This window comes from Streptomyces sp. NPDC024632, from assembly GCF_055559175.1.
Window position 1 is genome coordinate 579,144 of sequence record NZ_JBVHLD010000001.1, and the last position, 56,419, is coordinate 635,562.

The 56,419-nt window shown below is 69.5% G+C and carries 52 protein-coding genes and 4 pseudogenes (2 of these 56 only partly in view); 18 read left to right on the forward strand and 38 right to left on the reverse strand.

Going from position 1 to position 56,419, the window contains the following annotated elements; translation table 11 throughout:
• From ACZ37P_RS02515 to ACZ37P_RS02560, 10 genes are all read right to left on the reverse strand, one after another.
• On the reverse strand, positions 1-170 hold the start of the coding sequence (locus ACZ37P_RS02515; RefSeq protein WP_467344418.1) for a bifunctional DNA primase/polymerase. The gene continues 718 nt to the left of window position 1, outside the view; 170 of the gene's 888 nt are visible here — the first part of the coding sequence; its start codon is at positions 168-170; the stop codon falls past the left edge of the window.
• A gap of 89 nt (positions 171-259) precedes the next feature.
• Positions 260-1,063, reverse strand: coding sequence for a deazapurine DNA modification protein DpdA family protein (locus ACZ37P_RS02520; protein ID WP_467344420.1), 804 nt, complete (start codon positions 1,061-1,063; stop codon positions 260-262).
• Entirely contained in the window at positions 1,057-1,674 is a 618-nt protein-coding gene (locus ACZ37P_RS02525) for a hypothetical protein (RefSeq protein ID WP_467344421.1), read from the reverse strand. Before ACZ37P_RS02525 ends, ACZ37P_RS02520 begins: the two co-directional genes overlap by 7 nt.
• A 19-nt stretch (positions 1,675-1,693) precedes the next feature.
• Positions 1,694-1,885 carry a hypothetical protein gene (locus ACZ37P_RS02530; protein ID WP_355336080.1) on the reverse strand — a complete coding sequence of 64 codons (192 nt, stop codon included), beginning with the start codon at positions 1,883-1,885 and terminating at the stop codon, positions 1,694-1,696.
• Positions 1,882-2,184: a hypothetical protein gene (locus ACZ37P_RS02535; protein WP_467344423.1), complete on the reverse strand. Its 303-nt coding sequence runs from the start codon at positions 2,182-2,184 to the stop codon at positions 1,882-1,884. Before ACZ37P_RS02535 ends, ACZ37P_RS02530 begins: the two co-directional genes overlap by 4 nt.
• 140 nt (positions 2,185-2,324) lie before the next feature.
• The gene (locus ACZ37P_RS02540; RefSeq protein WP_467344425.1) at positions 2,325-4,472 is read right to left on the reverse strand and encodes a cell division protein FtsK; all 2,148 of its coding nucleotides are present in this window, start codon (positions 4,470-4,472) and stop codon (positions 2,325-2,327) included.
• Positions 4,473-4,554: 82 nt separating this feature from the next.
• Entirely contained in the window at positions 4,555-4,941 is a 387-nt protein-coding gene (locus tag ACZ37P_RS02545; RefSeq protein ID WP_467344426.1) for an RRQRL motif-containing zinc-binding protein, read from the reverse strand.
• Positions 4,941-5,789, reverse strand: coding sequence for a DUF2637 domain-containing protein (locus ACZ37P_RS02550; protein ID WP_467344428.1), 849 nt, complete (start codon positions 5,787-5,789; stop codon positions 4,941-4,943). Before ACZ37P_RS02550 ends, ACZ37P_RS02545 begins: the two co-directional genes overlap by 1 nt.
• Positions 5,786-6,271, reverse strand: a complete 486-nt coding sequence (locus ACZ37P_RS02555) for a Pycsar system effector family protein (protein WP_467344429.1) — start codon at positions 6,269-6,271, stop codon at positions 5,786-5,788. The genes ACZ37P_RS02550 and ACZ37P_RS02555 overlap by 4 nt, the downstream gene beginning before the upstream one ends.
• Positions 6,268-6,561 (reverse strand): hypothetical protein, encoded by a 294-nt coding sequence (locus ACZ37P_RS02560; protein WP_467344431.1) that lies wholly within the window; start codon positions 6,559-6,561, stop codon positions 6,268-6,270. Before ACZ37P_RS02560 ends, ACZ37P_RS02555 begins: the two co-directional genes overlap by 4 nt.
• Positions 6,562-6,984: 423 nt before the next feature.
• Between ACZ37P_RS02560 and ACZ37P_RS02565 the strand changes: the two genes are divergently transcribed.
• Positions 6,985-7,776 carry a GntR family transcriptional regulator gene (locus tag ACZ37P_RS02565; RefSeq protein WP_467344433.1) on the forward strand — a complete coding sequence of 264 codons (792 nt, stop codon included), beginning with the start codon at positions 6,985-6,987 and terminating at the stop codon, positions 7,774-7,776.
• A gap of 53 nt (positions 7,777-7,829) precedes the next feature.
• Positions 7,830-8,441 carry a YdcF family protein gene (locus ACZ37P_RS02570; protein ID WP_467344628.1) on the forward strand — a complete coding sequence of 204 codons (612 nt, stop codon included), beginning with the start codon at positions 7,830-7,832 and terminating at the stop codon, positions 8,439-8,441.
• Between the two features lie 754 nt (positions 8,442-9,195).
• On the opposite strand, the gene ACZ37P_RS02575 is transcribed toward ACZ37P_RS02570, so the two are convergent.
• Positions 9,196-12,504 (reverse strand): type ISP restriction/modification enzyme, encoded by a 3,309-nt coding sequence (locus tag ACZ37P_RS02575; RefSeq protein WP_467344435.1) that lies wholly within the window; start codon positions 12,502-12,504, stop codon positions 9,196-9,198.
• A 171-nt stretch (positions 12,505-12,675) separates the two neighbouring features.
• Positions 12,676-13,113, reverse strand: a complete 438-nt coding sequence (locus ACZ37P_RS02580; protein WP_467344436.1) for a restriction system modified-DNA reader domain-containing protein — start codon at positions 13,111-13,113, stop codon at positions 12,676-12,678.
• 931 nt (positions 13,114-14,044) lie between these two features.
• Here ACZ37P_RS02580 and ACZ37P_RS02585 point away from each other — a divergent pair.
• Positions 14,045-14,719 carry a DUF488 family protein, N3 subclade gene (locus tag ACZ37P_RS02585; protein ID WP_467344437.1) on the forward strand — a complete coding sequence of 225 codons (675 nt, stop codon included), beginning with the start codon at positions 14,045-14,047 and terminating at the stop codon, positions 14,717-14,719.
• A 115-nt stretch (positions 14,720-14,834) separates the two neighbouring features.
• Positions 14,835-15,511 (forward strand): annotated as a pseudogene (locus ACZ37P_RS02590) (hypothetical protein).
• A gap of 219 nt (positions 15,512-15,730) precedes the next feature.
• On the opposite strand, the gene ACZ37P_RS02595 reads toward ACZ37P_RS02590, so the two are convergent.
• Together ACZ37P_RS02595 and ACZ37P_RS02600 are read right to left on the reverse strand one after the other, a co-directional pair.
• Entirely contained in the window at positions 15,731-16,348 is a 618-nt protein-coding gene (locus ACZ37P_RS02595; protein WP_467344630.1) for a DUF6000 family protein, read from the reverse strand.
• A 546-nt stretch (positions 16,349-16,894) separates the two neighbouring features.
• A pseudogene (locus tag ACZ37P_RS02600) lies at positions 16,895-17,248 on the reverse strand (LacI family transcriptional regulator); the annotation flags it as partial.
• Positions 17,249-17,616: 368 nt separating this feature from the next.
• On the opposite strand from ACZ37P_RS02600, the gene ACZ37P_RS02605 reads away from it, so the two are divergent.
• On the forward strand, positions 17,617-17,991 hold the full coding sequence (locus ACZ37P_RS02605; RefSeq protein WP_467344439.1) for a hypothetical protein: 375 nt from the start codon (positions 17,617-17,619) through the stop codon (positions 17,989-17,991).
• A 54-nt stretch (positions 17,992-18,045) separates the two neighbouring features.
• Here ACZ37P_RS02605 and ACZ37P_RS02610 read toward each other — a convergent pair whose 3' ends face one another.
• Positions 18,046-18,285 (reverse strand): hypothetical protein, encoded by a 240-nt coding sequence (locus tag ACZ37P_RS02610; RefSeq protein WP_467344440.1) that lies wholly within the window; start codon positions 18,283-18,285, stop codon positions 18,046-18,048.
• Between the two features lie 142 nt (positions 18,286-18,427).
• Here ACZ37P_RS02610 and ACZ37P_RS02615 point away from each other — a divergent pair, with 142 nt between their 5' ends.
• From ACZ37P_RS02615 to ACZ37P_RS02640, 6 genes and pseudogenes are all read left to right on the forward strand, one after another.
• Positions 18,428-19,009 carry a S1 RNA-binding domain-containing protein gene (locus ACZ37P_RS02615; RefSeq protein ID WP_467344442.1) on the forward strand — a complete coding sequence of 194 codons (582 nt, stop codon included), beginning with the start codon at positions 18,428-18,430 and terminating at the stop codon, positions 19,007-19,009.
• Positions 19,010-19,031: 22 nt separating this feature from the next.
• A complete protein-coding gene (locus ACZ37P_RS02620) occupies positions 19,032-19,505 on the forward strand; it encodes a YxiG-like protein (RefSeq protein ID WP_391042624.1) in 474 nt (157 codons plus the stop codon).
• Between the two features lie 321 nt (positions 19,506-19,826).
• On the forward strand, positions 19,827-20,744 hold the full coding sequence (locus tag ACZ37P_RS02625; protein ID WP_467344444.1) for a hypothetical protein: 918 nt from the start codon (positions 19,827-19,829) through the stop codon (positions 20,742-20,744).
• A gap of 137 nt (positions 20,745-20,881) precedes the next feature.
• Complete coding sequence (locus ACZ37P_RS02630) at positions 20,882-21,385, forward strand: DUF2637 domain-containing protein (RefSeq protein WP_467344446.1); 504 nt, start codon at positions 20,882-20,884, stop codon at positions 21,383-21,385.
• 339 nt (positions 21,386-21,724) lie between these two features.
• Positions 21,725-22,252 (forward strand): hypothetical protein, encoded by a 528-nt coding sequence (locus tag ACZ37P_RS02635; RefSeq protein ID WP_401314242.1) that lies wholly within the window; start codon positions 21,725-21,727, stop codon positions 22,250-22,252.
• A 104-nt stretch (positions 22,253-22,356) separates the two neighbouring features.
• Positions 22,357-22,521 (forward strand): annotated as a pseudogene (locus tag ACZ37P_RS02640) (nucleotidyltransferase domain-containing protein); the annotation flags it as partial.
• A gap of 429 nt (positions 22,522-22,950) precedes the next feature.
• Here the strand turns inward: ACZ37P_RS02640 and ACZ37P_RS02645 are convergent.
• From ACZ37P_RS02645 to ACZ37P_RS02725, 17 genes and pseudogenes are all read right to left on the reverse strand, one after another.
• Positions 22,951-24,312: an AAA family ATPase gene (locus ACZ37P_RS02645; protein WP_467344448.1), complete on the reverse strand. Its 1,362-nt coding sequence runs from the start codon at positions 24,310-24,312 to the stop codon at positions 22,951-22,953.
• Complete coding sequence (locus ACZ37P_RS02650; protein WP_467344449.1) at positions 24,309-24,653, reverse strand: hypothetical protein; 345 nt, start codon at positions 24,651-24,653, stop codon at positions 24,309-24,311. Before ACZ37P_RS02650 ends, ACZ37P_RS02645 begins: the two co-directional genes overlap by 4 nt.
• Before the next feature lie 357 nt (positions 24,654-25,010).
• Positions 25,011-25,757, reverse strand: a complete 747-nt coding sequence (locus ACZ37P_RS02655; protein ID WP_467344450.1) for a hypothetical protein — start codon at positions 25,755-25,757, stop codon at positions 25,011-25,013.
• A 569-nt stretch (positions 25,758-26,326) separates the two neighbouring features.
• A complete protein-coding gene (locus ACZ37P_RS02660; RefSeq protein WP_467344452.1) occupies positions 26,327-26,488 on the reverse strand; it encodes a DUF6368 family protein in 162 nt (53 codons plus the stop codon).
• A 241-nt stretch (positions 26,489-26,729) separates the two neighbouring features.
• Entirely contained in the window at positions 26,730-28,532 is a 1,803-nt protein-coding gene (locus ACZ37P_RS02665; RefSeq protein ID WP_467344453.1) for an FG-GAP repeat domain-containing protein, read from the reverse strand.
• Between the two features lie 229 nt (positions 28,533-28,761).
• The gene (locus ACZ37P_RS02670) at positions 28,762-29,103 is read right to left on the reverse strand and encodes an FG-GAP repeat domain-containing protein (protein WP_467344454.1); all 342 of its coding nucleotides are present in this window, start codon (positions 29,101-29,103) and stop codon (positions 28,762-28,764) included.
• A gap of 152 nt (positions 29,104-29,255) precedes the next feature.
• A complete protein-coding gene (locus ACZ37P_RS02675) occupies positions 29,256-29,705 on the reverse strand; it encodes a DUF2199 domain-containing protein (RefSeq protein WP_355335996.1) in 450 nt (149 codons plus the stop codon).
• A gap of 283 nt (positions 29,706-29,988) precedes the next feature.
• On the reverse strand, positions 29,989-30,660 hold the full coding sequence (locus ACZ37P_RS02680; protein WP_355335994.1) for a response regulator transcription factor: 672 nt from the start codon (positions 30,658-30,660) through the stop codon (positions 29,989-29,991).
• Positions 30,657-31,919: a sensor histidine kinase gene (locus tag ACZ37P_RS02685; protein WP_467344456.1), complete on the reverse strand. Its 1,263-nt coding sequence runs from the start codon at positions 31,917-31,919 to the stop codon at positions 30,657-30,659. Before ACZ37P_RS02685 ends, ACZ37P_RS02680 begins: the two co-directional genes overlap by 4 nt.
• Before the next feature lie 410 nt (positions 31,920-32,329).
• Positions 32,330-33,148: an ABC transporter permease gene (locus tag ACZ37P_RS02690; protein ID WP_467344458.1), complete on the reverse strand. Its 819-nt coding sequence runs from the start codon at positions 33,146-33,148 to the stop codon at positions 32,330-32,332.
• Entirely contained in the window at positions 33,148-34,077 is a 930-nt protein-coding gene (locus tag ACZ37P_RS02695; protein ID WP_355335988.1) for an ABC transporter ATP-binding protein, read from the reverse strand. The genes ACZ37P_RS02690 and ACZ37P_RS02695 overlap by 1 nt, the downstream gene beginning before the upstream one ends.
• Before the next feature lie 259 nt (positions 34,078-34,336).
• Positions 34,337-36,160, reverse strand: coding sequence for an alkyl/aryl-sulfatase (locus ACZ37P_RS02700; protein ID WP_401850909.1), 1,824 nt, complete (start codon positions 36,158-36,160; stop codon positions 34,337-34,339).
• A 109-nt stretch (positions 36,161-36,269) separates the two neighbouring features.
• Positions 36,270-37,595 (reverse strand): PP2C family protein-serine/threonine phosphatase, encoded by a 1,326-nt coding sequence (locus ACZ37P_RS02705; RefSeq protein ID WP_467344460.1) that lies wholly within the window; start codon positions 37,593-37,595, stop codon positions 36,270-36,272.
• 515 nt (positions 37,596-38,110) lie between these two features.
• The gene (locus ACZ37P_RS02710; protein WP_467344462.1) at positions 38,111-38,527 is read right to left on the reverse strand and encodes a ricin-type beta-trefoil lectin domain protein; all 417 of its coding nucleotides are present in this window, start codon (positions 38,525-38,527) and stop codon (positions 38,111-38,113) included.
• A gap of 22 nt (positions 38,528-38,549) precedes the next feature.
• Complete coding sequence (locus tag ACZ37P_RS02715) at positions 38,550-39,098, reverse strand: EF-hand domain-containing protein (RefSeq protein WP_355335982.1); 549 nt, start codon at positions 39,096-39,098, stop codon at positions 38,550-38,552.
• Between the two features lie 302 nt (positions 39,099-39,400).
• Positions 39,401-39,882, reverse strand: a pseudogene (locus ACZ37P_RS02720) (DUF6879 family protein).
• Complete coding sequence (locus ACZ37P_RS02725) at positions 39,875-40,144, reverse strand: hypothetical protein (protein WP_355335978.1); 270 nt, start codon at positions 40,142-40,144, stop codon at positions 39,875-39,877. The pseudogene ACZ37P_RS02720 and the gene ACZ37P_RS02725 overlap by 8 nt, the downstream one beginning before the upstream one ends.
• A 540-nt stretch (positions 40,145-40,684) precedes the next feature.
• Between ACZ37P_RS02725 and ACZ37P_RS02730 the strand changes: the two genes are divergently transcribed.
• Entirely contained in the window at positions 40,685-40,984 is a 300-nt protein-coding gene (locus ACZ37P_RS02730; RefSeq protein ID WP_402710475.1) for a tetratricopeptide repeat protein, read from the forward strand.
• 5 nt (positions 40,985-40,989) lie between these two features.
• Here ACZ37P_RS02730 and ACZ37P_RS02735 read toward each other — a convergent pair whose 3' ends face one another.
• Positions 40,990-43,107 (reverse strand): nuclease-related domain-containing DEAD/DEAH box helicase, encoded by a 2,118-nt coding sequence (locus ACZ37P_RS02735; RefSeq protein WP_467344464.1) that lies wholly within the window; start codon positions 43,105-43,107, stop codon positions 40,990-40,992.
• Between the two features lie 137 nt (positions 43,108-43,244).
• Complete coding sequence (locus tag ACZ37P_RS02740) at positions 43,245-45,248, reverse strand: ATP-binding cassette domain-containing protein (RefSeq protein ID WP_467344466.1); 2,004 nt, start codon at positions 45,246-45,248, stop codon at positions 43,245-43,247.
• A gap of 319 nt (positions 45,249-45,567) precedes the next feature.
• On the opposite strand from ACZ37P_RS02740, the gene ACZ37P_RS02745 reads away from it, so the two are divergent.
• Together ACZ37P_RS02745 and ACZ37P_RS02750 are read left to right on the forward strand one after the other, a co-directional pair.
• Positions 45,568-46,494: a patatin-like phospholipase family protein gene (locus tag ACZ37P_RS02745; RefSeq protein WP_355335972.1), complete on the forward strand. Its 927-nt coding sequence runs from the start codon at positions 45,568-45,570 to the stop codon at positions 46,492-46,494.
• A complete protein-coding gene (locus ACZ37P_RS02750) occupies positions 46,491-47,693 on the forward strand; it encodes a lysophospholipid acyltransferase family protein (protein WP_467344468.1) in 1,203 nt (400 codons plus the stop codon). Before ACZ37P_RS02745 ends, ACZ37P_RS02750 begins: the two co-directional genes overlap by 4 nt.
• A 149-nt stretch (positions 47,694-47,842) precedes the next feature.
• Here the strand turns inward: ACZ37P_RS02750 and htpG are convergent, their stop codons facing one another.
• Positions 47,843-49,816, reverse strand: coding sequence for a molecular chaperone HtpG (htpG, locus tag ACZ37P_RS02755; RefSeq protein WP_467344469.1), 1,974 nt, complete (start codon positions 49,814-49,816; stop codon positions 47,843-47,845).
• A 197-nt stretch (positions 49,817-50,013) separates the two neighbouring features.
• Between htpG and ACZ37P_RS02760 the strand changes: the two genes are divergently transcribed.
• Positions 50,014-50,283: a DUF1905 domain-containing protein gene (locus ACZ37P_RS02760; RefSeq protein ID WP_355335966.1), complete on the forward strand. Its 270-nt coding sequence runs from the start codon at positions 50,014-50,016 to the stop codon at positions 50,281-50,283.
• 95 nt (positions 50,284-50,378) lie between these two features.
• Here the strand turns inward: ACZ37P_RS02760 and ACZ37P_RS02765 are convergent, their stop codons facing one another.
• The 3 genes from ACZ37P_RS02765 to ACZ37P_RS02775 all read right to left on the reverse strand — a co-directional run bounded on the left by ACZ37P_RS02765 (position 50,379) and on the right by ACZ37P_RS02775 (position 53,288).
• The gene (locus ACZ37P_RS02765) at positions 50,379-50,987 is read right to left on the reverse strand and encodes a hypothetical protein (protein ID WP_467344471.1); all 609 of its coding nucleotides are present in this window, start codon (positions 50,985-50,987) and stop codon (positions 50,379-50,381) included.
• Positions 50,988-51,115: 128 nt separating this feature from the next.
• Positions 51,116-51,739 (reverse strand): GNAT family N-acetyltransferase, encoded by a 624-nt coding sequence (locus tag ACZ37P_RS02770; protein WP_467344473.1) that lies wholly within the window; start codon positions 51,737-51,739, stop codon positions 51,116-51,118.
• 184 nt (positions 51,740-51,923) lie between these two features.
• Entirely contained in the window at positions 51,924-53,288 is a 1,365-nt protein-coding gene (locus tag ACZ37P_RS02775) for a damage-control phosphatase ARMT1 family protein (RefSeq protein WP_467344475.1), read from the reverse strand.
• Positions 53,289-53,524: 236 nt separating this feature from the next.
• On the opposite strand from ACZ37P_RS02775, the gene ACZ37P_RS02780 reads away from it, so the two are divergent.
• The 3 genes from ACZ37P_RS02780 to ACZ37P_RS02790 all read left to right on the forward strand — a co-directional run.
• Positions 53,525-54,376, forward strand: coding sequence for a sensor domain-containing protein (locus ACZ37P_RS02780; RefSeq protein ID WP_467344477.1), 852 nt, complete (start codon positions 53,525-53,527; stop codon positions 54,374-54,376).
• Positions 54,377-54,599: 223 nt separating this feature from the next.
• Entirely contained in the window at positions 54,600-55,913 is a 1,314-nt protein-coding gene (locus tag ACZ37P_RS02785) for a serine/threonine-protein kinase (RefSeq protein ID WP_467344632.1), read from the forward strand.
• A 426-nt stretch (positions 55,914-56,339) separates the two neighbouring features.
• Positions 56,340-56,419, forward strand: the start of a protein-coding gene (locus ACZ37P_RS02790; RefSeq protein WP_467344633.1) for a universal stress protein. The gene runs 400 nt beyond the window's last position; 80 of the gene's 480 nt are visible here — the first part of the coding sequence; the start codon lies at positions 56,340-56,342; its stop codon lies beyond the right edge, outside the window.

A 56,419-nucleotide genomic window follows, 5' to 3' on the forward strand; every position in this document is an offset into this window, starting at 1 on the left:
GGGGCGTGCGTCCAGCACCGTTCGATGCAGGCGCGGTCGGTGGTGGCGCGCTGTTCCCATCCGGTGATGGCGGGCCGCTTGTCGCCGGGTCGCAGCGGGAAGACCGGCCAGCCGCGAGCGGCGGTCTCCATCGCCGCGGCGAGCAGCGCGGCGCGTTCGCGATAGGGCATTCTGGGGTTCTCCTGTCGGTCTTCGGACGGGCGGGGAGAACCGCGGCGGCGGGCGACCTTGCTGGGGGAGTCCCGCCGCCGCGGCGTAGCTAAGTGCCGAGGCCGGGTTGATGCCAGGGCGGCAGGGCTGCCAGCGTCCGGTCACGCCAGTTGGGGGCGTAAGGCAGGCAGTTCGCGCAGTTCTTGTGGGTGGTGTGGCCAGGCATGGGCGGCCGGCGGCGCGCGTGATACGACCACGCGGCAGAGTCGGCGGAGGCCATGAGGTGCCCGACCTTGGCCAGTCCGAGAGTCTTGAAGCCGAAGCCGTGCAGTTTGAGGCCCTGGGCAGCAAGTGTGGTGACGATGGCGGCGCCCTCAGCGGTGGACTGCCGACGACAGACTGAACCCAAGCCAACAACCGGTTCGCGAGTTAGGTCTACGCCCTCGCGTTCATAGAGGCCGACGCAACGTTCGTAATCTGGGAGCTCCCATCCCTGCACTACCGGGATGATCGGCAAATCCGGGGCGAGTTCCCTCAGCAGCAGATAGTTTCCGATAGTGCGGCGCTGGTGCTCAACGACGCTCAGACCGGTGCCGGCGAAGGTCTGCCCGCCAAAGGTCCCGCCGTGGATGATCGCGGGCTCACACATCCAGTCCTGCGGCGCGGCCCATCCAAATGGGCCGACCTGTTCGCGGATGAGACGGAGATCATCGACGTACCGCTGTGGCTCGATGGTCCAGCGACCGAACTGCTGAAGGATTGTGAACCCGCCGGAGTCGATGGCGTACGGGCCTATCGCCCGCGGCATGCTTCGGGCAGTGCCTACCCCGAAGTGCTCGTACTTCAGGAACAACGGGACGCTGGTGGCCTCCACCCAACGCCGCTTGTGCGTCGTCAGGTAGAACCTCACCATCCCTCCTTACACATGCCGTTGGGGAGCTCCGGCAGTCCGGCCTTGCTGAGCGCGGCCGGGTCGAAACCCGGAAGCGTGGCGCGGGCGGTGAGGGCCGCGGCGAGTGCGGTGGCGTACTCGCCGCCGGCGCGGGCCGTTTCGACCTGCGCGCGGGCGCGGATGACCTCGACGGTTTCGACGTGCTGGTGTGTCTCGCGCCGTGCCTCGGTGGCGCGTTCGTACGCGGTCGTCTCGCGGCGGTCGGTGCGCCAGTGCCGGTGGGCCAGGACGTAGCTGAGCACGGTGGCCACCGACCAGAGCAGCAACGGCAAAGGCAAGCCGTCCGCGTAGGCGGCCACTCCCGCGAGGGCGAGGGTGCCGGCCGCGGTGAAGCCGACCGCGGCGGACGTGGATTCGCCGTGTTCGCCGGTGGCCAGGGCGTTGCCCGCGAAGGCGGCGCCCGCGGCGAGCAGCCCCATCACGGACGCGTCTCCGACGCTGTGCTGCGCACCGTTGGCGTTCCAGATCCGAGCAAGGATCAGCACGGTGGACGTGGCGATGGCCGGTGCTGCCTTGGGCGCGGCGGCGATGAGCCAGTGCCGAGCCACGATGGGCGAGTTGGGCTCGTTCACGGTGGTGCCTCCCTTCGGTTCAGCGCATCTGGCCAACGGCCTGAGCGGCAGCGGTGACGAGTTGGGTGATGGGCTGAGCGGCGCCCGTGGCGGCGGCGTAGAAGCCGAAGAGGAACACCACGACCGCGGCGCCGAACGAGGTGGCCTTGTACCGGAGGGCCAGAGCGGTGCCGGTGCCGAAGAGCAGTACGGCGGAGACGGACAGGATCACGGGCGGTCTCCCTGGCTCGGAGCGAACGGACGGGCAGGGGCCGCGGGTTGGGTGGTGCCGCGCTGGTGTGCGCGGCGGTAGAGGTTGTAGAGGTGGCGTCCGCGGCGTATGCGGATGCCGTGGCCGTCGCAGCGGCGGCAGTGCTTGCCGCGCTTGGGTCGTCCCTTGCGGTCGGTGGTGGTGGCGAAGCCGAAGCCGCGGCACTTGCGGCAGCGTCCGAACGGCTGGCCCGCGCATACGGCCGCGTAACCGAGGGTGATAAGCAGGAGGAAGGCGCTAGCGAGGACGGGGAGGGTCACAACGTGCCTCCAGGGCAGGTTTCCGGGGTTTGAGCAGGTGGCCCGCTAGCAACTAGCGGGCTGATCAGGTACCGGATGGGGTGCTAGGCGCGGCGCTAGGTCTAGCGGGTGCCGGTGCTAGACCTAGCGCCGTTCCGGAGTCAGCCCGCGTCCCGCTTCTTGTCACGCTCCGCGATCGCCGTGGTGATGTGGGCGCGGGTGACGCCGCGGCGGTTGGCGCCCTTGCCGTCCTCGGTCTTGCCCCAGACCTGGCCAGTAGTGATGCCGTGCGGCTTGAGGAGGTAGGCGAGCTGGTCGGGCTCCCAGCCGCCGTAGACGTCCGGCCGCAGTTCCCCGAGCCGGGCGACGACGGTCTCGGACCAGACCTTCGTCTCGTCCGGGGCGATGACCGCGAGCAGGTCGGCGAGCAGGTCGTACGACGGGCCGGTGACCGCCTCCGGGCTCTCCCCCAGGGCGTGACCGGACAGCGTGCCGGCCTTGTCCCGCGTGGCGCGGGCACGCGCGGCGATGCGCTCGGAAATTTCGGCGTCCGCGTAGACGCTGCGGACGATCCGGGCGTCCGAGCCTTCCCCCACGAAGTAGTGGATGCCCTTGTCCGCCCAGGCGAACATGGTGGCCCGCACACCGTGCTTGTAGGCGCCGGTGCCGAGCACCATGTCGTTCTCGATCTGGCCCATGACCTTCATGCAGAACCGCGTCGAGGCGTTCGCGCTGATGCCGGTAGGCAGCGACTTGGAGTCCGGCCGCTGCGTCGCAAGCAGCAGAACGATGCCGGTGGCCGGGCCGCGCTTGACCAGATCGGTGCAGATCTCCTCGAACTCCGCCCCGTACGTGGGGTGTTCGAACCAGACCTGGCACTCGTCCACCCCGACCACGATCGGGTGCAGCCCGAGGCTGCGCTTAGAGGCGAGTTCGCTGGTCACCTTGGACTCCGGGCAGATGTCCCGCGGCAGGGAACGGATCATCTTGGCCCGCCGCCGCAGTTCCTCGCGGAGTCCGCGCATGTCGGCGATGGCGTACTCGATGTCCTCGATCTCCTCGCCGGCGCGGTGCCGGTGAGCCACCGCGTCGCCCACGGTGTCGAGGTCGCCGGTGCCCTTGAGGTCGTACGTGTGCAGCTCGGCCCGCGGATCGAGTGCGGCGATGAGCAGAAGCAGCCTGAGCAGGAACGTCTTGCCCATGCGCGGAATGGCGCCGATGATTCCGGCGATGTACATCATGGTGAGTTCCACCCACCAGCCGCGCTGGTCGGTGCCGAACCCCGCGGGCTTGAACAGGTCCACGCTGCCGGACTTGGCCAGCGGCCACGCGGGCTGTTTGGCCTTGTTCATGTCCTGGTCCCCCACCCACAGGATCAGATGGCCGGTGTGAGTGGCCGGGTCGCCCTCGGGCCACACCGTGCCCAGCGGCCGGCGCAGAGCTGACGCGAGGCGGTCGCGCTTGTCGATGACGTCGGCGACGGTCACACCGAGCGGCAGGTCGCCCTCGGCACGCCAGCCGGGACCGTCGCGGGTGATCGGGGCAGTGGACACCAGCGCCCGACCGCCCTTGGCAACGGCCTGATTGACCGGCGCGATGCCCAGCGACGCCAATGCGGTCAGCACCATGTCGCCGGTGAGCTTGGGTGTGTCCGGTACGTCCACGGCGTGCGTGACGATCGGCCGGTCGGACGGAGTGCCGTACCAGCCGAGCGCTAGCGTGACCGCGGTACCGGCGACCGCGAGCAGCCACGTCGGTGCCAGAATCCACAGCGCGAGCGCCGTGGGCAACCCGATCAGGCAGGCCAGACCGAACAGGATGCTGCGCAGCTTGACGCGGTTGTCCCGCTGCCGCGACAGCTTGAGGTAGTCCCCCGCGTCTTCGCGCAGCACGGCGTCCGCGCGGACCGGCATTCCTTCGGCGTCGGTGACCCATCGCATGGTGCCGTTGATGAACTTCGCGGCCCCCGCCGGCGCCCGCAGCGCGAGCCGCCCGGCGTACGGCAGGACGCGCAGCGCGTGGTACCCGGCGAGGTGGGCGCTGTAACCACCGGCCCACTTCGCGGCCGTAGCGAACTCCGCACGGGAGGTGAGCCACACCGGCAACAGGTCGTGCCGCTTGGCGCCCATGGCGCGGGCGAGGAAGCCCGGCCCGGTAGGCTGGGGACCGTCGACCATCACGACGGTTTCCGGGTCCCGCTCAACCGTGGCCGTACCGGCGGGCGCGACGCGCTTGGTCAGGATGTCGACCACCTCGGCGCCCCCGTGGTCCGGGGGTTCAGGCTGGTCAGGGATGTTGATGTCAGACACGATTGCCGTACTCCTCTTCTTGGATGGGGAGTCGGGGCCCGGCCGGCGCTTTGGTCGGTGAACGGCCGGGCCCTTGTGCTGGTCAAGCGGCGCACTGTTCCTCGGGGTACGCGCAGGACACACAGCAGCCGAGCGAGGTCGGGATGACGTATCCGGCGTCGGTGCGGCATTGCGGGCACGTGCGGCGGGCGAGCATCGCCGATGCGTGCGCGGCCCACTTGTTCGGCGTCATCGGACGGACCGGCTTGGCCAGGTCCACGCGGTACAGATACGCCACTGCGGAGCCGGACTTACGGCGGCGGGAACGGCGCATGACCTGCGCCGCTATCGGTTGACCGCCCGGCCGTAAGCCGCGGGCACGTAGCTGCCGCCGCGTCGCCATGCCGTCCGGGGCCAGGCGCCACGGGTAGGTGGGGATTCCCCACTTGGCACCGGTCGGGTCGTAGCACTTGCCGAAGGTCAGCGACATCAGGCCGCCGCCTCAGCGTCGTCGGCACCGCTGCCCTCGGACCGCTCAGCGCGCAACGCGTCCCGCAACGTACGGCCGTTGGCAGCCGACGTACGAACCGCCTTACGAATCGCCTCACCGGTCAGCGCGGCGTCGTCCCAATCGGCAGTGACCGCCCGCGCCTCGCTCAGCAGTTGTTCCGGAGTGCGGTTCGGTCGGGGCGTACGAGCCGACTGCGGCACCCGACCGGTTGCCCGACGCGGGCCACTCCCAGTCGAGACAGCGGCAGCGACCGGAGCCGACTCAATCGGCTCCGACTTGGGCGACTCCAGCCCAGCCGGAACGGGCGTAGCGGGTACTACCGGCGACGCCGACTTGCCCAGGTCAGACCCCAACCGATTTGCAGTAGAGACAAATGAATGATCCTGATCTGCGACCGACACCGGTCGGTGGTGCAGAACCTTCGCCACCAGATCCGACCCGAAGAAGATCGAGCCGACCGGCAGCGACGTGGCGAGCAGGACGAGCGTCCAGTTCGCGGGCGCCCAGTCGGCCAAGTGCATCCGACTCGCCGCGTCCGTGTGCAGCGCACGGGCGAGCCCATGCACGTAGTTGAGGACGAGCGAAGCGGCCGTGTATCCGGCCAGCACGCGCAGAGCGAACCGCCGGTCGGCGCCGGTCAGTACGAGCGTGGCGACCAGGGCAAGGGCCATCAGGCCATCGACCACGAACGGGTAGAGCAGCGCCGCGGCATGGTCGGCGCCCACGGCGCGGGCGACATCGCGTTGCGCGTTCCAGGAAACCCGGAACGCCATCCCGACCACGACTACGAGCGCCGCGACGAGCAGCGCTTTGGCAGTGCGGTTCATGCCGCACCCCCGAGCATGATCAGGGCTGCGATGACCAGCAGTGCGCCGGCGAAGCAGGTCAGATCGACCGCGCGCCGCAGATGTACGAACTTGGCGACCGCGATTCGCGACAGCGCCACGACGTCTTTGGGCCGGTCATCCCGGGCGAACGACGTGCGGACTTCCTCCGGGGTGAGGGCCGCCCACAGCGGGAAACCGACCGGTCGGCCGCCGCCCAGGTTCGGCCGGGCCGCCCACAACAGCAGCCCGGCCACCGTCAGCAGCACAGCGACACCGGCGAGGCCGAACACGATCGCCCCCACGGGAAAGTGGCGACCGGTGGCGACCGTCCACACTCCTGCCAGCAAGGCTCCGACGAACGCCAGCAACAGTGAAACCTTGTTGTCCGTCCGGGCAATCTCGGCTTTCACGTCGGCCCGCGCGGCGTCGAGGTTCGCGTTTACCCGATCCGCTTCCGCGGTGGGCCGGTCAGGGGCGCTCATGCCGCCGCCCCCTTCCGGCCCAACCGACGCCGCGACGTGGGGCGCGGCAGCGGGATGATGCCGAACAGCTCCGGGGCGTAAGCCTCGATCGCCTCGGCGGCGACCTGGCTCACGCGGTCCGGCAGGGTGGGGTCGTCGGCGAGGATGTCGCGCGCCGCCGCCAGCCGGGCGGCGCGCTCTTCCTCGTTTTCGCCCTCGACCCCGAGCCACAGCTCAACCGGGGTGCCGAGGGCCAGCTCTACGAAGTCGGTGTCACTGACGGCCTGATGATGGCCGATGTACGAGCGCATACAGCTCTCCTGTAATCGGCGGAGCGGGGAGAGCCGCGGCGGCGGGCGACCTTGCTGGGGAGTCCAGCCACCGCGGCGAAGATGGCGTGCGAGCAGGTCGCGGCGGTCCGAATCGGGGGCGCGACAGCCATACGTCGATGACGAGTGGCCATGGCCACCGCCGCCGCTGAACTGCGGCGGCGGGACCAAAACCACTGGTGCTTGCACGGTCTGCTTGCCAGGCGCCGTGCGATTCAGTTCTCAAGGAACGAGCGCTTCCTTCAGACCGCTTACACGGCCCTCCGGGCGCCTGAGCAGCACAAACAAGACCACTCGTTCGCAGTCCCAGGACTGCGAACCGCTTGAGAAGAGAATGCATCGCAGTCCCAGGACTATCAACAGTCCTGGGACTATGTTTGACTGGACGCCTTGAGAGGAGGCGCGATGGCGTCGAAGTGGCGAGAACTCGCGGACCGGCTGGCCGATGAGATCCGGAACGGCGACTACAAGCCTGGTCAGCCGCTGCCGCACATCCGGACGCTGGTCGAAGCAGGTGAGGGCTCCAAGTCGACCGTGCACATGGCGTACAAGGCGCTGGAAGCGGAAGGGCTCGTCACGTCATCACGCGGGCACGGCACGGTCGTACGTCAGCAGACGCCGTTGAAGCGGCTCGGCATCGCGCGCTACGACAAGGCCAAGTGGCGCGACGGGGACGAGGTGGCGTTCATCGCCGACCGCGTGGCCTCGGGCCGGCCGTACCACCGCGGCGAGCAGACCCAGACCGTGAGCCGAGTCGAGGGAAGTCCGCTCGTCACCAACGCGCTCGGGCTACCAGAGGGTGCCCAGGTCTACGCGCGAGCGCGGCTCGTCAAGGAAGGTGACCAACCGACCCACACCCTGACCAGCTACTACCGCCCCGAGCATGTCGAGGGCACGCGCATCGTTGATCCGACTCCAGGGCCCGCCGGCCGCGGCGGCGGCTTCCGCGTGCTGTACGACGCGGGATACGAGATCGACCACATGCGAGAGCGAATCTTCGCCCGTATGCCCACCCCGGACGAGGTGGACCTGTTGAAGCTGCCGGCCGGTGAGCCCGTCGTAGAGCTGCACCGCACCATGTACACGGCAGACGGCACCGTCGTGGAGTTCGCCCTCGGTGTCCATGCCGCATCCCGCTTCGCGTGGGAATACGACTTCAAGGTGCCCGACTCAGCCCAGGACGGAGACCCCGCGTGACCCTCTCACCGGAAGTCCGCGCAGACGCCCTGATCCTCTGGGACTACCTCCAGATGCACCACGAGCCGCGCCCGTGCTCAGTGGCCATCGCCCTCGGCAGCCACGATCTCGGCGTCGCGGACACCGCGGCCGACATGTACCACCGCGGCCTCGCCCCCCTGATCGTCATGACCGGTGCCACCAGCCGCACGACCGAAGCCAAGATGCCCTGCGGCGAAGCCGTCCACTACCGCGAACGCGCCCTAGAGCTCGGCGTCCCGGACTCCGCGATCCTCGTAGAACCCCGAGCCCGCAACACGGGCGAGAACATCACCTTCTCGCGAGAGCTCCTGGAAGCGGCCGGCGTGGACGTCACGTCAGTCCTACTGGTCAGCAAGCCCTACGAAGAACGCCGCGCCTACGCCACAGGCCGGAAGCTCTGGCCAACGGTTTCGTTTGTCTGCGCATCCACGCCGCTGACCTTTGACAGGTACGTCGCTGCCATCCGAGACCCCAGCCTAGTCATCGACATGTTGGTGGGCGCTCTCCAGCGTCTCCTGATCTACCCCGCGCAGGGTCTCTTGATCACCCAAGACGTTCCCCACGACGTAGAAGCTGCGTACCAAGATCTGCGCACCGGCGGATTCACCAGCCGCTTGGTACCCGACAAAGCCCAAACCAGTTGAGCGACGGCCTCCGTTTCTTTCCTGTCTGACTGTCTGGTTGAGCTTCTGACCTGCTGAGACAGATCGGACAGCACTGCGCAGAGGTGTCCGGCCTGTCCGGACAAGACAGCTGTAACACTCCTGGTGTTACAGCTCTTGAGCAGAGCCGCCGCGCGTAGGGCAGAGTCGCCGAAAGCGAGTTCCGCAAAGTTTTTCCACTTCATCAAGGCTCCCGGCGTCGCTGCCGCTCCGCCGGGCGCGCGTCCGGCGCCTGGCCGCGCCGTCGCTCCTGTCTCCGCCCCGCTCGGCACGGCCCGCGCCGCGCGCGCCCGCGGGTGGGTTGGCCGGCGGCATGAGGTGATACCGCACAGTCCAGGCCAAGACGATGCCTCCGGCGGGGGCGCTCAGGCTCCAGGATGGACCAGGACCGGCCGGCGACCGCGCGAGCATCGTGGGAGGGGTGCGGGAGGTCCCATCCCGTCTGCCATCGACCCGGGGCAAGCCGAGCAGTCGCGGCCCAGGGCGTCAAGGTCGTTCGTATAGTGGCGCGCTCCACCTTGACGCCCTGAACCACGCCCGCTCCACAGAGGTGCGGGCGTGACGGCAGATGGGATGGGATGGGATGGGATGGGATGGGATGGGAAAACGGTGGTTGTGGGGCAGCCCCAAGGGAACCGCATCACGCCATCACCTTGAACGATCACGTGCTCCCCGATGGGCTCCCTCTCCGAATGCCAAACCGTCCCGAAGCTACCTACGGAAGAGCACTCAGACCCTACGGCAAGTCCTCGAAAAGTGTTCCCGTGGGCGCCAAATGCGGTGCTCGGTCAGAATCTTTATGGGGCCAACTAACCCCTTCCGAGGACAACTCTTCTCGCGTGAAAATCTCCCCGGCAATAACATCCGAAAGTAGCTCACCCATACGATCCTCAAGTTCAACCAACTGCATGAGGATACTGAGCAAATTGCTGAGCTCCGCGGACCAGTCGGGATCCCATTGAAGCGCGTTAAGCTTATCCAGGGGCGACGTCACTTTCCCCTTCGGAATTTGCAGGCGGTATCCTAGCCAGGAGTCTAGTACCTTGTTACCACCCACGACGTAGCTCGCCGCCTGTTCGCTTAGGCCATCCCACCGTCCGGCCCCAACGTGCAGTGCTTGATTCTCCGCATCGTACCGCCAATTCGCGGGCATATTGTTTCCTACCGAAACAGTATAAACAGGGTGCCCAGTTGGAATTTTCGGATCTCGCAGATCAGTGTAGCCGTCGGGGTGCTCACCAACTTCACCGTAGGTGTGTAGCCACTGAAGATACCTGCCTAGACGGCAAGCCCGATCCCACAGATTGGAATCTTTTGTCACAGGCACTCTCAGGCCCGGAGTGTGAAGCTCATCGTCAAATTGAGCAACGAAGCCAGAATGTCCTGCGACGCCAGCAATATATGCGAAGAGGTCGTCTCCAGAAACTTTCTTTCCAAGCTTGCGAGAGAGAGCTGCAATAAGCCCCGGGGCGGCGTTGCTTGTGCCATCCGGGTATAGCTTGGGCAGCGCTCGACCCCCACCGCTGCCGCGGAAATGGTGCACATCGGGAATCAAGTTAGTGAAAACGAGTCCTGGACCACTCCTTGGATACTCCGAGTGCAGCTCGATCGCAAAAACCTGCCCTTCGATTCGACCTTCCCACAGTGTTGGAGATGGTTGACTCAGAAGTCGCGAGTCGGCGATCAGCCATTGCCTATCGAGCGTGCGAAACCCGCATCGTACGGCTTTAACATCAGTGAGCAGCGCAACGCTTCCGAGTGGAACGTTAGTTCCGTGCTCCGTGTCAGCTCCCGCCAGCGCTTTTTTCGTCTTAGTGAGGGATGCGTCACGCCCCTCTTTAAACAACTTCGACTTTTCGGCAGAATCATCCTCGTTAATTACGCTTCGAAGACGAAGATCTAGAATATCGCGCGAAGGCGAATAGACCCAGCCACGTCCCGCCATTACACCATTAGCACGCCAAGGCAGCAGGTCTTCGACGGCAGGATATTCATCCCATCCTGTGGCCGCTGCCGGTGTGAAGGGAGCCGTCCACTCGGGCCGAGCAGCACGCCACCGCTGGTCGCCAAATTCGAGCTCGGCGAGCTGCGCGAACTTGCGGTCCCTAGTACCATGCAGATCGATGTACGCGATCTCAGCCGGCTCGTCCTCGCGCGTCCCTTCTTTTCGCAAGAAGATAGCGATAGCCACTGGTGTCTCGATGTTGAATACAGCATTGGCAGGCGGTGGCTGCTTCCCTTCTGGCGTGACGTTGATAATCCAGCCGTGAGAACATTTACGGCGTAGGTACTCGCGCATGCCTTTGAATCCGGGGCCAGCGAGATAGCCTGTCGCAGTAATGAAGCAAATTATCCCATTTCCGCCGTCACGCACATCCTTCTGATTCGTGGATTCGAAAACCTTCCAGGTCGCCCAGCGCCAAAAGTAAGCGTACAAGTTGCTTAGATGACGCTCATGCTTGCCGTTTCCCGGCCACCGAAAGGCGTCGAGAGGATTCCGTCCCGAAACCTGGTCAACTCCATTTTCTACCCATCCGCCCAACCCGCCGGCGTGGTCCTTATACGGAGGATTTCCGATGCAAACTTGGATGTTGCGCTCACGCTTCATCCTGTTGGCATCCTGTCGCTGTCGCGCGATCAGTTGAGCTGTGAAGGAGAGCTGACTATCGCTAGCACTGTGTGGATCTTCAAGCGTGTCTGCGACGAACAGATTCAGCCCGCCGTCCGGAAGTTCCGCACCAAGCTCACTGACAGTGGAGCTGATACGGAGTTCGGCAACGGAGAAAGGACCGGATTGAAGCTCAATGCCGTACATGCGAGCGATGGCATTACTGACAGCTTCAGGAGCAGCACCGGGTCCGTATTGCTCGGCTGCCTCAGCGGCGACGCGGCGCAAAATCGAAAGCGGGTAAGTCCCAGTTCCCATAGCCGGGTCCACAATGCCAACGTTTGGATTGCGCAGACCTTGAGGCTTACCCATGTACGACTTGAGGGCCAAGTCGGTAAGCCTCACCATCGAATCCACAACGGGCACTGGAGTATAGTACGATCCCGACTTACGCCGCTTTTCGGGGTCGTAGAGGGCAAGGAACTGTTCATACAGGTGCAGGTAGAGGTGGTCGCTATTAAACCTGAGCCGCTGCCAATCTGCTACGCCGAGAACCCGGACAATGACCTCTATGGCAGTCCAAGCGGGTGTCCGTTCGACGTGCTCCGTCAGCAGGTTCAGCGCCCTGCCCATAAGTGAATGGTGACCTTCGAGCTTGTGTGCAACCTCACGGATTGGCACTTTATCGAGGTCAATTCCCTCGCTAAGGGCGAGGAGCAGAGCGAAGACGACAGTCTGCGCAAAGCCGTCGGAGAATTCGGCATCTGTTGCTTGAGGAAAAAGGAGACGCCGCCAGTCCTTCGCGATGCCCGTGAACGGCATGGCGAGGGGGTCTTGTCCCGCCTTGATGGCTCGCCGTTCTGCTCGGAGAGCAGCGTGCACCTCTTCACGTAGAAGGCGCGCGAGAGGGGCGAGTACACTAACCAACTTTTGCGCCGACACGATGGGCGTGGGAGACCACTGGAGAAATGCATTGATGATCAGCTCAAGACGGCCAGGAGCTGTCAGGAGTCCAGGGTCACGGGTGAGGTCAAGTCGATGAATGTGTACAGGCTCATCTACAAGTTCCCCGTAGCGCCAAAGCCTGAATTCCGTTCCGTTCGTATGGAGCAGGTTCGGAAGTTCCCGGAGACGCTGCCACTGTTTGTAGTTATGTGTAGAGGCACCATAAGACGTTGGGTCCAGACTAACGCCCGGCGCCTTGAGTTCGACATGCCCGACCAAAAGGCCGTTCACTCTCACTCCGAAGTCGGGTCGCACACTTCCGTCCAGCTCAGAAACCTCATTGTGAGCAATAACGGACTTCCCTAGGAGAGCGCCAGCCTGTTCGACAAGATTAGTAATGGGTGTAATCAGGAGAGCTTCACGTGCACCGGGCCCGGCCAAGCGATTCTTGGCGTCTACCCCGTACTTCGCGACCAGGTCTGAAAAGTTCACGTGGTCCCCTTAGGAACGAACCGCCTAGCATTTTTACTAGGCATTGTCTCTACAGCATCCTGAAAACTTCACGAGAGCACTGTGGCTTCAGCCGGGATGAGGGATGACCCGACGAGCTCAGGACTCAATTCGCACTGAGAAGCCTACTAGCGGCATCAACCTCTGTCAGGCTTACTTGCTACTTCGCGGGCCTCTACCGGGCCGCCTAATCTCCTCTCGGAGCTCTTGAAGGAGGCGGCCGCTTGGGACATGGGTGTACTTCCCGTAACCGTTGATCTCGCTACCTGTCTGCGCCTTGAGCGCGGGCGAGGGCTTCGGAAAGACTTGACCGTCCGGCAGCTCAATCCACCCGTCGGCGGTGATGGTCGCCTCATGAGTCTGTCCACGTCGAGGCTGGTGGTGCCGCAGCCGATCTCCTGCCGCAGCTAGACCAGCTTCGATCATGGGCATCAGGTCCCCGGCCTTGCGGACGCCAGGCGTACCTACAGGCTTTTTCTCTCGTAGGAGAAGCCGACGCAACACGTCGTTCGGCGTGTCGATCAGGGGTTCACTGTGACGCTGCAGGAACGCGAGCACCTCGTCGTCAATCTCAATCGTTCGCATGGGCATGGGTCGGCTCCTCAGTCAAGGCTGTGGACTTTGAAGTCTTGCAGACTTGCAGTCTGAAGCGCAAGTGCAGCCGAAGTCGGGAGGCAAGCGCCTCTGTTGTAAGCGCCACGTGTCGACCGGCATCCTGAACTGCCACTTCATGGGGCCACCACGTTGACGATCAGGTCGAGGCCGTGCCGCAGAGTGACTTGCCAAACTGACATGGCCCCCGCTCGGGCCGACGGGTCGAGCAAATGGCGTCCTTACTCAGCTACGCCCACCCAGTTGTGGACGACCTGTGGACAGGATTGAGCCGTCAGTAGTCAGGGACAGCTCTGACCGGCAGCTTCCCCGCGAAGTCATGGCCCTCCGGAACCGTGTGCGCGTCCGCCCCCCACTTGAACAGAGCGCGGTTGAGTGTCTAACTGCGCTACAACAGCCCCGTACTTCCGTGGACTTCCCCGGATGCGGGCGGGCTGTTCTCGCTGGTCAGCCCTAAAAGCACCGCAGGTCACACAACCGCCTGGGCTGCTTCGGGACGAAGAGGCCGTGGGTTCAAATCCCGCCACCCCGACTGGTGACACTGCACGTGAGGGGCGGTCTTCCGATCAGGAAGACCGCCCCTCACGGCATTCCGAGGGGGTCTTGGGAGAATATTGGGAGAAGATCTTGGTCGGGGTCGCCCTGCCCCAGGCCGAGCTGCGGCGCTGTCACGCGGTCGCGGCCGGAGCGACGGGCCCATGGACGAAGCCACGTCCCCGGCGTCCGGTGCCATGGATCAGCCACTCGCGGGGCGCCTGAGTACATCGCATGCGAGTCCGGCTCGATCCTGACCGCCGCCGCTCGATCGAGACAGAAAGCCAGCCGAATAGTGCGCGGCCTCGGGTCTCTCCGCTCAAAGGCACCACCGCATCTGGTCATCCCTTCTCAGCGCTCGTTAGGATCACGATTCATGGCCGGTCACCTTTTGCAGCAGCCCGACAATCGCGCTCTCGCGAAGCGAGTCCGTGAACTGCGGGCTGAACGAAGCTGGACACGTGAACAGCTTGCGGAAAAAGCCGGAATCCAATCCTCCACACTCGCGCGGCTGGAGAACCAAGGGGCTATCCAGCCGGGCTTCTTCACCGTCGGCAAGATCGCGAGTGCTCTCGGGGTATCACTGGACGACCTGTTCCAGGATGCCAAAGCCAGCCCGGGACTGTGGTCCGCCGGCTACGAGGGCCGGGACATCGACTCGTTCGTCGCCTCACTCGTGGACAGCCGAATCGACATCGTGGCCGACGTTCGACTCACGCCCATCAGTCGTAAGCCGGGCTTCAGCAAGACACGGCTCGGAGCCGCACTGAGCGGAGCGGGCATTGAGTACGCCCACCTGCGCGCCCTGGGCAATCCGAAGGCCAACAGGGCACCCTTCTGGGACGGCCGCCTCGCCGAGGGCAAGGCTCAGTTCCGCAGCGTCCTGCGTTCCGACGAGGCTCGCTCGGACCTCGACCGCCTCGCCGCCCACGCCAAGCACTCACGCGTCGCGGTGCTGTGCTTCGAGGCGGACGAGAATCGCTGCCACCGCCAGGTGGTCTTGGAAACGGTCCGAAAGCAGGCTTCCGTAGCCGTACACCCGCTGGCCTGACTTCCCCCCAAGCCTCGTACGCACCCTTGCAAAATGCGCATAGCTCCTTTCTCATCTGATCGAGGGGATCAGGGGAGGGGGCGGAATGGCAGGGACGCCGGAACGCGCGCGGATCATGATCACGGTCAAGACGTATCCCGAGCTGTCGAACAAATACCGCGAGACCAGCTGTGTCGCCGACATAAGGCTGGACCAGAGAGTGCCTCAGCACGTTCGCCTGTTCCCGGTGCCGTTCCGGCTTCTCGAAGAAGGCGTCCAGTTCGCCAAGTATTCGATCATCGAAGTCGATGTCGAGCCGCACAGTCGGGACAGACGCCCGGAGAGCCTACGGCCGAACCCCGACCAGGACGCGGCACGTCGCTCGGCATCTTCCGGCCCGCCGAGGTCACGGACTTCCGCCTGGTGGATGCCCAGCCCTGGACGGCCTCCAAGGCCGCACTGGCCGACCAGCTCGATCTGTTCGACAACGACATGAGTCGGCTCGAATGGGTACCGATCGAGTTCCGCTATCGCTTCCGGTGCGTGGACGACGACTGTCCGGGCCACCACATGGGGCTTCAGGACTGGGAAGCCGGAGCGTCGTACCGCAGGTTCCTGCGCAAGTACGGCGAGCAGGAAGTTCTGAACAAGCTGCGGCAACGCTGGTTCGACGAGATCTTCACCTCTGACCGGGCCGTCCACTTCTTCGTCGGGAACATCGCGGCCCACCCCAAGACGTTCATGCTCCTGGGCCTGTTCTACCCGCAGCGACGCGTCGTGGAATACGTCCAGGACGGCCTCTTCAGCTTGTGAGCCGAACGCACGGCAGATGAACTGTTCGAGGGCGAGCGAGCCGGCCCGCCGCCGGGGAGGCCGACGACGGGCCGACACTGTGCTACCTGCGCCGACAACGCCGAAGGACGCGATCGCAGGGTTAGACACACCACCCCCACCCATTCAACCGCAATGGGGTGGGGTGGCCTGTCGGAGCGGCGGGCCATGGTCCAACGAAACGGCCACGAGATGGGGCCGTCATCCCGCCCCAGCGCATTCGTCGACCAATGCGCAAAGCTGACGAATGAGGCTCAGATGGGAAGGAGTTGGGTCCGTGTCGCACTGCATGTGAGGCGCATCATGGAGCCACTGCTGCCACGAGCCGCCCTGGCCCAGGAAGCGATCTGCTTGATCAGCTCCCAGATTCAGGTCGATGAACCGGAGAGCGGCCATGACCACAGCCTGGTCGTACGCGAGGTCAGGGCGGCGGAGGTAGCGATCGAGGTAGGCGGCGAGCAGCTCAGCATCACGCGCCGTACCGAAACTGGCCAGGGTCACGCTGTAGGCCAGCCCAGTGCAGCAGACCTCGCTGGCCAGCAGGAGATTGCCAAGGTGTTCACGGAACTCGGTTCGGCGGGAGACAGCTACGAGCCAAGCAGCAGTTCTGCGCTCTCGCCAGCCGCCCTCAAGAAGAATGGCGATCTCGTCCGCGTTGATGAGTCTCGCGTCCTCGCAGAGATCTCGCATGAATCGGTCATACTCAGGAGCTTGCATGCGCAGCAGAGCGCCGCCGAGTTTCAGGTACCGCCGTTCGGGCGTGACATAGCGGCGAACGAGAGCCAGCAGCTCGGCATCGTCATGGGCATGGCGTATCACACGGCCGATCTTGCCGTGCACGTGCTAATCGAGGCCAGTCAATTCCATGCGCTTCTGGTCCACGGAAGGCGACGGCCTACGCACCTCGCCACGTGCCGTCGGCTGAGTGACCTCCGACGCGCTGGAAGAGTCGGCCGTCCGGCCCGGTGCCCAACTGGCGACCCTGCTCGCCGGGTCTTTCCGGGAGGATGACCGCACGGCGGCATTGTCAGGCCAGCCTCACGACATGGCACCGTTCACATCGACCGTGAGGCGGAACCGGCTCTCGTGAGCGGAACGCCCGCGCCATCACGGCGGATCAGGATGAGGTCCCGGTCCCGGTCTCGTCACGGCGACGGAGAGGCTGGGGATTCGAGCTCCGCCGTTCCCCGCTCGGAGGGCGGCAGTTCAGGGGTGTTCCGGGCCAGCCTGGCATGAAACCCGGTGGAGGATTTCAACTGCCTCTGCTCGTACCGGTCTTCACTGAGAGACCTTGCCCGGTGAGAGCTCAGCAGGGCGTCGAGCGCCGCGACCGGGGAGCCGGGGTTCATTTCCCCGGGCGGGGATGCCGGGCCGGATGAACTGCGTCTCCAGGCCCATGAGTTCACCCCAGCGGACACCGGTGTAGCCCTTGGTGACGACGGCGACGAACTCGTCGTCCCGTCCGGTCAGCAGCGCGGCGCGCTCGGCGATGAGCAGGATGCCGAGTGCGTCCGTGATCACCTTCTCCGGCCCGCGGTTGCGTGACCGCCCGGCCCCCTTGCCGCGTCCCCTGCGCCGCGCGGCCGGGTCCGTCTCGCGGAGCCCGTCGTCCACGGCGTCACCGACGATCAGGTGCAGGGTGCTGCGCCAGGTCGTCAGGGTGGCGGCCGCATAGCCTCGCTCTTGGCGTTCCCACTGCTCGACGTGGTGCCGGTTGATCTCGCCGACCTGACGGACGGCAAGGTGCTGGCCTCGGGCGGGGCGAGCGGCCGTTCCTCTCGGACCGAGTGATTGCTCAGGCTGACGAAGCGTCAGTGCATCGCTTTACGAGACCGGTTGAGGACCCAGCGGCGGCGTTACTGGCGAATGCATGAGCCCTCCTCTCTCGGCTGTTCGGTAGCGGCGTTCGGTTGACCGAGGCGTTGTTGTACCTCGTCGTCGCGGCCCTGCGGGAGCGGATTAGGGTGCAACTTTTCCCTGGTCGGGCGACTGCGCCGGGACGTTGGCACGGAATCACGGACGCATCCCGGCGGACTGTGACGAGAAGTCGGTTGAGCGCCAGGATCCCGGCTCGGCATACTCGCGCGATGACCGACGATGCGCCTTCCGAGGCAGCCGAGGGCTGGTGGGACGAGCCCTGGTACCGGGTCCGTACGGATCGCTTCGTGGCGTCCTTCCTGCCGAGTGCGGGCGAGGATCTGGACGCGGTGTGCAACGTCGACGCCGAGGTCCGCCTGACGGACGGCTCACGCTGGAGCGCCACCGTGTTCACCGTCGCCGAGGTGCAGCGCCTCATGGAGAGGTGGGCTCAGACCGGCGAGGAGACGGGCGGTCGCTACTTCTGGTGCCCGGACGGCCTGATCGTCCGCGAGGCCGGCATCACCAACATGACCGAGGCGATCAGCGGCGTACTCGACGAAGGCGACTTCGAGCAGATCCTCCAACGGCTGGAGGACGAGTAATCGCCTTATGACTGCGCCGTGGTGGCCTGGGCCGTCCGGCGCACCGACGCCGGGCTACGGGCCCTCCACTCCTGGCCAGTAGTTCGGATTCGGCTGGAAGTCACCGTAGATCTTCCCGAGTGCGTTGACCTGCCACGCTCCGATAATGGCCTCGGGGGGCACGTCCCCGTTCGGGTCGTCGACCATCTCCCCGTCGATCTCGTAGACCCAGCCTCCAGGATTGGCCCTGGCCTCGTCGACCAACTCCGGCGGAAATTCCCGCTGGCCGGCCCGTTTTCCGCTGAACATCCCCATGCCCCACCCCTACCTGGTGCCAGGGGCAATGCACACCTGATCGCCCGCCCGAACCGCCTGGACCTGCAGCCCCCGTAAGCTACTGGCCAGGACAGCAGCTTTCCGTACGGGGCGGTCGGTGTGAAGCTGAAAGGTGAACCGCATGAGCGGCGTGCCTGAGCACCCGGAGATGTGGGCCTTCCTCACATCGCTGGCCCCTGGCGCGACGCTGTCCGGCACCGTCGCGGTGATTGAGCCGTTCGGGGTCTTCGTCGCCCTTGACGACGGCCCCAGCCACCCGCTCTTCCCCGGCGTCGGGTTCATCACCTACCCCGAACTTTCCTGGCAGTCCTTCGATGAGGCAACCGAGGTTGTCCAGGTCGGGCAGCGGGTGACGTGCGAATTCCTCCAGTTCGACACGTGGAACCTGGAGGCCAGGCTGTCACTGCGTGCGATGCAGCCGGACCCCTTCCAGATGTTCGCCGACCGCGTCGTGGTGGGGCAGGAACTGCGCGGCGAGGTGACGAAGGTGGTGCCGTTCGGCGTCTTCGTCCGGGTCGACGGGATCGAGGGAATCGAAGGGATCGAAGGGTTCGTCCACCAGGAACACCTCGTCGCAGGGCCCGAGGAGGCGATGTCGGACGTCGTCCGCGTCGGCGAGGAGATGACGGTCGTCGTCACCGAGGTCGACAGGACCCGCCGCCGGCTATCTCTCTCCCGACAGGGACCGATCACGGACAGCTGATCACGTGCAGTAGAACAGCGACATGGATGCCGCACTCCTCGAACAGTTGCTGAACGATGCCTTCGACAGCGCAGTGGTGCATCACGGCTACACCAGCTACATGCGGGACTACGAGGTCATTGTTCACATGACGGCAGATCCCCGCACCGGCATCGAACCGGCCTACGTGCGGTACCTCTTCAAGTACTGCGTCGAAGCCCGCTGCCAGACGACGGTGCAGCCGGAGACCTGGCGTTCCTCGCTGGACGAGCGCCTCATCGACTACGAGACAGGCGTCGACCTCGATGGATACGTCTGGGGCGTGAAGTGGCATCCCTTCTACCCGGGCGCCACCGTCCTTTCCGAGTCCGAGACCGCACGTCGCTGGAAGCAGAGCATCGGGATCGACTTCCATGAGGTCCGCATCGAGACCAATGCCCACCGTCTCACCCTGGTCTTCTCAGATCTGCAGGTCAGCGAGCTGCCGGTGGGTTACGCGCCCTTCACCACGGATTGACCCGCCGGACCGTGATCCCGCGGGGCGCCAGGACCATACGGGAATCGGCGTCGCAGGCCCATCCGGGAAAAGGGTGTACCGTCCGCTCCCACCGCCGGGCGCAGCTCGGACCGCTGACCGAGGGAGGACGCCGTGTACTCGCTTCACGCCGACGTCGGCTTCCTCGTTCTCGGGAGGAACGTTCCGCATGATCGCAAGTCGCCCAAGAGCAGTCGATCTTGGGCGAACCGCGTGGTACGTTCTGTCACCGACGAACTTAATAGGGTGACCCCGGCAGCGCGCCAACGCTCCGGGGTCCGGCACAGGAGGAACTCACTCCCGATGCAGATTCATCGTAGCCGCCATACGCGCGGCTTCACGGTCCTGCCCAACGCGTTGTTGCAGGACCGACGGCTGTCCTACACCGCCCGCGGCCTGCTGGCCGACCTCCTCTCGCGCCCCGACGGCTGGCGCGAGGACGGCCGCCACATGGCCGACACCAGCCCCCAGGGCCGCCTCAGCGTGGCGAAGGCGCTGCGCGAACTGACGGCGGCTGGTTACTACCGGGTCGAGCGGGTTCGGCGCCCGGACGGCACTTTCGTCAGCGAAAGTCACGTGTACGACACCCCGCACACCGCGTACGCGACTGCCCAGGTGGCGCCGGGTGCCGTACTCCCGGGCTCCGGTCGACCGGCCGACGGCGCGCGTGACTCCCACCCTGTAAAGGACCGTGGGAAAGAACCCACCCTCCCCGCTCGGCGGATGGCCCCGGGCGGGCGGCGGGAGACCACGCCCGCACCCCCAAGCCCGGCACTCGCCGAGGCGGCAGAAGTGCTCCACACGGTGACCTCGGCTGAGCCCCGCCTACGCCTCGGCGCGGCCGAGGCCATGACGCTCGCGCCGCTGGTGGGGCCCTGGCTGGAGCGTGGCCTGGGTCCGCGTGATCTCGGCTTCGCCCTGCTGGGCGGCCTGCCCGAACGCGTCCACAGCGCGTCTGCCCTCCTGCGCGACCGTCTGACCCGCAAGCTGCCTCCGGCCGTCGAACCGGCCGCCGTATCGTCGCGGCCTCGCCGATACGAGTGCTCGGCGTGTGCGCGCCCGGCTCCGTACGAGGGCATCTGCCGCACCTGCGCAGGCGCAGACGCCTTGCCGCCCGATGCCCTGGATGAGCGTGCCCGTACCGCCGCCCGAGGCCGCGCCCTGGTCCGCGCCTCTCTCAGCGACCGTCACCCGGGCCCGCTGGCCGGCGCGAGAGCCTGACCTCGCCTTTCGCGGCTGAAGCCGCTCCGCGCCCGTCCCAGTCCCGACGCGCGCCCCTCCCCCGACCCACCGGGTGATGCCGCCTGCCCGCGCTGACGCGCGCGCCGCGCCGCCCACCTCCATGCATGGAGCCCCGCATGCCCACGTCCACCCCGCCCCAGCCCGACCACTCCGCTCCGATACCGGACCGGACCCGCCCCCGGTCGCTCCCCTTCGACCGCCTCGTGATCGTCCTGCTCGGCGCCTGCGGATGCGTGCTGTCCTTCGACTCGCTCCGCCAGGTCGCTCTGGCCACCCACGTCCGCCCCGACCTGAGCTACCTCTTCCCCGTCGTCATCGACGGCTTCATCGCGTACGGCGTCCGCACGATCCTGCTGCTCCGCGACGCTCCCCGAAGCGCGCGCCTCTACGCCTGGACCCTCTTCGGCGCCGCCACCGCCGCCAGCCTGTGGGCCAACTCCCTGCACTCGGTACGCCTCAACTCCCCCGGCACCCACGTCCTGGTCCTGGGCAACCACACCGTCGCCGTGCTGTCGACGATCGCCCCGATGGCCCTGGGCGGCGCCACCCACCTCCACATCCTGGTCACCCGCCACGGCCGCACGCAGCACCGGCCGCCGAGCCGACGCCTCCATCGATGAGCTGGCCGCCGTCATCGCCCACGCCCACCCGGATTCCAGCCAGGTGAGCCGCGCCGCCGCCCGCGAGGCGATCCAGGCAGCCGGACTGTCCGCTGGCAACGATCGCATCGCCCAAGGGCTGAGCCGACGAAGGCGGTGGGGGTACTCGTAGATCCGGCGCAACCAGCCCCCGAGCGCCCGCACCGCCGACCCTCCCAACGCCCCGGAGCCGCCCACAGGAGAAACGCCCCACGCCGACGTCGCGGCCCGTGCCACCTGGACCTCCACTGCCCTCGCAGCGTGCCAACAGGAGGAGGTAATTCGCCCAGCTTCGACGCGACCGGCCGGTAGCGTGACGCCGTGACTAAGGAAGGGCGGCTCTACGAGTACGTGGGGCCGCCGGAGCTGAAGGCCCGCGTAGTGTCCGGCGACGAGGGCCAGAGGATCCGTACCTCCGAAGATCTGTCCAGGTGGCTCTCCACCCATGGGCTGGAAGAGTCGGCGGAACCCTTCACCTTCGTGGTGGGCGTTGACGGCCTACTGCGCCTAGCGCCCCGCCGCAGCGAACACGTGTCATGTTCCGGCGCACAACCGGTGCTCAGCGCAGGCGAAATGACCTTCGCCCAGACCCTCGGAGAGTGGGTGGTCACCGAAATCAGCAACCAATCGACGGGATACTGCCCGGATCTCGCCTCATGGCGTGCCGTCACTGCCGCTCTTATCCGTATCGGCGTCGCGCACCCGGACGGCTTCACTCACGGTGTCGTGTTCCGGCGTTGTCCTGGCTGCGGGCAGGTCAACATCGTGCGGGAAGAGGACTTCGTCTGCGTCTTCTGCGAGTCGAGCCTCCCCCAACATTGGAACGTGGACGGTGACGGCATCGACTGATCTGCTCACAAAGGCTCTTACCCGCCGCATCCGATAGCCCGAGACCCCAGCTTCCAGGGTCAAACCGCGGTGCGCTCGATCGACCCTCAGTCGACAATCCCCTCATGGACCCGATCGATGCCGCACGCGCCGTTGTCGAAGAACACCACCCCGGCGCACGGGCAGCTTTCCTCGGCGGCAGCGTCATCACGGATCGGCGTACGGCGACCTCCGACCTGGACATCGTCGCCCTGCTGGACGGCGAGCCGGCACCGTACCGGTCGACCATTCACCGGCACACCGGATAGTGCTCCGCGTCGCGGACCACCTTGTCCAGCTGCGCCGCGAAGTGGTTGTCTGCCAACCCGCCTTCAAGTACGTCCTTCCGCGGAACACATGCCTTCCGTAAAGCCGCCAGGCTCGCTGCCATGCCCCTCCTGCCCCCAACAGCGTGCGCATTGCGTCTCGCTTTGACTACGCGTCAGGTTCGGGGCAACGGCGGCGCTTAAGCCGTGACCTTTACCTGCTCATAACGGAGTTGAGCATCAGCCGAGACCCTAGGGAGGCTTGGGTGCCCGCCTCGGCCTTGATGCCGACAGCGCGCTCGGCCTGCTGACCGGCGGTACCCGAGCGAACCTGGCACCGCGTACAAGCCAGTGCCCGCCAGGGCTCGCGATCCAAATCCACTGCCGCCCGGCCAGTCGGCAACGATGCCTACGTCAGGCCTGGACACGATGTTCCGGGCGGCTGAGGTGCTCCATGACGATCTGGTGGGCGCGCCAGCCGTCGGGGAATTTGGGTGGGACGTCGAGGTGGACGGGCTGGGTGGAGGGGTGGCGGTCGAGGAGGTCGGTAATGCCCGCGCGGGCGAAGACCAGGCAGGCGTGGCGGTGGCGGGACAGCAGGACGCAGAGGCGGCCGGTCTCCAGGTGGAAAGCGCTGGCGTCGACGCGGCCCGAGAGAGGGTGCCAGACGAGGGTGACGTCGAATTCGCGGCCCTGGAGGCGGTTGGCGGTGTCGACGGTGACGCCGGTCAGCCGCGGCTCGGCGAGGAGACGGCTTCGTACGGCCTCGGCCTGGTCGTTGTGCGAGACGCCGATCGCGATGCGGGTGGGGAGCAGGGTCCGGCCCTCCGGCGCCTGCTCACAGGATGTGGTGGTGCCGCGGGTCAGCAGTCGTAGAGCGGATTCCGCGAGGGCGTCGGCGAGTTCGCGGTCCGTGCGCAGCGTCTGCCGGGCGGCCAGTTCGTAGTAGCCCCAGCCGGTTTCGGCGGCGGCGTCGAGGGCGAGGTCGACCGGCGTCCGGCCGAGCGTCGGCAGGAGTGCCATGTGCCGGTCGTCCGGGCCGGTCCCCGCGTCGAAGCTGGTGAAGGGGTAGAAGGCCCGTCGGGTCAGTTCGGCGGCCGAGGCTGGCAGCCGCCAGGAGACGGGCAGGGCGTGCAGCGCCGTCGTCGGGTTGTGGGCAAGCGTCACGTCCACCGCGTTGTTCAGCGGATTCCAGCTGAGTCCGTGCCACCGTTCGGTCGCCACGGTGCTGAAGGGGTCGAGCTGTCCGGGGTCACCGACGAACAGGGCCTTGTCGAAGAGGCCCGCGCAGGCGAGGAGGGCGTCGGAGCGCATCTGGTACGCCTCGTCGATGATGGCGAGCGGCCAGTGGCCGTGGTCGTCGGTTATCCATGCCCACTTGGCGGCCGTCGCGATGATGACGGGCGGGCGGGTCTCGAAGTCGGCCATCCTGCGGGCGCCCATGACTCTGCCGAGGGCGACGAGCCGCGGAGCCAGAGATCCGCTGCTCTTGAGGAGCCGGCCCACCGTCAGCGCCGGATGGCTCTCGACGAGGCGCTGGGCCAGATCGTCGACCTGCTCGTTCGTCTGGGCGACGATCATCACCTCGTGCCCCTGCGCGACGAGATGGGCGGCCGCCCGGACCACGAGCGTGGACTTTCCTGCCCCGGGCGGCGAGTCGACGACGAGCCCGCGGGACGTGCCGGCCGCGAGTTGGTCGATGCCGGCCAGGATTGATCGGACGGCGTCATCGGCCCGTTCACCGGGCGTAAGGGACGCAGATGCTGCCGTCGTCATTCCCAGACCTCATTGGCGTCGTCGTCGGTGGGCCGGTGGGGAGGCGGCGGACCGCCGTGTGTCCAGGGCGTGGCCTCGTCATCGGGGAGTGCGGCGGGCATGCTGAAGAAGGACACGGAGGTGTAGCAGACCTCCTCGCCCAGCGCGGGTACGGAACCCGGCGGCGCGGGCGGCCGTTGGGAACGGCCCATGCCTTTGCTCAGCTCCAGGTCGATCTCGTACGGCCCGTCGCCCTCACCTCGGATCGCCAGGACGGTGGCCTCCTGGGCCTGGCGGGCGGGACTCCGGACTTCGTCGCCGACACGGAATCGTCCTGGCCCCGGCACCGACAGCGTGATCATCGGGCGCAGCGAAACCCTGTTGGCTTTGCTGAGCACCGTCCGGTCCGAAGCACGTTCCCGACGACCAGCACCGCTGGGTGGCGCAGGGGGAGTGACCTGGCCATGAGAGGGCTTCCCCCGTTTGCAAGTCCCCCTCCGTCGCACCGATTGTCTGGACGCGCTGAACTTTGGTCCCCGCGTGCCCCCTGGAAGGAGTGGTTGCAAGTGGACCCGACACGCGCATGCGGCTGTTTGCATGCCGCGTTCAACCCAGACGGTTGGGTGTGAGTTCCTCGGTAAGAGCTCCGTCAGGCGTCGCGGAGTGCTGTGGAGGTGTCGTAGTCGACTCCGGTGGCGGAGGTGGGGTGCTCGATTCCATCAGTCCACGGGGCGAGGGTCTGGCGAATCCTCGGCCGGAGCCGGTGTGGTCGCCGTCAGCCCTGACCATGACGTCGGGGGTGGGCCGAACGCGCGACGCGCCGCCCTCACCGCCAGGGTGGCCATGGCAGCGTTGGCGCCACCACCAATGGCAGCACCGATACCGAACGGTGCCACTCGACCGAGAACAATGATGCCCTGCTTGGTGCCGAACTTCGTGACGAAGTTCCTCCCCAATATCTTGTTGATCTGACGCAACGTCTCAACAGGCACCTTGGATACAACCTGACGTCCCCAGTGCTGCCCGGTGCGCTCGGCGATTCTGGTTATCGTTGCGGAGCCGCTCCCGCCGAGCATGATTCCCATCACGATCGTCCGGCGGCGCTCGACCTCGTCGATGGGGATGCCGTGGACTTCGGCGATCGAGAGCGCGAAAAGGGCGCTCAGCTCGAGAGATGAGAGAGTCTCGCCTGCCGACAGTGCCAGTGCGACCGCCGTGCCGACGCCGGGCGCGGCAGCGGTTCCTCCAACTGCCGCACCCGTCCCCGTCAGGGCGCTGACGTACATCCGCTCCAGATTGCGGATCACCTGTGCTGGTGTCGCCTCGTCGTTCCGCTGACGTGCCCGGGCGATGTTCTTCCGCACCAGGGGCGTCTGGAGGTCAATTGCCTTATCCAGGAGGTCGAGGGCTCGCTGCCCACGTTCGGCTGCTGGCGGAACCGGCCCATCGGAGGCATCTGTCGCCATGGCATGAACTCCTTAAGTCACCACGTCCCCACCGGTTCTCCTACTCAACCAGTCCACGCGGACCTTTGCACCGGATCGCTGAACTGTGGACGTCGCCGACGTCGGGCGAGTGCGTTGACGGAACCGCCTGGATCGTGGGCGGTCGAACACCGATAAGCACGAGTGGGGGCGGCGAGTGTCCTCGACCCGGTGCGGAGGGCTGGCACTCGATGCGACTGCCGGACGCGTCGATGCGCAGGATGTCCCCCCATCAGAGCGCCCTGAGCCGAGGTACGGGGCCCCGCAGTCGTACAAGGATGATTTGGGCCCCCGCCGGTCGGAAGAGAATCCGACGCCGCGTCACGATGTGTCGGTCGCCTCTCGCCGGTCGGCGTAACTGGGCAGCTCCGGAGCCGGGTTCTCTGGGAGAAAATTGGGAGACGATCTTCCGATGCGGAAGACCCGCCCCCCACGGCGTTGTGGGAGCCTCCCGGGTGGTCGAGGGTGGAGGCGGGGGCGGCCCAGATGCGGTATGTGCTGACGGCATGTTCGAAGGATGGGGCTGCGATCAGCGGGGGGACTGAGTCCGACTATTTCAGGAGGCGGAAGCCCGGCTGTTGGGCCCATGCCCGGAGGAACTTCGCTGAGCCGTATGCGGCGGTCCACGGTTCGGTCATCACAGCGAGGTTGCCCGGAAGGACAACCACAAGCGAGTTCGGCGTTGGCGACGCCGCCGGCCATGTCCTTGACAACGGCTGTCAGGGAGGCCGTGACGACGTGGTCGGCGGGGGGCGGGGTGGGGCCCATCAGGGGTTCATGGTCCGCCTCGTCGGCGTGTTCGGTGCCGCGGAGCGGACCAGTGCGGGGACGGACTCCGCCGGCTCGGTCGCCGATACCGGGCCGGCCGTGGCTCGGAGGGCATCCAGCCGGGTCATCGTCCCCCATGGATCACGCGGATAGCGCGCGAGCTGCTACGCGGCAGGGAGCTGGCGGTCAGAGGGCGGTGTTGTATTGGTGGGCGGGGAGGACTCCGGTGAGCTCTCGTTTGGCGAAGGGGGCGGCGGCGTTTCCGGTGCCCCGGTAGAGCCACAGCGCACCGGAGCCGTCGCGGGCCACGAGGTCGGCACGGCCGTCGCCGGTGAAGTCTCCGGTTCCGGTGATCTGCGTGTAGACGTTCCAGCCCGGACCGATCTTCGTCCGCGCGGCGAACGTGCCCTTGCCCGTACCGGTGTAGAGCCACAGGACGCCCGCGTTGTCCCGGGCGATCAGGTCACCGGCTGAGGAGCCGGCGATGTTGCCGACCGCGACGATCCGGCTGTAGATGTTCCAGCCCGGCCCGACCTTGACCCGGTCGGAGCCGGTCAGTTGGTGGCTCTCGGGGTAGTACACGGTGTCCTCGCGCCACAGGACGCCGGAGCTGTCGCGGGCCAGGATGTCCGGGGAGCCGTTGTCGGTGTAGTCGTGCGGAGCGGGCGGGCGCGCGACGGTGAAGCCGCCGCTCACGTTCAGCGTCGGCCCGAGGTTGTCGTACGGCTTCGCCGTGATCTGCCAGGTGTAGGCACCGTTGGGGGCGGAGCCGCTGTCGATCCCCCCGGTCCAGTCCATGAAGATCCGCCCGGCCCAGTCCATCCGCACCCAATCGGTGGTGTTGTCGGTCCGGTCCAGATGCCACCGGCCCACGGCTCCCGTCGCGGTGTGGCGCAGGGTGACGGTCACTTCGGCGTTACTGCGGGACAGTTGCCACCGCGCCTTCCACGGCGCCGGGTCGAGATTCGCCACCGCGGGGACGCTGGAGCCGAGGAGAGCGAGCTTGGTCGGAGCTCCCTTGCTGGCGACCATGTCGGCGACCGGCGCGCCGTCGGGGCCGACGGAAACCCGGTACACGCCCTCGCCCTTGGCGACGGTGCCGCCCGTCACGAGCACCGCGCCGTCCGGCGCCGGGACGACGGTGGTGGCGTGGTCCAGGACCTTGCGCACGGCGCCGCCGCCCACCGGGACGGCCCGCAAGGAGAAGTCCCAGTCGGCCGAGCCCGCCCCGAGCTGTGTGTTCGGACCGAACACCGCCCAGTTCCCTGCCAGGCCGGTCAGGGGGTAGCCGGGACCCAGCGCGGACAGCCGCGTCACCGTGCCCGTGGCCCGGTTCTCCACGCTCAGCACCGGAGCGTTCCCGGTGCTCACGCTGGACACGTACGCCGGGGAAATGGCGGTCGTGAATCCGGCCGAGGCGAGGTGCGACGTGGTCGCGGTACCGGACGCGAGGTCGACCACCGCGAGACCGTCGGCCGTGGTCCCGCCCGCCGCGGAGGTCTTGTAGGACAGCGCGAGCGCGCCGGTCGTGGCGGCCGCCGCCCGCAGTCCGAAGGCACCGCCGGGCAGGCCCGTGACCACCCGGTCGGTCGTGACTCCGTCAGCGACACTCATCAAGTGCGCCTCGGTGCACGTGTCATCCGTGGGATACGGCACCCGGCACGCCACCACCGTCGATCCGACGACCCCCTTCAGGGAACGGTTCCTCCCCAACGGAACGACCGAGATGTCACCGGTCCCCATGTCGTGCAGTTCCACCCGGTGGTCCGTGTCGTACTCGGTGCCGCGCTCCAGGGCCACGACGTCGGACACCGACCCGTGCATCAAGGTCGCGGTGGACCGGCCGATGTCCCTGCCGAGCGGCGTGGTGGCGCCGCCCGCGTACCGGGTCCACAGCAGGTCGGAGTCCAGGCCGATCGAGAGGAAGCCGGTCGTACCGGCGCTGATGACATCCGCCGGAACCGGCAACGGCGGCGTGGCGCGGGGCACGAGGCACGAGGCACGGGGCACGAGGCGTGAGGAGGGACGGTTCGAACGGTACCGATCCGCCGGGAACGTGAATCCTCCGGCGGCCCCCCACGTTCGAATTCGCCAGGATCGTAGCAGTCCGCGGTCTCGATCGCCGAGGTCCGCGCGGCGGGCCCGGACCCCGACAACCTGACTGATCTGCGGCTCCGCGCCCCGGCCGACGCCGACAGTGACACCTCCCACCTGGTGATCAACTGCGGGGCGCAAGCCGGGAGTTGGCGCGTGCCGGGGTCAGAAGGTGCCGTTGAGGCCGTACCAATCGGCGCCGGTCCTCGATGCCGTCACCGGTGAAGTCGCCGTGCCGAGTCATCGCCGTCATGGAATTCCAGCCGGGGCCGATCAGCCGTCCGCGACCGCTGCTGCCGGGAACGAACCACAGCCGACCGGCCAGGTCGCGGGACAGCACGTCCGCGTACCGGTCGCCGTCGATGTCCCCGAACCCCGCCTTCACCGGGCTCTTCTCCGCCAGCCACCAACCGTAGGACGGCTCCGTGTACTCGCGCTCGGTCTTGAAGAACTTCAGCGAGGTCATCGTCCGCAGATACGAACCACCCGCGCCTTCCCCCGCACTGCCGGGCTGCTGGCGGGACGCCGATCCGGCGAGCCAATGCCCGGCGGTGGTGGGGTACTTGACGCGATCGGGAACGCGGGCGCCGGGCCATTGCCGGTTTGCCTCGGGTGTGGTCAGGCCGGGTGGAGTACCGCCGTGGCGATCTCGCGGACGCGGGCGGGCGTGATTCCGGTGCGCTGTTCGACGGCGAGGGGGTGGTCGGTGGGTTCGAGCTTGATGAAGGGGCGGGTGCCGAGCGGCCGGGTGTGGGCGTTGGTCTTGAGGTCGGTGGTGCTCTCGGGATAGAGGGACAGCTCGGTGCTGAGCCAGCCGAAGTACGGCTTCTCGGCCTCGCGGCCCTCGGTGTCCCACAGGTCGACGGCGCGGGCGAAACTGTCCTTGCTCAGGGAGACCCAGACGCCCCACGAGAAGACGTCCTCGCCGCCGATCACGGGTATCTCGATCAGGCCCTTGATGAAGAAGTGCTGGCCCCTGATGACGCACTGGTCCGACGACAGCATGCTGTTCGTATCGGCCTCGAAGGCGGGGTCCCAGACGTCCGGGGCGGGGGTCGAGTAGCTCATGGGGAGCTCCGCGTGATGGTTTCCGCAGCACGAACACGTGAAGCCGAGATCGTCAGACATGGCGGGATCCTAGTGGTCACGAAGCGCGAGGCCGCACCCCGAGGTTTCGGGCCCGCGCCCCGGGGATTCCCGTTGCCCGTACGCATCGCCGGGCGCGTACGGGTGGATCGGTTCCGTGCCGGAAGCCGCCGTCCCGCGAGACCTCGGGGCCGGGCGCGGGCCGAGCCGAGCGTGGGACGTGGGACGTGGCGGGAGGGGCGGCGGAATCCGTACGTTCCGGCGGTCAGCGTTTGGAGCGGACCAGGCCGGCGTCGTAGGCGAGGATGACGGCTTGGATGCGGTCGCGGGCGCCGATCTTGGCGAGGACGCGGCCGACGTGTTTTTTGACGGTGGACTCGGAGAGGACGAGGTGGCGGGCGATCTCGGAGTTGGTCCAGCCGTTGCCGATGGCGACGAGGACTTCGCGTTCGCGGGCGCTGAGTTCGCGGAGTCGGGGGTCCTGGGCGGCCGGGGAGTCGGGCGGGGTGAGGACGTGGTGGGCGTGGGCGTCGAGCAGGCGGCGGGTGAGGCTGGGGGCGACGACGGCGTCACCGGTGGCCACGGCCTGGATGCCCGAGACGAGTTCCTCGGGGCCCGCGTCCTTGAGGAGGAAGCCGCTGGCCCCGGCGCGCAGGCCCTCGTAGGCGTACTCGTCGAGGTCGAAGGTGGTCACGATGAGGACGCGGGTACGGCCGCCGGCCGCGATGATCTGGCGGGTGGCCTCCAGCCCGTCCATGCCGGGCATGCGGATGTCCATGAGGACGACGTCGGGGCGCAGTTCGGCGGCCATGCGGACGGCCTCGGCGCCGTGGGTGGCCTCGCCGACGGGGGTCACGCCGGGGCTGCCCTCGAGGAGCATGCGCAGGCCGAAGCGCTGCATGGGCTGGTCGTCGACGATCAGCACGGAGGTGGTCATGGCAGGTGGCTTTCCGCCTTGTGGTCGGTGGGGTCGACGGTCGCGTCGAGCTGGACGTCGACGGTCCATCCGGGCTGGTCGGTGGTGGGGCCGATGGTGACCGTACCGCCGTAGAGGGCGACGCGCTGGCGGATGCCGACGAGGCCGTGGCCGTGCTCGTCGTCCCCGGTGGCGGGCGCCGCGGGGCCGGCGGCGTGCGGCGGGGGGCCGGTGTCGGTGACGCGGATGCGTACCGTCCCCGCGTCGGCGGTCACGGTGACCTGCGAGGCGGTGGCCGTACCGGCGTGCTTGAGGGTGTTGGTCAGGGCTTCCTGGACGATGCGGTAGACGGTGAGTTGCAGGCCCTCGCCCAGTTTGGCGAGTTCGCCCGTGGTGCGGTACGTGACCGCGAGGCCCGCCGCGCGGACCCGTGCGAGGAGCATGTCGAGGTCGCCGATGCCCGGTTGCGGTCTGAGCCGCCGGTCCGCGGCGTCGTCGTCCCCGCGCAGGACGCCGAGCACGCGGCGCAGTTCGCCCAGCGCCTGCCGCCCGGTGTCGCCGACCATGCGCAGGACCGGGGTCGAGCTCTCGTTGTTGCGGGCGGCGAGCGTCGAGGCGCCGTCGGCGAGGGTGACCATGACGGAGAGGTTGTGGCCGACGATGTCGTGCATCTCGCGGGCGATACGGGTGCGTTCGGCGGCGGCGGTGAGCCTCGCGCGCTGGTCCCGTTCGACCTCCAGGCGCCGGGCGCGGTCCTCCAGCGCGGTCAGGTACAACCTGCGGGTCCGCAGGGTCAGACCGGTGGCGACGGCGGCGGTCACCAGTCCGAGGAGGAAGAAGAGGACGAGGAACTCGCTGCCCGCGGGCTCCAGGGCGAAGACGTCGACCACGTTCGCGGCGGCGGCCACGGCGGTGGCCCAGCCCAGCACGCGCGGGGAGCTGTGCCGGGCGACATTGTGCAGGGCGATGAGCGGGCTGAATGAGGCGACGAGCCCGGCGTCCATCGCGGACTGGACGAGGAAGGCGGCGATCGTCACGACCAGCACGGTGGCCGGGGCGCGGCGGCGCCACCACAGCGGCAGGACGAGCGCGGCGAACAGCACGTAGAGGGTGGCGGTCGACGGCGCCCCGTGCGCGTCGGCCGCCGCGACGGCCGCGGGCGCGCCGCCGGAGAGCAGGTTGGGCAGGCAGACGCCCGCGAAGAGCAGGACGACCGCGGTGTCCAGCAGCCAGGGGTGCCGCCGGTCGTACTCCCGCAGGAGGCCGCTGGCTTGCAGCATGAGGTTCAGGACCGGGTGCCCCAGGGCGGCCTCGGGACCGAGGGACGGCACCGGCGTCCCCCGGTCCGGGGCGGCGAAGGCGGTTCGGGGGCCGCGGTCGGAGAATCCGGCCCCGGGGCCCCGGTCCCGGGCGGAGACCTCGACGCGAGGGGCCCGCCTCCTGGCCAGAAACCCGACCCTGAGATCCCGCCTCCCGGCCAGGAACCACGCCCTGACATCCCGGACCCGCGCCCTGGCATCCCGGCCACGAGCCGAAAGCCCGTCCCTGACGTCCCGGCCACGAGCCGCGAGCCCGTCCCTGGCATCCCGGCCCCGGGCCGCGATCGTGGCCCTGAAGTCCCGGTCCCGGTGCATAAGCCTCATTGTCACCGCTGGTGACCCTTCCGACGAACGGTCGGCCGCCGCGACGATCAGACGTCGGACCGCTTCAGCCGGATGGCTGCGGCGCCCAGGGCCACGGCCACCCAGGCGGCGAAGACGGCGAGTCCCGCGCCGGGCGACAGGGAGTCCGACGCCTTGTGCAGGGCGTAGATCGCCGAGCCCGCGTTGCCGGGGGTGTACCGCTCGACCGCGTCCTGGAGCGAGTCGGGCAGCAGCGCGGTCAGGCCGGGCAGCAGCATCAGCAGGCCGACCAGGGCGGCGATGCTCCCGGAGGCGGAGCGGATCAGCGTCCCCAGGGCCACGCCGAACACGGCGAACAGCGCGAGGTAGACACCGGCGCCGACCAGGCCGCGCAGCACGCCCTCGTCGCCCAGGGACAGCGCGATGTCGTCGCCGCGCAGGCTCGCCGCGCCCAGGCCGAAGGTGACCACGGCGGCGACCGCGGTGAGGACCAGGACCAGCGAGCCGATCACGGCGCTCTTCGACGCCAGGACCGGCCACCGGCGCGGCACCGCCACGTAGGTCGAACGGACCATGCCGGTGCTGTACTCGCCCGCGGACATCATCACCCCGAGCACGCCGACGATCAGGCCGGTGACGCCCGCGCCCGTCAGCGCGAGGCCGACCGGGTCGTCGGGCGTCCCGGTCACGTCGGCGCCGGGAGGACGGTAGACGGCGGCGGCGATCACGCCGAAGGCGACGAGTACGGCGACCGAGGCCCCCAGGGTGATCCAACTGGAGCGCAGCGAAAGGAACTTGCTCAGCTCCGAGCGCAGGACGCGGCGGCCGGTCACCCCCTGCCCGTCCCGGTCGGCGCGTACGGCGACGGCGATCGTGTCGGTGGTCATCAGGCGGCCTTCCGCTCGGTGCCCGCGGGGTCGCTGTGGTACTCCACGGAGTCATGGGTGAGGCGCATGAAGGCCGTCTCCAACGAGACGGTCTGCGGGGCCAGTTCGTACAGCGCGATCCCGCAGTGCGCGGCGACCGTACCGATGTCGCGGGCCGCCCAGCCGTGGACGAGCAACTCCTCGTCGGAGGAGGACGTGATGGTGACGCCGGGCGCGGCCAGCGCGTCCCGCAGTCGGGCGGCCTCGCCGCTGACGACCCGCACCCCGCCGCCGCCGGCCTGGTGCGTGAAGTCCTTGAGCGAGGTGTCGGCGAGGAGCCGTCCGCGCCCGATGACCACGAGGTGATCGGCGATCAGCTCCATCTCGCTCATCAGGTGCGAGGAGAGCATCACGGCCCGGCCCTCGGCGGCCAGCCCGGTCAGCAGATTGCGCACCCACAGCACGCCCTCGGGGTCGAGGCCGTTGACCGGCTCGTCGAGCATGACGGCCTCGGGGTCGCCGAGCAGGGCGGCGGCGATGCCGAGGCGCTGGCCCATGCCGAGCGAGAACGCGCCCACCCGCTTGCCCGCCACGCTGCCGAGTCCCGCCAGTTCGATGACCTCGTCCACCCGGCCGCGCGGAATGCCGTGCGTGAGCGCGAGCGCCTTCAGGTGCCCGAACGCGCTGCGCCCCGGGTGGACCCCCTTGGCGTCGAGCAGGACACCGATCTGGCGCAACGGCGCCCGGTGCCGGGCGTACGGGCGGCCCCCGACGGTCGCCGAGCCCCGGGTCGGGGCGTCCAGGCCGACGATCATGCGCATCGTCGTCGACTTCCCCGCGCCGTTCGGCCCGAGGAAGCCCGTCACCTCACCGGGCTTCACGGAGAACGACAGCCGGTCGACCACCGTCTTGTCCCCGTACCGCTTCGTCAGTTCACGCACTTCGATCATCGGCCTCTGGTCCCCTGGTCCTCTCACGTCCCGCGCGCACGCCTCGCGTACGGAACTCACGCGCTCACCGCGTTCGCAGCAGTCGTCGCACTCATCGCACTCGTCGCGCTCCTCGCACTCGTCGAGAACGCGGCGCGACCCGCACCTTCGACGTTACGAGGGCGGGCGGGGCGATCCCTGGAACCGTGGGAGACCCTTCGGCACGGCACTGGTACCGCGGTACCAGTGCGCTCTCATCACCCAGAACGACGGGCGGCGCTCACGGCGTGACGAGGGGGAAGTCCGGGTCCGGGGTGGCGAGGAGGGAGAGGAGGCGGGAGAGGGTGTCGGGGGTGCCCTCGGTGGTGACGTTGTCGAGGTTCCGGGTGGCGAGGGCGGTGAGGAGCTGGGCTTGGGTGAGGGTCAGGGTGAGGTCCGCGGTGGTGGCGGTGGGGGCGCCGGGAGTGGACCGGTAGGTGAGGGCGCCGTTGGACAGGGTCAGGCGCCAGGTGCGGCGGTGGTCGGTGACGTGCCAGTCCATCGTCAGCCGGGTGTCCCAGGCGCGGGGGCCGTCGACGCGGACGGCGAGGGAGTCGATGAGCTGGTCGACGGTGAGGGCCATGGCCATCTCGGGGTTGGCGGTGTCGAGGCGGACCTTGGCGAGGCGGCCGCGCAGCTCCATGGCGCCGGTGAGGTAGAAGTTGCGCCAGGTGCCGTTCTCCGCGCCCTGGCCGAGGCGGTCGTAGACGGCGGCCAGCGCCTCGCGCGCGCCCCGGTGTCCGGGCTCGGCGAACACGGCGTGGTTGAGGAGCGTGGCGGCGAACCGCAGGTCGTCGGCGTCGGCGTACTCCCGGCCCTTGGCCACGAGGGCGTCGGTGCCGCCGTAGTCGGCGGCGAAGCGGCGGGCCTGCTCGACCGGCGGGTGCTCCCACAGGTGGGCCGGGTTGCCGTCGAACCAGCCCATGTAGCGCTGGTAGACCGCCTTGACGTTGTGCGAGACCGAGCCGTAGTAGCCGCGGGCCGCCCACGTACGTTCCAGAGCGGGCGGGAGGGTGAGCTCCTCGGCGATCTCCGGGCCGGTCAGGCCCTGGTTGATGAGCCGCAGGGTCTGGTCGTGGAGGTAGGAGTAAAGGTCGCGCTGCCCGGTGAGGAACGCGGTGATCTCCTCCTGGCCCCAGGTGGGCCAATGGTGCGAGGCGAAGACGACGTCCGCCTTGCCCTCGAACATCGCCAGGGCCTCGGAGAGGTAGTGCGCCCAGATCCGGGGGTCGCGGACGACCGCGCCGCGCAGGGTCAGCACATTGTGCAGCGTGTGGGTGGCGTTCTCGGCCATGCACAGGGCCCGGTGGTCGGGGAAGAGGAAGTTCATCTCCGAGGGGGCCTCGGTGCCGGGGGTGAGCTGGAAGGCGATGCGTACGCCGTCGACCGTCTCCTCCTGCCCGGTGCTGGTGATGTGCACCGTCGGCGGCACCAGGCTGATCGTGCCGGTCGAGGTCGTCGCGCCGAGACCGGCGCCGATCTGGCCCGCCGGCCCCTTGGGCAGCTCCGCCCCGTACATGTAGACCGCGCGGCGGGTCATCGCGGTGCCCGCGTACACGTTCTCCGCGACCGCGTGCTCCAGGAATCCGGCCGGGGCCAGGACCGGGATGTCCTGCTCGGTGCCGTGCGGGACGATGGCGCGCGAGCCGCCGAAGTGGTCGCCGTGGGAGTGGGTGTAGACCAATCCGGTGACCGGGCGGTCGCCGCGGTGCTCGCGGTACAGCGCCAGGGCCGCCGCCGCGGTCTCCGTCGAGATCAGCGGGTCGATGACGACGACGCCGCGCTCCCCCTCGACCAGGGTCATGTTCGACAGGTCGAACCCCCTGACCTGGTAGATCCCCCGCGTGACCTCGTACAGGCCGTACCGGGCGCAGAGCTGCCCCTGCCGCCACAGCGACGGATTCGCGGTCGGCGGGCACTGCGCCGCCGTCATGAACGCGTACGCCCCGCAGTCCCACACCACCGACCCGTCCTCGGCCGTCACCGCGGTGGACGCGGGCGCGGCGACGAAGCCGCGGTCGGCGTTCGCGAAGTCCCGGACGTCGTCGAAAGGGAGGTCAGCCATGAGACGAGGCTAGGGCGCTATGCGGCTTTTGTCCTCAGGGCGCCGAGATGAATGGCTGAGGTGAACGCCGAGGTGAGCAAGGGGCGGCGGCCCCGGGGGGCGGGCGGGGTCAGATACCGGCCGTGCGGGGCGGGACGCGGAGCGCCAGCAGGGCGGTGTCGTCGCTCGCCCACCCACCGCTGTGGTCGTCGAGGACGCGGCCGATCCGCTGGACGACGGAAGGGGCGTCCATGCCGTGGCAGGCGGCGAGGGCGGCGGCGAGATTCTCCTCGCCGAACAGCGGCCGCGGGGCTCCCGGGACGATGGGGCGGGGACGGGCCTCGGTGGCGCCGTCGGTGTAGAGCAGAAGCGTGTCGCCGGGCGCGAGCCGGAAGCGGACGTCGGTGAGGTGCACGTCGGGCAGGACGCCCAGCAGGCTGCCGCGGCGGCCCGACTCCTGGACGCGGCCGTCGGCGCGCAGGATCAGGGCGGGCGGGTGCCCCGCGGTGCACAGGCGGCCGGACACGCCGGTGGCGGTGGTACGGAAGGTGGCGTGCACGGCGGTCAGGAACCGGCCGTCCGTGCGCTGGTCGAGCAGCGCGGAATTGAGGTGGTCGAGGACCACGGCGGGCGACAGGTGCTGCGTGGCCTGTGCGCGCAGGGTGTACCGGGCCAGCGCCGTGACCTTGGCGGCCTCCGGGCCCTTCCCGCACACGTCGCCCATCGTGGCGCACCACCAGGGGCCGCGGGCCTGGAAGAGGTCGTAGAAGTCGCCGACGACCATGCCGCCGTCCGCCGGGGTGTACGAGGCGGCGGCGTCCAGACCGGAGACCGTCGGCAGGACGGGCGGCAGGAAACTGTCCTGGAGGCTGCGTACGAGGTCGGTGGTCGCGGCCAGCGCGGTGCGCGCCGTCTCCAGCGAGGTCCGCAGATTGATCTCGTTGCCGACCGCCCGCGCGAGGGTGGCCAGCGTGGCCAGTTCCGTGGGGCGCCAGGCGTGCGGGCGGTCGTCGATCACGCACATGCTGCCCAGCACCTCGCCGCCCGGTCCGAGGATCGGGTAACCCGCCCACGCGCCGATCTTCATCGGCTGTACGGAGGGGTGGTCGCGGGTGCGCGGGTCGGTGGCCGCGTCCTCGACGGCGAAGGGCTCGCCGTCCAGGCCGACCAGGAAGTAGCAGAAGCTCTCCCGCACCGGATTCTGCCGCCCCGCGATCTCCGTGATGTCGACCCCGACGCACGACTTCCAGAACGAGCGGCGCTCGTCGACCAGCGTGATGAACGCCCGTGAGCAGCCGGTCACCGCACCGGCCAGGGCCGCCAGGTCCTCGAACTCCGGCTCGGGACCGGTGTCCAGCAGGCCGGTCGCCGCCACCGCGGCCAGCCGCCTCGGATCGTTGAGCGCGGCGGGCAGCCCGTCCGCCCGCAGCCCGCCCCGGAAAGCCACACCCTGCATCGCAGCGCCCTCCCGGACGATCCCGGCCACCCGCGACCGGGGGCCAGAGAGGAGCCGCCGCGCACACCGACGGACGCCAAACATTTGACGTATGGCAACAATAACCACGGACGGGGGCGGGGAGCGGTCGGGCGGGCCACATTCTCCCGCCGCGGGAGGCCGGGCGGCGGCGGGGAGCCGGGCACGCCACGGCCAGGAGCACCGCGACGCCGAGCGGTGTGATCGTGAGCACAGGGGCCGCGGGTGCGGCCGGTGCCTGGTCCGGGCCTGGTCGGGGAGCGGCCGGTGCCTGGTCGGGGCCTGTTCCGGGAGCGGCCGGGCCGTGGCCGGTGCCTGAACCCGGAGCGGCCGGTGGCTGGTCCGGGCCCGGTCGGGAAGGCCGGGCGTCGGGGGCGGGCGTAGAGACGTACCGCAGGGGCGTACGTACGCGGGCACGTACGCCCCTCCCGCCGCGGCCGGGACCCGCGCACCGGCTTGTCGGGGCACCGGCCGCCCCCCCCGAGGCCGGGCCGGGCTCAGCCCGGAAGCGTCCACGCCTGGTTCGCGCCCCCGTCGCAGTCCCAGATCTGCAACCGCGTCCAGTCGGCCGTCGAGAAGCCCGGATCGTCGAGGCAGCGGCCCGACCGCGTATTGAGCAGCGACCCGTCGGACCGCGCGACCCAGCGCTGATTCGCGCCGCCGTTGCGGGACCAGAGCTCGACGAGGGTGCCGTTGGCGGTGGCGGCCCCGGCGATGTCGAGGCAGCCGCCCAGCACGCGGACCGCGGCGCCCGCGCCGGGAGTGACCGTCCACTTCTGCGCGGCCGTGCCGTTGCAGGTGTAGAGCTGGACGGCCGTGCCGTTCGCGGTGCCGCTGTTCGCGATGTCGACGCACTTGCCGGGGATGCCGGAGGTGATCGCGCCCGCCGTCGTGACGCGGGCCCGGCGCCTCACGCACGGGCCCGCGGCGGCGACCTCAGTGCCGCTGCGTCGGGAACCGTCCGCACAGCCAGTTGCCCGGCTCCGCCGGGTCGTCGCTGATCCAGAACTGGCGCCACAGCAGGGTGAATTCCTCACGGCTGAGGTGGCCGTCCCCGTTGAGGTCGAGGAGTTCGAAGACGCCGGTCATGTCGACGGGCCGGCCGTTCCAGGTCTCCACGAGCGTGCGGTGCTCCTCCGGGGAGATGACGCCGTCACCGTTGGCGTCCACGGCCTCGAACACGGTGTCGGCGGTGGCGACGACGTCCGCGATCATCGTGGGCAACCGGTCGACGAGCGCGAGCAGTTCACCCCAGTCGACCGCGCCGTCCCCATTGGTGTCGCCGGTCTCCAGCAGCGCCGCCCACCAGCCCATCAGCAGCGTCTCGACGCGTGCGCGCAACTCCGTGCCCGGCGCCACCGCGGGCAGCCGGTTCCAGCGGGCGACGAGCGCCCTGAAGTCCTCCTCGCGCAGGTAGCCGTCACCGTCGGCGTCGAACGCGCCGAACATCCCCCTGAGCTTCTGCTCCTGAAACGCGCTGGCCATGAGCGGTCCCCCTCGACCTCGACCCGAACCACGAAGCACCCGTGCCCGCCGTCGCGCGGCGACAGCGGGCAACAATCAACGGTAGGCCGGGACGCGCTCGCGCCACCACAAGCACATATGTATGGACATTCACCCTTCGGCGCCAGCGGCACCCCCGCCTCCAACTCCCGTCCGCCGCGCGGCAGTCGGCGCCTGACGGATGCGCGAAGACGCCGGACGGACGCGTCCGCTCCGCGGCCCCCACCTGGCACCTCACCGCCTGCGGGGTCCTCGCGAACGCCTAGGGCCCGCCCGGCGGCCGGCTAGCCGACGCCGTCGATGACCGGCGGTGAGAGCGTGGCGATCTCGCGGTCGAAGAAGTCGCCGAAGGGCTCGCCCCGCGCGTAGAGCGACGCGAACCCCGCCCTGGTCTCGGCGATCAGGGCGGGTTCCGCGTACCGCCTGGCCCCGTCCGCGTTTCCCTCGTCGTCGTACTGCACCTCGTACATCACCACGTCACGGGGAATTCGACGACTCGGAGCCGCCGCTGCGCGACGCCCAACTCCTCCGCCTCGGCGAATTGCCGGGCGTAGGCCGGACGCCTTTCCTCGATGAGCGCGAGTGCTTCTTCCCAGTGCCCGGCGGCGAATGCCTCCCAGCTCGCGAAACCGCGTTCCTGGAAATGCTGGCCGCGTTCCAGCTTGTCCTGGCTCCTGACGCCGCTTTTGAGGATCCGGAAGAATTCCTCGTGGTAGGCGGGCCGGGCGAGGCGTTCGAAGGTGCCGTTGGGAAAGGAGTCAAACACTGGGAATGTCCGGTTTCGCCGCGATCAGCATGTTTCTCGGGATGACGACGAGTCGCTCGTCGGAGCCGACCGAGACCCCGGCGGGCAGATTCCGCCCGAGGGAGGCCGTCAGATCCCGGCCGATGACGGCGATGTCGCCGTTCTCCAGCTCCCAGATGTCGGGGCAGTCGGGGGTGTCGGTCGTATTCCCCAGCTCCTGAGGTGATTTACCGAGGCGCTTTAAGAATGTGGTGTCGGGATTTGCTTCCCATGGTCTGGTCATGGTTGCCCCCAGGATCGGCTGCGTACTGTCGTACCGCGTGCGGATCGTACCCGCATCGGCGTCACTACAGCCGGAGCGTACCCGATAACCAGCCGTCTGGCATATGCCACGACAACGGCAGCGACCGCCTACGGATGCCTATCGCAATTCGACTCCCGGTGCAATAATGATCCACACCGGACGTGACCGGTCCTCATATTGACTCAAAGCCAATATGATCAGATTATTGAATGGTAGGGGGAGCTGTGGATCCGGAACTCGCGGTGCTCACGCGGACCGCCGGAGCCCCCGTGGTCGCCCCGATGGCGACCGACGCCTGGCGGACCACGACCACGCGTCACCGCGTCCTGGCACAAGGGCGCCGCGCCCGGACCGGCCGCTTCCGGACCGGCCGCGTGGCATCCGCTGACGCTGCGCTCCCGGTCCAGCATCCTGGCCGCGCTCGGCGCCGCGGAACTGACCGCGGAGGACGGACGCACGGGCCTGCTGTCGCTGCCGGGGCAGTGCGCGGAACACCTCGGCGTCGACCACACCGTCTCCGTGGGGGCCCGCCACAACCACGCCTGGGCGCTCTTCCAGTTGGGCCGCCTCGAGGAAGCCGACAGCGAGATCGGCGAGGTGACCGAGACCTATCTGCACCGCTTCGGACCCGACTACCCCATCGCCCTCGCCGCCCGCCAGCTCCAGGCCCGCACCCGCACCGCGCTCGGTCACACCGACGAAGGCATCGCGCTCATGGACGACGTCGTCGCGCGCCGCGCCCAGAGCCTCGGCCAGGACCACCCCTTCACCGTCGCGAGCCGTGACCTCCTGCGGAGGCTGCGCGCCGAGCGTCCGTAGACGCGTCACGCCTGGGCGGCGGGAGTGACGCTGCCCAGCCAGAGGGTGTCGCGGGCGCGGGTCATGGCGACGAAGAGCTGGCTGCGGCCGAGTTCGCGGCGCTCGCGCTCGGTCTCGGAGAGCCCTTCGGCGCCGGTCAGCAGGGAGGTGTCGTACCGCGGAAGGTAGACGCGTTTGAACTCAAGTCCCTTGGCACGCCGGTAGCTTCCGAGCTTGACGCCCTCGACGGCGTGACCGGCGTAGCGCTCCAGCGGGCAGACCGGGAGGCCGGAAGCCGTGAGGAGGTCCCGGTAGCGGCCGATGGCCCGCACGGAGGGGCAGAGCACGGCGGAGTCGGCCCGCTCGGCGGGGGTCAGGGCCAACAGCGCTTCCAGCAGGGCCCGGTCGTGGTCCTCGACGGTCGGCCGGTCCACGCGCCGCACCTGGCCGTCGTGGTAGGTCAGGTCGACTTCCCTGGCGCCGGAGCTGCGTACGCCGTCGATGTCCTCGAAGGCGTCGTCGGCGACCACCGCGAGGGCCGCGTCGAGGATGTTCTTGCTGTTGCGGTAGTTGGTGCTGAGCACCTGCCCGCGCTCGCCGCGGATGTCGATGCCCGCGTCGGAGAGCCGGAATCCGCCGGGGTAGACGGCCTGTTGCCCGTCCCCGACGAGCAGCAGGCCGTTGGGAGCGTCGCCGATCAGGGCGTGCAGCAGCTTGACCCCGACGAGGGTCAGGTCCTGGACCTCGTCGACGATGACGGCCGCGTACGGCGCGGCCTCGGTGGAACTGCTCGCCTCGGCGAGCGCGAGGGTCAGCACATCGTTGAAGTCGTGCACACCGCGTTGGACGCGCAGCGACTCGTACGCCTCGTAGAGTCCCCAGACCGCCTGCCGGTGGGGCCTTCGCAGGCCCACCCGACGGCGGCGGCGCGGCAGGACGGCGTATTCCTCGAAGGAGGTGATCCCGCGGCCCTTGATGACGTAGTCGATCTCGTCCTTCCAGTAGCGCGGCAACGGGTCGAGTTCGGTCAGCGGGCTGTCGCGCCCGGCGTGCGTCCAGGCGAGGCTGAAGGCCGTCTCGGCCTTGTCCCCGTTCAGATTCACCGGCACACCGCGGTCCTGCGTGTACTGCTGCGCCCACGAGTGCAGGCTGCGGAACTCCACCCGGTCGGCGACCGCGGGGGACATCGCGTGCAGGAACGTCTCCTGCACGCGCGGGAGGTTGCTGGCGAAGGTCACGTACAGGACGCGTCCCGTGGTGCGTTGGGCGAGGTAGGACGCGCGGTGCAGCCCGACGACGGTCTTGCCCGTACCGGCGGGTCCGCTGATACGGGCGGGGCCGGACCAGTTGCGGCGGACGAGGGCCACCTGGTCCTGCCCGAGGAAGGTCATCCACTGCTCGATCGGTGCCCGCATGGCGGCGTCCAGCGCGGCCTCGCGCATGCCGTCGAGGTCGAACAGCCCTGCGGCGGGCTGTTCTTGGCGTCCGGAGCGCGGCACGCTGGACGGCGCCGTAGTCGACGTTGTGGCCGGCTCTGTGACCGGCTCTGTGACGGACGATCCCTCGTACTCGGGGAACACCCGCCCCAGGTGGTCGGCTATGACGCGCACCGAGGCGGCGTTGAGCCGGTGACGCTCCGCCAGCAGATACGGACCGACCTCCCGCTCCCCCAGGAGCCGGATTCTCCCCAGCGCGGTGTCCACGCGCTTGTCGGCGAAGACCATCAGCGGCCGGACCGCGACCGGGGACATCCCCAACGAGGCGACCGCCGTCTCGGCGGCCTTGGTCACCGCCGAGAGCTTGCGCGCGTGCTCGTCCCTCACCTCACCGCCCGCGAGGAGCCGGCCGTCCTCCACCTCCGGGTCCGCGCGCCAGTTCTTGACGTCCACGACGAAGACACCGGCGGGCCCGACCAGCAGCATGTCCACGTTCGCGGACCGCGTACCCGGCCACCGCCGGTCCACCAGAAGCCGCCAGCCGCGCTCGGTCAGCACCAACAACTGTGCGCTGACGCGCTGTTCGCCCTCGCTCGCGCTCTCCCACTGCCGCGCCTGGCGCCGCGCCGCCTGCCACTGCTCCCGCAGCAACCGCTCCTGCCGACGCGCCTCTTGAGCCCGCCGCGAAGCCGATCCCCCCGCCGCCATGACCCACCCCCTCCCACGTAGCGCGACGATCATAGGACGCTCCGCTACGAAGCGGCAGGGGGCGTCGGCCGGGGCGAAGTGCGGCCGGACCGGCGGCGCGTCGGAGATTCCGGCGCCTCCGTAGTCGTCTCTCGGCCTCAGAGGTCGGCCGTCTGCTGCTGCTCCACGGGGCCGGAGGGCTGGGCGGGGATACCGGGCGCGCGGTCGTTCTGGAGGAGCCACAGGTCGTGGAAGAGGCCGGGTGTGTCGCGGAGTTGGGCGAAGGTGCCGTACTGGACGAGGCGGCCCTGGTCGAGGACGGCGATCTTGTCGGCGACGGTGACATTGGTGAGGCGGTGGGTGACCAGGACGACCGCGCGGTCGGCGGCGAGGGTGCGCAGGCCGGTGAAGATGCGGTGTTCGGCGCGGGGGTCGAGGGCGGCGGTGGGTTCGTCGAGGACGAGGAGACCGGCGTCGCGGTGGAAGGCGCGGGCGAGGGCGACGCGTTGCCACTGGCCGCCGGAGAGTTCCTGGCCGCCCCACCACTCGCGGGCCAGGAGGGTGTCCAGGCCCGAGCGCAGGGACGTGACGACCTCGTCGGCGCCGGAGGCGTGGGCGGCCGTATCAACCGCCCTGTGCGGGTGGTCGGTTCGGGGCTGGCCCAGGGTGATGTTGTCGCGGGCGGTCAGCGGCCACTTCGCGTACTCCTGGGGTACGACGGCGACGCGTGACCAGGCGGCGTGCGCGTCCAGGGTGCGGGTGTCGGCGCCGTCCCAGACGACGGCGCCGCGGTCGGGGAGGTAGAGGGCGGACAGGAGTTTGCTGAGGGTGGTCTTGCCCGAGCCGTTCTCGCCGACCAGGGCGAGGACTTCGCCGCGCCGCACGTTGAGGCTGACATCGAGCAGGGCGGGCCGGTCGGCGTGCGGGTAGGTGTACGTGAGGCGGTCGGCGCGTACGACGGCCGGGCCGGTCGGCACGGTCTCGCCGCGGGCGATCCGGTGGCCACCGGCCTCGTCCAGGAAATCTGACCAGTCGTCAAGGTACATCCCCGTACGGAAGATGATGGCGCCGTAGCCGATGATGCCGCGCAGTCCTGAAGCGACCGTGCGCAGTGCGAACGTCGCCGTGCCCGCGGACGCGACGGACACGCGGCCGGTGCTGATCAGGAAGAGCAGCGCCGCCCAGACCGCTCCGGCCGCGACTCCCCCGGCCAGGCTCCCGACGAGCGACATCTTCGCCGCGCGCCAGGCGGCCCGGTCGGTCGCGGCGTCCACCCGCGCCCCGGCCGCCCGGTACTTGCCGAGCAGGAAGTCGGCCATCGTGCCGGAACGGATCTGGTCGGCGTGCTGCTTGTCGACCAGATTCCACCGCAGGACGCTCAGCAGGCGGCGGTCCTTCATCGTCTCCAGCGACGCGAGGTAGTTCAGCCGGGCCCCCCGTACGCCCGCGATGGCCTGCGGCAGCGCGGCCAGGACGAGCAGCGGCAGCAACACGGGGTGGACGCTGGTCAGTACGGCCGCGGCGGCGATCAACGATGCGGCGGCGGCGAGGATGTTCTGGGACTGGTTGAGCATGTCCTGCGAGACCTCGACGCCCCGGTCGGCCGCGTCCCAACGGTCGTTGTAGCCAGGGTGGTCGTACGCGGTCAGCTCCGCGTGGGTCGCCGCGTCCAGCAGCCGCAGCTCCGCCTCCCGCGAGATCCGCGGGGCCAGGCGCGTGGACAGACCGGTGATCGCGATGCCCAGCACCGCCCGTACGCCCGCCGCCGACGCCAACAGGGCCAGGGAGGGCGCGGCTTGGCGGAGCCGTTCGTCGATGTGGCCCGACGCGATGACGGCCGTGATCGTGCCGGTCACCGCCAGCAGGCCGAGCGCTTCCAGCACGCCGGACAGGACCTGGCAGGCGAGCAGCGCGGTGACCGCCTTGCGGTCCACGTGCCAGGCCATGCCGAGCGCCCGGCGCACCAGTTGGGGCAGTCGGCGGGCCATGGCGCGCAGCGTGATCGCGTAACCGGCCTCCTCGCTGCGGTCGCCAGGAAACGTCAGGCGCAGCTCCTCGTCGGGTACGGCCTTTTCGTCGTCGCTGGCAGCAGCGGTGCGCGCCGTGGCCGTGGGGGGCTGGCCGGTCGTCGGGGGCTCTTCGGTCGTCGGGGGTTCGGTCATCGGTGTACGCCCTTCGCCGTGACGTGGCGGTCGGCACCGGACCGGCTCGGCGGAAGGAGGACGAAGGCACCGGCTCGGCCCGCCCGGCTCGCCCCGACGCGACGCGGCCCACCAGTCTGCTCCAACCGCCCCGCCGCAACCCCCCCGCTCGCGAAGCCCCGGTCGGCGCAAGGACGCAGCCGCCGCCCCGACGGCGTACGCCGGTCCGCTACGGCCCGCGCCGTCCGCCGCGAAAGCGCCCGGCCGACGACGCGGCACCGCGCCTGTGGCGAGTTCGGGCGGCTGATTGGGGGGAAGGAGCGGGGGCACGCGTTCTGGCATGGACCACAGTGCGGGTGAAGCGGGGGGACCGGCGTTCGTGCTGGGGGGCGGCGGGGCCCTCGGGGCGTACGAAGTGGGCATGCTCAAGGCCCTGTTCGCGCAGGGGGTGAAGCCGGGGATGGTGCTCGGGACCTCCGTCGGAGCGATCAACGGGGCCGCCGTGGCCGCCGAGCCGTCGCAGACCGCCGTCGGCCGGCTGATCGAGCTGTGGACGGGGCTGGGCAAGGCCGGGGTGTTCGCCGGTTCGCTGATGGGCCGCGTGAGCACCGCCGTGCGGAGCCGTACGCACCTCTACACCCCGGCGCCGCTGGTCGACCTTCTGCGTGAGCACGTACAGGTCGCGCTCATCGAGGAGTTGGAGGTGCCCTTCCAGTGCGTGGCGGCGAGCATCGAGAACGCCGCCGAGCACTGGTTCGACCGCGGCCCGCTGATCGAGGCGGTGCTCGCCTCGTCGGCCGTGCCCGGACTGCTGCCGCCGGTCGACGTCGACGGCGAGCACTTCGTGGACGGCGGCCTCGTCAACAGCATCCCGGTGGGCAGGGCCGTCGCCCTGGGCGCGCGCGAGATCTACGTCCTCCAGGTCGGCCGCATCGAACGGCCGCTGACGCCGCCGAAGTTGCCGTGGGACGTCGCCATGGTCGCCTTCGAGATCGCCCGCAGGCACCGGTTCGCCCGCGACATGGCCGACCTGCCGTCGGACGTGACCGTGCACGTACTGCCCAGCGGGGCGGCGTCCGGTGAAGCGGCCGGGGCGCTGGGCCAGTTGCGGCACCGGGCCTTCGGGCAGACGGCGGACCGTATCGAGCGGGCCTACGCCGCGTCGTCGCGGTATCTGGAGAGCGCGCTCGACGGGGCCGCCCCCAAGTCCCTTGTCCCGGAGGGCTCCGGCGCCGAGGACCCGCACTCCGCCGAGGGTCCGGCGTGACGGGCCTCGACTCGGGCCTGAACGCGGGGCCGGGTCCGGCGGGTTCAGGCACGGGTCCAGCTACGGGTCCAGCGAGCACGGGCCCGGCGGGTTCAGATACGGACGCGCTCGCGAGCGCCGACCCGGCCGCGCGGGTCCGGCCGTCGACCCGTACCCGTACCCGTACCGGCACCGCCGCCGCTGCCGCGGGCGCCGCGCTGGTCACGGCCGCCCGGCGTACGGTCACCACCGCGCTCGTGGTCGCGCTGATACCGGTGGCCGCGGCGCTCCTCATCACCGTGACCGTACTCAGCGCGCCCGTGTCGATCCCGTCGCGCGGCGCGTGGCGGCCGACGCGTATGGCCGGATTCCTGCTCGTCTACCTCGTCGTGGACCTCACGGGAGTGCTGGCGGCCTCCGCGCTCTTCCTGCACCACCCCCGGGCGGACCGGGACCGGCGGGCGGCCGAGGCGTTCGCGCTCCTCGCGCGGCTGCTGGCCGTACTGCGCAAGGTGGCGGACCGGCTGTTCCGGCTGGAGGTGGAGATGACGCCCGCGCTGCCCGTGGGCGACCGGCCGCCGGACGTACCGCTCGTGGTGTTCGTCCGGCACGCGGGTGTCGGCGATTCGTTCCTGCTCCTCCAGACGCTGCTCACCGACGTACGCCTGCTGCCGCACACCGTGCTGAAGGGCGTCCTGCGCGCCGATCCGTGCCTCGACGTCCTGCTCGGCCGGGTCCCGCACTGCTTCCTGCCCCCCGCGCACGGCACCGCCGAGGACGCGATCACCGAACTGGCGGCGGGGCTGCGGTCGCGCGACGCGCTCGTGATCTTCCCCGAGGGCGGCAACTTCACCCCGCGCCGCCACCGCCGCGCGATCGCCAGCCTGCGCCGCCTCGGCCAGTACCGGCGCGCGGCCCGCGCGGCCCGGCTGCGGTACGTGCTGCCGCCGCGGGACGCCGGAAGCCTCGCCGTCCTGGCCGCCGCGCCCACCGCCGAGGTGGTCTTCGTCGTCCACTCCGGCCTCGATGTCATCGCGTCCGCGCGCGCCGCCTGGGACTTCCTGCCGTTCCGCCGCCCGGTGCGGGTCCACTGGTGGCGGATACCGGCGGCCGAGGTCCCGGTCGGGGACGCGGCGCGCAGCGAGTGGCTGCTCGGGCAGTGGGAGCGGATGGACCGGTGGACGGCGGAGCAGGCGGTCGCGGCGACGCCGCACGTATAGAGGGCGCGCGTACGGGGGTTCGCCGTACGGGGGTCGCGCGTGCGGCGGCTCATGTAAAGGGGTCCACGCGTACAGGAGCTCACGCGTGGAGCCGGGGGCCGTACGGCGATCCGTACGGCCCCGGCCCCAGCGCCCTCAAGAGCGCAGTCTCACAAGGTGCGTTCGAGGCGGTCCGCGACCAGCTTCACGAAGCGGGAGGGGTCAGGGAGTTCGGCGCCCTCGGCCAACAGGGCGAGCTGGTGGACGAGTTCGGTGGTCTCTTCGAGGGCCGGGTCGTCGGGGCGCTCGGCGTGGGTGCGGTTGAGGCCGACGACCAGCGGGTGCTTGGGGTTGAGTTCGAGAATCCGCTTGGCGTGCGGGATCTCCTGGCCCATGGCGCGGTAGATGTTCTCCAGCGCCGGTGACACGTCGTTGGTGTCCGAGACGACGCAGGCGGGCGAGACGGTGAGCCGCGAGGAGAGGCGTACGTCCTTGACCTGCTCGCTCAGCAGTTCCGTCATACGGGCGAGCAGGCCCGCGAACTCCTCCTGCTGCTTCTCCCGTTCGGTCCCCGCCTCCTGCTTCTCCTCCTCCGTGCCGAGGTCGACCTCGCCCTTGGCGACGGAGCGGAACTGCTTGCCGCCGAACTCCGGTGCCGTGTCGACCCAGACCTCGTCCACGGGGTCGGTCAGCAACAGCACCTCGATGCCGCGGGCCTGGAACGCCTCCATGTGCGGGGAGTTCTCGACGGCCTGCCGCGATTCGCCGGTGACGTAGAAGATGTGCTCCTGGCCGTCCTTCATCCGCTCGACGTACTGCGCGAGCGTCGTCGGCGCGTCCTTGTCGTGCGTGCTGGCGAAGGAGCTGACGCCGAGGATCGCGTCACGGTTCTCGAAGTCGCCAAGCAGCCCCTCCTTCAGGACGCGGCCGAACTCCCGCCAGAATGTGGCGTATTGCTCGGGCCGCGCGGCCATCATGTCCTTGACCGTCGACAGCACCTTCTTCGCCAGCCGCCGGTGCATCAGCTCGATCTGGCGGTCCTGCTGGAGGATCTCGCGCGACACGTTCAGCGAGAGGTCCTGCGCGTCGACGACTCCCTTGACGAAGCGGAGGTACGGCGGCATCAGCGCTTCGCAGTCGTCCATGATGAAGACGCGCTTCACGTAGAGCTGGACGCCGCGCTTGTAGTCGCGCATGAACAGGTCCTGCGGCGCGTGCGCCGGGATGAACAGCAGCGCCTGGTACTCGAAGGTGCCTTCCGCGTGGAGGCGGATGATCTCCAGCGGGTCGTTCCAGTCGTGGCTGATGTGCTTGTACAGCTCGTGGTAGTCGGCGTCGCTGACCTCGTCGCGGGAGCGGGCCCACAGGGCCTTCATGGAGTTCAGCGTTTCGAGCTGGGGCTCGGGCTTGGGAGCCGCCGCGTCAGTACCGTCCTCGGCGTCGCCTTCGGCGTCGGCGCCGGTGTCGGTGTCGCTGTCGCCTCCGGGCGCGGGCTCCGCGGCCATCCTGATCGGCCAGGTGATGAAGTCCGAGTACCGCTTGACGATTTCCTTGATCTTCCACGGTGAGGTGTAGTCGTACAGCCGGTCCTCGGCGTCCTCCGGCTTCAGCCGCAGCACGATCGCCGTCCCCTGCGGGGCGTCCTCGACGGTCTCCACGGTGTACGTCCCCTCACCGTTGGACGTCCACCGCGTGCCCTCGGTCTCCCCCGCGCGCCGCGTCAGCAGCGTGACCTCGTCCGCCACCATGAAGCTCGCGTAGAACCCGACCCCGAACTGCCCGATCAGGCCCTCTGCGGCGCCCGCGCCCTCGGCCTCCTTCAGCTCCCGCAGGAACTTCGCCGTCCCCGAGTTGGCGATCGTCCCGATGAGCTGGACCACTTCCTCCCGGGACATCCCGATCCCGTTGTCCCGCACGGTGAGCGTACGGGCCTCCCGGTCCACCTCCAGCCCGATGTGCAGGTCCGACACGTCCACGTCCAACTCGCTGTCCCGCAGCGCTTCGAGCCGCAGCTTGTCCAACGCGTCCGAGGCGTTGGACACCAACTCGCGCAGGAACACATCCTTGTTGGAGTAGATCGAGTGGATCATCATCTGCAGAAGCTGACGCGCTTCCACCTGGAACTCGAACGTCTCGGTCGGCATGGTCCGCTGTTCCTTCTCACATCACCGGCTGACAGGCACTGACCGCAGCACTGTAGATGAGCCCCCGCCGCCCGCACGTCAGCCTTCGCGGCCCGCGATGAGTTTCCGCCTCGCCGCCGGTCCTACCTGGGTGAACGCCCGCGGACGTCCCCGGCCGGGGCGCGCCACCGAAAGCTCCTGAACAGGCGATATCCACGATGGACAAGCGATTCACCGCGACCCTGCTGAAAAGCCCGAACAAGGGCGGCTGGACCTACGTCGTCTGGCCCGAGTCCGCCGCCTTCTTCGGCACCCGCGGCCTCGTCAAGGTCCGCGGCACGATCGACGGCCACCCCTTCCAGAGCTCCTTCATGGCCCTCGGCGACGGCACCCACAAACTCCCCGTCACCGCCGAGCTGCGCAAAGCCATCGGCAAACAAGAGGGCGACACCGTCACGGTCCACCTCCAAGAGCGCCTCCCCTCCTAGGGCCGCCCCGCCCCCTAAAAACCACAAGGCGGGTACCCGAACGGTGCTAGAGGGGTGCCGAGTTGACGGCCCTGCGCGCTCTCGGTCGCGCGCCGTTATGACGTATGCGCGCCGCCCGCGATCGCGGTTCTGACGACGGTGACGGTGTCGAAGGCGTCGCCCAGGGAGCACAGCACGTCGCCGTCTATCGCGTGCAGTTCGAGGCGGTGGACCTGACGCGTCGTGCCGCCCTGGCCGATGGCGACGGAGTCCTCGCGCTCGACGACGCGGATGTCCGGCCAGGGGTGGACGTCGATCCGGGCCGGGCGGGTGATGACGATGCCGCCGTCGAAGACGTGCAGCCGCGGGATGCGGTTGTCGCGGCGCTTCTCGTAACGGAACGCGGTGATCGGCAGCGCGAGGGCGAGGACGAGGAAGGTGACGCCGATCGAGGTGACCACCGGGTTGTACGGGTGGAGGACCAGGCCGATGCCAGGCGCGAGCAGGACGACCGCGAGGCCGAAGGCGACGCAGCCGACGTCACCGCCGCCGAGCGCGTGGACGGCGCGGGACTCGCCGAAGCCGTGCCGTTGGGCGAGTCGGGCGACTTCGCGCAGGGTGGCCGGGCCGTTCGTCCCCGCCGCGTCCCGCGAACCGCCGCCCGCGGCGCCCGTATCCGTACCCGTACCCGTATTCGTACCGGCTGCCGCTCCCGTGTCCGTCATCGCCCCGCCGCCTCTCCCCCGCGCGCGACCGCGTACCAACGGCCGTGCCTCTCCTGCTCCTTACCCGCGGGCGGGGGTGCCGTACCTCCACCTAGGAGGTACGGCTGCCTGTACGGCTACGCGTACGCCTATACGGTCGCGGCGCGCGGCTCGCGCCACATCGGCCACATGTGAGGCCCGTCCGGGAGGTCGATCGTGCGGCCGGTGAAGACGAAGCCGAGCCGCTCGTACAGGCCGCGGCTGCGCTCGCTGCTGGCCTCCAGATACGCGGACAGGCCGTCGCGGTCGCAGCGTTCGAGGACGGCGGAGATCAGTTCGGTGCCGCGGCTCTGGCCCTGCAACTCCGCGTCCACGGCGATGAGCAGCAGGTATTCGTGGGCGGGGCCCGTGGGGTGGCCCTCGCCGAGGATGCGGGCGATCTGCTCGACGCGCTCGTTGTCCGGGTCGACCGCCTCGCGGAAGGCGGCGGGGTCGTCGTCGTCCGCGTGCGCCTGGGCGTCCTCGGGCGCGTCGGTGGTCGCGGGTATCGACATCCACAGGGCGACCGCCTTGCCGTCCTCCGTCATGTCGACGTAGCCGTCGGCGAGTACCTGGTCGGCGAAGGCGCCCATCAACGACGCGTGCTTGCGCAGCCGGTGCTCCGGGTCGGGGAAGACCCAACTACTCACGGGGTCGTTCCTGAACACCTTGTCCAGCACCCCGACCACGACCTCCCGGTCGTCCGCCCCGGCCCTCCGGATCGCCACACCCATCGCCCTGTCCGCCCTTCACGTCGTCGTCCTGTGTCGTCTCACGTTGTCGGTGCGCGCTGCACCGCACGCGTCTGATCAACTGATCATGCGCGTACGGCGGTTGCAGCCTAGAGGGTGCGGCCCGGTGTGTCCGGGCGTGCCGGGGAAGAGGGCGGAGACGGTCCTTCTCCGCGGGGCCGGAGGTTCAGACCGTACGCACCTGGACGACGGCGTACGTCCCGCTCGTACGCCAAGCCGCGCCGTTCGCCGCGCTGTTGGCGTCGAGCGCGGTGACCGTGCCGGTGTCGAGGCCGACGATCACATCGGACTTGAGGGTGCGCAGGGCGGCCAACGGACTCGGGAAGTAGCCGGTGGGCAGGGAGAATGCGGTCGTCGGGGGCCACAGGCGGTCGCCCACCAGGCGGCGGTAGTTGAGGTCGCCCTTGAGCACCGTCAGTGTGGCGCGGCCCAGTTCGGCCCGCAGATCGGCGGGCATGTCGGCGTACGGCAGCGGCGCGCAGGCGAACGGGTGCGCGCGGACGGCGAGTCGGCCGGTGCCCAGCGCCGACCACAGCCGCGCGCCGGTCTCCCGCGCTCTGCGGCCCGGTGCCTGCCCGATCCGGCGCAGGCAGTCGACGACGTCCGAGGTCGTCGCGTCCGAGACGAAGTACGGGTACGGCTTCACGTGCAGGACCGCGGTGGCGGCGCGGCCGGTGTGCAGGAGATGGTCGATCAGGATCAGGTCGGGGATCAGCTCGCGGCCCGCGTTGTCGGCGATCACGGTCACCGCCGCGGTGCCGGGCGGGGCGGCGGCGAGGTGCCGCCAGAGGGCCGCGCTGTCGTCGGCGAGGAGGTCGTCGGAGGGGGTGCTTGTGGGGGCGTGGGTGGGGGACGCGTGCGCGGAGGACGTGTTCGTGGAGGACGCTTCCGCCGTAGGAGCTTCTGCCGAAGGCGCTTTCGTGGAGGACGCTTCCGCCGTAGGCCCATGCGCCGTAGACGCGTTCGCGGAGATGCGGAAGCCGAGGTCCGCGCGGTTGCCCCACAGGGCGCCTTGGAGGACGGCGCGGTCCCGGTCGTCGGGGGCGAGGTCGTCGAGCGCGTCGAGGGCGGCCAGTTCGTCGGCGACCTCGGGCCCGGTCAACTCGGCGCGCTTGAACGGCGCGAAGGGGTCGACGCCCTGCCACGGCCCCGGCCCGAAGTAGCCGACCGCGTCCAGCAGCCTGCGGTAGAAGTAACTCTCGGCCCACAGGAAGGGCACCTCGTACCACGACGCACGGCCGACGTACGCCTCCGCGCCCCATTCGGCCCACCGTCGGATGTCGTCGGCGCGGGAGTCGGTGCCGGTGTGGGTGCCGGTGTGGGTGTCGGTGCCGGTGTGGGTCGACAGCGGGCCGATCGGCGGGCCCGAGGTCGCGTCGGCCGAGGCGGGCGCGGCCGTCTCCTCCGCGAGCGCGTCGAGTGCGCGGCGCTGCTCGGGCGGGTACGGGAAGGCGTCCGCGACCTGCCTGATCAACGCCGGGTGGCGGTCGGCCAGCACGCTCCTGGCGAAGGAGCCGGGCGTACCGCTCATGACGACGGGGGCGGCGGGGGCCGCGGGGTCTGACAGGCCGGCGGGGTCTGACAGGCCGGATGGGCCGGATTCGGGCGGGACGTCTCCTGTTTCGCGCACCGTTCAAGAATGGCAGGGGGTGGGGCTGGCCCCACCCCCGACCGGCCGGGCTGCCGGATGCCGCGAGAGGGGTGCCGAGCGGGATCGTCTAGGTATCAGGACGGAACGGTCCCCACCGCGATGATTCGAGGCCAGCGATGACCGCCAGCACATTCCCCCACGCCACTCAGAGCGCCGCCGCTCAGGCATCCGCCACTCAGACCGCCGCCGCTCAGGTGTCCGCCGCGCAGCCGCACTCCTCTTCTCCCGCCGCCGCGTCGCAGGCCCGGCCCGGCCTGCTGTCGGCTCCGGACGCCGGGCATCCCGCGTACGGTTCGCCCGCGAAGGGTCCAGGACCCGGCCGCGTCCCGCCCGGCTTCTGGCGCGCGCCCTTCTCCGCCGTCACCTTCCGCGAGGTCGGTTACGCGCTCACGTCGCTGCCGATCGCCATCGCCGGATTCGTCTTCGCCGTCACGTTGTTCGCCCTCGGCACCAGCCTCGTCCTCACCGCGATCGGGGTGCCCGTCCTGGCCGCGATGCTGACCGGGGCCCGCGCGCTCGGCGGCGCCGAACGCGCCCGCGCCAGGAGCCTGCTCTCCCTCCGCGTCGGCGAGCCCGTCCCCGTACCCGCGCCCCGTACCCCCGGCCGCTGGGCCGCCATGACCGCCAGGCTCCGCGACGCCTCGGCCTGGAAGGCCCTCCTCTTCCAGGTCCTCATGTTCCCCTGGCGCATCGCGAGTTTCGTCCTCACCCTGACCTTCCTCATCACCGGCTGGACCGTCGCCCTCTACCCCGCCTACGCCTGGGTCTTCCCCCGTTACGTCGACTGGCCCGGCTACCGCCTCTTCGAGTACACCTCCGGCGGCGTCCACCACGCCTACTACCTCTCCTCCCCCCTCCAGATCGCCGCCGCCTCCCTCCTCGGCCTCCTCCTCGTCTTCCTCACCCCGCCCCTCGTCCGCGCCCTCACTACCGTCGACCGCGCCGCAATCCGCTCCCTGCTGTCGTAGGGCGGGGCCCGCACCCGCGCGAAATGAGGGACCGCACCCCGCAGAGGGACCGTCATACTGGGCGCCTGGCCAGACGGGGGACGCGAGGAGGCGGCTGGGCGTGCACGGCCCGAACGACACGAGCGGCACGAGCGATACGAACGGCACAATCGATACGAGCGCCTCGCACGGCTCCAACGGCTCCAACGGCACAGCGACAGGCGCCGACGCGAAAGCGACCCGCATCGGAAGCTACGTCGTCGTACGCAAGCTCGGCGAAGGCGGAATGGGCCTGGTGTACCTGGCCCGTTCGCGGGGAGGCCGCCACGTGGCGGTGAAGGTGGCGCGGCCGGAACTGGCCGCGGACCCGTCCTTCAGGGAGCGCTTCCGCGCCGAGGTCGCCGCGGCGCGCATGGTGGGCGGTTTCCACACGGCGCCGGTGGTGGACGCGGACCCGGACGCGGAGGCCCCCTGGCTGGCGACGGCGTACGTGCAAGGTCCGACGCTCGGCCAACTGCTCGCCGCGCGGGGCCCGATGGGCGAGGAACAGCTCAAGGCGCTGGGCGCCGCGCTCGCCGAGGCGCTGGAGGCGATCCACCGCTGCGGTCTGGTGCATCGCGATCTCAAACCAGGCAACATCATCATGGCCGAAGACGGCCCGCGCGTACTGGACTTCGGCATCTCACGCGCCGTCGAGAACACCCGGATCACCACCACGGGCACCTCCTTCGGCACCCCCGGCTTCCTCGCCCCCGAGCAGGCCGAGGGCCGTGACGTGGACGGCGCCGCCGACATCTTCGCGCTCGGCGCGGTCCTGGTGGCCGCCGCGGGCGGCAGCGCCTTCGGCGGCGGCACCCCGGTCGCCCTGATGTACCGCTCCGTGCACCACGAGGCCGACGTCTCCGCCGTCCCGGAGGCGATCCGCCCGATGGTCGCGGCCTGCCTCACGAAGGAGCCGTCCCACCGCCCGAGCACGGACCAACTCCTCGACTGGTTCGGCGATTCGGGTACGGCCGAGGCGGGTACGGGCGACGCCCCGCACCGCACCGGGGACGCGGCCCCCCGCCCCTCGGACCCGCGGACTCCCGTACCCCCGCCTCCTCCGGCCGCCGCCAACCCGTACGCCTCAGGGGCCGTTCCGCCGCCTCCCTCGTACGCGCCCGGCGTCCCCGGTCCGTCGATCCCGCCGTCGATCCCGCCGTCGACCTCGCTGGCCACGGCCTACCCGGCGCATTCGCCCGCCCCGGTCCCGGGCGTCCCGGCCTGGTCGCCGGAGGACGACGTCCCCGAATTCCTGGCGATGGACCGGAAGAACGCACTACTTGCGGACGATTACGGCATCTCCCTCGGCGAGAACGGCCAGACCGTCGACCTCCCCTGGCCGATGATCCGTTTCGCCGAGTGCGTCGTGGAGGACCACGAATCCGTCTTCCGGATGGCCGTCGTCCTGACGAACGGCACCATCCGCACCGGCCGCGTGTCCAGCCGCAGCCTGGCCGAACTGACCGAGTGGGCCATGCGGTTCACCCTGGTGCGCGACCGCTACCTGCGCCAGTAGCCGTTTCCCACGGCCGCAGCGGTGAGCCGCGCGGGCACCAACTCCCTATCCTGCGAAGGCGCGAAGGCCCGGCCCCTCCGCTTCCACGACGGCGCGGAGCCGCGCGCGCCGACCCGGCCCGGAAGCCGGACGCGTATCCGACGCGGACCGGCGACCGCCCGAAATGCCCCGCCACGCACCGCTTGTCGCGCACGCTTGGCGTGTGGGCCGACCGTTTCCGGGGTCGGACGGGCAAGCGAGGCGAGGGAGACGGCCATGGGCGAGGCGGCGCGGGACACGGGGACGGGCACGGCAGCGGGCGCGGGCTCGGACGCGGGATCAGGCGCGGGCACGGGCTCGGACGCGGGCTCCGCCGAAGGCTCGGGCACGGGATCAGGCGCCGATCCCGGCACGGGCTCCGGCGAGGGCTCCGGTACCGGCTCCGGTATCGGCTCCGGTACGGGCACGGCCGCAGGCAGGATCGTCGTCGGGGTCGACGGCTCGGAACCGTCGCTCAAGGCGCTGCG

Bases quoted from the DNA above. Each gene is read 5' to 3' on its own strand.
- ACZ37P_RS02520 (WP_467344420.1), bottom strand. From the start codon at position 1,063: ATGGTGAGGTTCTACCTGACGACGCACAAGCGGCGTTGGGTGGAGGCC.
- ACZ37P_RS02545 (WP_467344426.1), bottom strand. From the start codon at position 4,941: ATGTCGCTGACCTTCGGCAAGTGCTACGACCCGACCGGTGCCAAGTGG.
- ACZ37P_RS02550 (WP_467344428.1), bottom strand. From the start codon at position 5,789: ATGAACCGCACTGCCAAAGCGCTGCTCGTCGCGGCGCTCGTAGTCGTG.
- ACZ37P_RS02555 (WP_467344429.1), bottom strand. From the start codon at position 6,271: ATGAGCGCCCCTGACCGGCCCACCGCGGAAGCGGATCGGGTAAACGCG.
- ACZ37P_RS02560 (WP_467344431.1), bottom strand. From the start codon at position 6,561: ATGCGCTCGTACATCGGCCATCATCAGGCCGTCAGTGACACCGACTTC.
- ACZ37P_RS02565 (WP_467344433.1), top strand. From the start codon at position 6,985: ATGGCGTCGAAGTGGCGAGAACTCGCGGACCGGCTGGCCGATGAGATC.
- ACZ37P_RS02570 (WP_467344628.1), top strand. From the start codon at position 7,830: ATGCACCACGAGCCGCGCCCGTGCTCAGTGGCCATCGCCCTCGGCAGC.
- ACZ37P_RS02580 (WP_467344436.1), bottom strand. From the start codon at position 13,113: ATGCCCATGCGAACGATTGAGATTGACGACGAGGTGCTCGCGTTCCTG.
- ACZ37P_RS02585 (WP_467344437.1), top strand. From the start codon at position 14,045: ATGGCCGGTCACCTTTTGCAGCAGCCCGACAATCGCGCTCTCGCGAAG.
- ACZ37P_RS02605 (WP_467344439.1), top strand. From the start codon at position 17,617: ATGACCGACGATGCGCCTTCCGAGGCAGCCGAGGGCTGGTGGGACGAG.
- ACZ37P_RS02610 (WP_467344440.1), bottom strand. From the start codon at position 18,285: ATGGGGATGTTCAGCGGAAAACGGGCCGGCCAGCGGGAATTTCCGCCG.
- ACZ37P_RS02615 (WP_467344442.1), top strand. From the start codon at position 18,428: ATGAGCGGCGTGCCTGAGCACCCGGAGATGTGGGCCTTCCTCACATCG.
- ACZ37P_RS02620 (WP_391042624.1), top strand. From the start codon at position 19,032: ATGGATGCCGCACTCCTCGAACAGTTGCTGAACGATGCCTTCGACAGC.
- ACZ37P_RS02625 (WP_467344444.1), top strand. From the start codon at position 19,827: ATGCAGATTCATCGTAGCCGCCATACGCGCGGCTTCACGGTCCTGCCC.
- ACZ37P_RS02630 (WP_467344446.1), top strand. From the start codon at position 20,882: ATGCCCACGTCCACCCCGCCCCAGCCCGACCACTCCGCTCCGATACCG.
- ACZ37P_RS02645 (WP_467344448.1), bottom strand. From the start codon at position 24,312: ATGACGACGGCAGCATCTGCGTCCCTTACGCCCGGTGAACGGGCCGAT.
- ACZ37P_RS02650 (WP_467344449.1), bottom strand. From the start codon at position 24,653: ATGATCACGCTGTCGGTGCCGGGGCCAGGACGATTCCGTGTCGGCGAC.
- ACZ37P_RS02655 (WP_467344450.1), bottom strand. From the start codon at position 25,757: ATGGCGACAGATGCCTCCGATGGGCCGGTTCCGCCAGCAGCCGAACGT.
- ACZ37P_RS02670 (WP_467344454.1), bottom strand. From the start codon at position 29,103: ATGACCTCGCTGAAGTTCTTCAAGACCGAGCGCGAGTACACGGAGCCG.
- ACZ37P_RS02675 (WP_355335996.1), bottom strand. From the start codon at position 29,705: ATGAGCTACTCGACCCCCGCCCCGGACGTCTGGGACCCCGCCTTCGAG.
- ACZ37P_RS02680 (WP_355335994.1), bottom strand. From the start codon at position 30,660: ATGACCACCTCCGTGCTGATCGTCGACGACCAGCCCATGCAGCGCTTC.
- ACZ37P_RS02685 (WP_467344456.1), bottom strand. From the start codon at position 31,919: ATGCTGCAAGCCAGCGGCCTCCTGCGGGAGTACGACCGGCGGCACCCC.
- ACZ37P_RS02690 (WP_467344458.1), bottom strand. From the start codon at position 33,148: ATGACCACCGACACGATCGCCGTCGCCGTACGCGCCGACCGGGACGGG.
- ACZ37P_RS02695 (WP_355335988.1), bottom strand. From the start codon at position 34,077: ATGATCGAAGTGCGTGAACTGACGAAGCGGTACGGGGACAAGACGGTG.
- ACZ37P_RS02700 (WP_401850909.1), bottom strand. From the start codon at position 36,160: ATGGCTGACCTCCCTTTCGACGACGTCCGGGACTTCGCGAACGCCGAC.
- ACZ37P_RS02705 (WP_467344460.1), bottom strand. From the start codon at position 37,595: ATGCAGGGTGTGGCTTTCCGGGGCGGGCTGCGGGCGGACGGGCTGCCC.
- ACZ37P_RS02715 (WP_355335982.1), bottom strand. From the start codon at position 39,098: ATGGCCAGCGCGTTTCAGGAGCAGAAGCTCAGGGGGATGTTCGGCGCG.
- ACZ37P_RS02725 (WP_355335978.1), bottom strand. From the start codon at position 40,144: ATGACCAGACCATGGGAAGCAAATCCCGACACCACATTCTTAAAGCGC.
- ACZ37P_RS02735 (WP_467344464.1), bottom strand. From the start codon at position 43,107: ATGGCGGCGGGGGGATCGGCTTCGCGGCGGGCTCAAGAGGCGCGTCGG.
- ACZ37P_RS02740 (WP_467344466.1), bottom strand. From the start codon at position 45,248: ATGACCGAACCCCCGACGACCGAAGAGCCCCCGACGACCGGCCAGCCC.
- ACZ37P_RS02745 (WP_355335972.1), top strand. From the start codon at position 45,568: ATGGACCACAGTGCGGGTGAAGCGGGGGGACCGGCGTTCGTGCTGGGG.
- htpG (WP_467344469.1), bottom strand. From the start codon at position 49,816: ATGCCGACCGAGACGTTCGAGTTCCAGGTGGAAGCGCGTCAGCTTCTG.
- ACZ37P_RS02760 (WP_355335966.1), top strand. From the start codon at position 50,014: ATGGACAAGCGATTCACCGCGACCCTGCTGAAAAGCCCGAACAAGGGC.
- ACZ37P_RS02765 (WP_467344471.1), bottom strand. From the start codon at position 50,987: ATGACGGACACGGGAGCGGCAGCCGGTACGAATACGGGTACGGGTACG.
- ACZ37P_RS02770 (WP_467344473.1), bottom strand. From the start codon at position 51,739: ATGGGTGTGGCGATCCGGAGGGCCGGGGCGGACGACCGGGAGGTCGTG.
- ACZ37P_RS02775 (WP_467344475.1), bottom strand. From the start codon at position 53,288: ATGAGCGGTACGCCCGGCTCCTTCGCCAGGAGCGTGCTGGCCGACCGC.
- ACZ37P_RS02780 (WP_467344477.1), top strand. From the start codon at position 53,525: ATGACCGCCAGCACATTCCCCCACGCCACTCAGAGCGCCGCCGCTCAG.